Consider the following 54,268-nt stretch of genomic DNA (forward strand, 5'->3'; position numbering starts at 1 on the left):
TCCCGAACTCGGAAGTGAAACGCATATGCGCCGATGGTAGTGTGGCTTAAGCCATGCAAGAGTAGGTCATCGCCAGGGGCTTTACCCTAAACGCCGCAACCATTGGTTGCGGCGTTTTTCTTTGGGCGTAGAACAAAGCCCCGGCCGCTCACACAAACACCGCGACGATTCCGTCGCGGTGTTTTCGTTTTGGATGATGGGAAGATGTGGCGGCCACCGTGGATACCTCCTTACTCAGGACGATTCGCCTGCTCTCACTCAGAGCCGTCGATTGGCGATTCGAGATCGGAACTTCATAAAGTCGGATTATTTGAATCCAGTAAGTTCGCCGAAATCTCCAGCAGTCCCGTTTTGCCGGGCCCGGTTATTACGCGACCCAGGCCAGGCAAGATTCGAGCCTCCCATGACTACCTGGGCCACAGGCGGGACCTATTTTTCAGGCGCCAAAGCGGCAGCACCGGCCGCCGGATTCACACCGCGCCGTTACCCGCGAAGTCGCCCATCAGAGGTCGCCGGAATCGCTCGAAACCCGATCCGATCGGAAGGGCGTTGACCGCCTACTTTGCAGCTTCAGCCAAAGGCGCCAGTCCGAACTCGACCCGGGTAAGTCCGTCCAAGGTCTGGATGTCCAGATCGATGCGATAGCGCTCGCACAGCCGTCGGACGATGGCCAGTCCGAGCCCGAGCCCGGCGCTGCCTTCGCGGCGCCGATATGGTCGATGCACGCTGGCGAGCAGCTCGGGTGCGATGTCGTAGCCGCTGTTGGCGATGCAAAGACGAGTCCCGCGGCCGTGTTCACCGTGGTCGACCCCGATGCGCACGCGCCCGGCTTCGGTATGCGCGAAGGCGTTGCCGATCAAGTTCGACAGCACAATGTGCAGCACCGGTTCGGGCAGTTCGCTATGGACGTCGGATGGAACGTCGATATCGAGTTCGATCGATTTGCCTTCAAGCAACACCGCCTGATCCAGGATCACGCGTTCCAACAGCGGCAGTACGGCGACAGGGCCCGTCATGGGCGGAGCATCCTGGGTTTCGCGGGCCAGACTCAGCAGCATGGCGACGGTTCGTTCGAGCTGCAGCGCCGATTGGCGTAGATGGATCAGATGTTGGCGGCCGGCCGGCGACAGACCCGGTTCTTCCAGCAAGCGTTCGCTGGTGCTGCCGATCACCGCCAATGGCGTACGCAGTTCATGGCTGGCGTCGCGGGTGAACTCACGTTCGCGTCCGATGAAGGTGCGGATGCGTTCGACCAGATCGCTGACCCCCTGCGCGACGAGGCCGATTTCGTCGTCGGAGCGCTCGGGTACTGCCAGGACGGGAAGATGCTGCGGCGTGATCGAGCCCACCTGCGTGGCCAGCCGCGCCAGCGGTGCGGCGGTGCGCCGCGCCAACCAGTAAGCGATCGCCAGAGCCAAGGCCAGTACGGCCGCCGCGGACCAGGCCAGCAGCTGCAGGACCCGGTCGCGAATCGGCCGGACGACCAATTGCCGGCTGACTTCGGCGACCAGCCACGCGCCGTCGGCAGGATTCGAAGCCGAAAGCGTTTTGATGTGGTAGTGGCGACCGTCGCGCCCGGCGAACTCCTCGCGCCAGAATTCGCGCTGGTAACGCTCGCGCAGATCGTCCGGAAACTGCGCTAGAGCGGTGTAGACCTTCATGTACGGACTGCGCGGGGTTTCCCAACGGCCATGAGCGCGCCGCGCGCGTTCCAACGCCACGGCCTCTTCTTGCAGAGCCGCTTCGAAGAATGCGTCCTCGGTCGCGTACATGAAACTCATCGCATACAGACCGAACAAGCCGGCGACCAGCACGGCGAAGCCGCCGAACGCGAGCATGAGCCGATTGCGCAGACGCCGCCGCGGGCGCTTCACGGGCGTTCCTGCAACTTGAAGCCGACCCCATGAACGGTGTGCAGCATCGGCCAGACGAATGGTTTGTCGAGTGCTTGCCGCAGCAGGTACAGATGCGAGCGCAATGGGTCGGAAGGCGGACTCTGTTCGCCCCACAGCCGCTGCATGAGCTCGGTGCGGGTCAGCGTGCGCGGCCACGCCTCGGCGAGGATCAGCAGGATCCGATAAGCGGTCTGATGCAGATCGAGCGCGATGCCGTCGCGCTGCGCACGACCGAGCTGGCGATCGATGGCGAGCGGACCGATGCGCAGCAGATGGCTTTCGCCGCCGCGATGGCGTTGCGACAGCGCCAGGCAGCGGGCGAGCAATTCTTCGCCAGCGAATGGCTTGACCAGATAATCGTCGGCGCCGGCCTGAAAGCCCTTGAGCTTGTCGGCGAGCGTGTCGCGGGCGGTGAGCATCAGCACTGGGATGCGCCGGTCGGCGCGTTCGCGCAGTTCGGCGCATACCCGCAAGCCGTCCAGGCCGGGCAGGTTGAGATCCAGCACCAACACGTCGGGCGGATCGTCCAGGGCCAACCGAAGACCGGTGCGGCCATCGGCTGCGAAGTCCGCCCGATGGCCGTGCGACTCGAACATCGCCGCCATCGCCGCCCGCAACGGCAGATGATCTTCGACCACGAGTATGCGCAGACGCTCCACCATCGCCGCTCAGCTTCCGATGCGTTGCAACAGTTGCTTAGCTTCGGCCATGTCGGGGTGGCTTTCCAGTACCTCGCCGACCAGCGATCGCGCGCGTTCGCGATCGCCCAATCGCAAATGCGCCTCGGCCATGCCCAGCCGCAGTTGCGGCTCGGGCATGTACGGCGCGGCCAACTGCATGATCGCCAGCGCGTCGCGGTTGGCGGCCGGATCCTGGGTGGACTGGAGTTGGTAATAGCCGAGCAGGCCGATCAGCTGCACGTGATAACCGTCGCGGTCGTCGGCCAGCGCCTTGCGCGCGGCGTCGGAATCGCCGGACAGCAGGCGTTGCACCAGTCCCAGGGTGCGTTCGTCGCGCCACGGCGTACGCGCCTTGGGCCGACGGCCCAGCGTGGTCACGATGGCTTCGGCGACCGCGGGCGTCGAGTATGGGTTCTGACCGGTGATCAAGCGACCGTCGACCACCAGCTTGGGCATCATCAACGCCGCTTCCTGCCATTGCGCACCTCGCGCCTTGAGCGCGTCCTCGAGTTGGAACCGGTATTGCTTTGCCCAACGCTTGCCGAACACCGCTTCTTCTTCGTTGCTGAAACCGGTCATGCGCTTGCCGTCGACCAGCCACGCGCCGTTGCCCAGGCGCACCTCGACCAGCGAGGCAGGGCCGTGACAGACCGCGGCGACCACGCCGCCGCGTTCGTAGATGTCGGCCAGCACCTTCTGCAGGGCCGTGTCGACGGGCAGGTCGAACATCGCGCCCTTGCCGCCGACCACATAGACGGCGGCGTACTCGGCGGCACGCACTTCACTGGTCCTGCGGGTCGCGGCCAACTGCTTGGAGGCGTCGGGATCGGTCAGCAGGCGTGCGTTGAAAGGTTCTTTGGCGTCGTATTTGTCGGCCTCGACGCGACCGCCTGCGGGGCTGGCGACATCGACCACATAGCCGTTGTCGCGAAAGATCAGATACGCCTGGGCGAATTCGTCCATCTCGAACCCTGGCCGGGTCTTGCCCTGGTCGCGGCCTTCGCTGCTGACCACGATCAGAATCTTGTCGGCGGCCAGCGCAGGCAGCGCGGCCAGCAGCAGCGAGAAAGCCAGTACGGCACGGTGCAGGAGGTGCGAGGTCATGGAGGCGCTCCGGATATCAGGAGGCCTCAGTGTCGACGCCGGTTGTGAATCAAACTTCAAACGCGGCCGGCGCGCGGCCGGCGCCGCGATCAGGCCGTCTTGCGGAACGTCACCACCAACACGTCGCGATGCGCTTCGCGCTGCGGATCCTGCGGCGTTACCGTGGTGACGCCGTGGAACACGCGCGAGTCGTCGACCAAGGCGGCGTCGAGCGGTGCGGTCAGGGTAAAACTGCCCAGTTCCGCGCCGTCGGCCGCGTGGATGGTGGTGGTCCCGCTGAGGATGTTGTGACGGTCGATGAGCAGCACGAGCACATAGTCGACCCCGTCGCGGTGCACGCCTTCGGGTGTCGGCTGGCCTTCCTGATCCGCGCGCGCTTCGATCCGGAACTGGTGCAGTTCGACATGCCAGGTCGAGGTCTGCGGCGCGAGCGCGGAAAAGAAATCGCGGCAGAACGCCAGGACGGTGCGCATGCTGTCGCCTTGCGCGATCTCATCGCCGACCGGCTCGAACCAGCGTTCGATATCGCCCTGCAACGCGTTGTAGTTCAGGCTCTGATAGTGCGGCTGATGCGCCTGTCGCTCGATCGCGCCCTCGCGCCCGGCGCGGAACACCGCGTGCCGGCGCCGGCGATGGCGACCGACCTGGGCCAGGTAGGCATCGGGCGCGAGTTGGCTCCAACTCGCGGCGAACGCATCCCAGTCCGCCAGCGAACCATGCTGCAACAAGTGCGTGCGCATGTCGGCGCCGGCGACGAAGCGGAAGCCGCTGTCGTGCAGTGAACGGGCGAACTCGTGGTGATCGGACAACGGAAGCGAGGGCATGGTCGGACTCGGCGAAAAGCGGCGCAACGAAACGGGCAGGGGCGGCGATGCGCGGCTGGCGAGGGCTAGCGCGCAAGGCGGGGATCGCAGGCGCCCCGCCGCCATCGCAACGCCATTCGGACCCGTCGATGCATGCCGTGCGCCTTGGCGTTCAGATCGCCGCCAACGCCGCCAACACCAGCAGCGCGATCACGCAGGCGAATCCGCCCACCCACGCCAGGCTGCGCAGCGGCGCCTTGCCGACGAGGTAGAACACGCCGTGGAGAATGCGCAAGACGATGAAGGCGACCGAGAGGATCACGATCCACTGGGTGTCCACGCCGGCCAACTGCGCGCCCAGCACGCCCGCGGCGAACGCCGGGAAGGCCTCGAACGCATTGAGATGGGCGGCGTAGGCGGCTTTCGAGCGCGGATTGTCCTGGCGCGCCTGCCAGCCGCGCGGATCGCGGTTGTCGTAGCGCTGGCCGTTGGCCTTGGCGATGGCGGTCCACAGGTACGGCAGCAGGGCCGCGGCCAGCAGACACCAATAAGCGATCGTCATCGACATAAACCTTCCTTGCAGCCGGACCGCGACGTCGCGGCCCGCTCAGCGTAGCGGAAAAACGACGGCGCCCAGGGGGCGCCGTCGTCGCTTCGACGTGCCGCTGCGTCCAGGCCGATCCTTGCAGCGATCGGCGCGGACGCTGGCACGGTTTACTTCGCCGGCGTCATCAGCTTGTCGTGCGCGGCGCGGAAGGCGTTGCCTTCGTACCAGTTCGGCCACTGTTCGTTGCCGGCCAGGACCTTGCCCACGCCGTACAGCGCGTCCAGGTCCTGGACCACGCCGTCGAGCTTCCAGGCCGCGTCGAACTGGTCGGCCGGCTTGTGATAGCGGTTGTCGCGGTAGTCGACCTGGGCCTTCTGGCCTGCCTCCACGCCGCCTTCGAGCAGATCGTCGCCGCCCTTGGCGTACAGCGCGGGGACGCCGGCCTTGGCGAAGTTGAAATGATCGGAGCGGAAATAGAAACCGTCCTGCGGCGTGCCTTCGGCATGCAGTACGCGCTGCTGACTGTCGGCCACGGTCTTGAGGATGTCTTCGAGCTCGGAGCTGCCGTAGCCGACCACGGTCATATCGCGCGCCTTGCCGATGATCGGCATCGCATCGAGATTGATCACCGCCACCGTCTTGTTCAGCGGCACGGTCGGATGGGCGACGTAGTACTTGGAACCTAGCAGGCCCGATTCTTCCAGGGTCACCGCCAGGAACAGCAGCGAGCGATCCGGCGGCGGCGTCTGCTTGGTGAAGGCCTCGGCGATCTCCAGGATGCCGGCCACGCCCGACGCGTTATCGACCGCGCCGTTGTAGATCGTGTCCGGACCGGTGGTCTTGGCGTCGGCGCCATGACCTTCGTGGCCGCCTTCGCCGGTGTGATTGCCCAGGTGATCCCAATGCGCCATGTAGACGATGGCTTCGTCCGGACGCTTGGCGCCGTCCAGGCGTGCGATCACGTTGCGCGAGGACTTCTCGCTGATCTTGCTCTTCATATCCACCGAGGCCTTGGCCTGCAGCGCGATCGCCTTGAAGCCGCGCTTGCCGGCGGCCTGATACAGCTGATCGAGGTTCTGGCCCAGATCGCCGAGCAGCTTGCGCGCGGCATCGCTGGTGATCCAGCCCTGCACCGGCAGGCGCGGTTCGGGATCGTCCTTGGCCGGCAGATCGAACTGCGCGCCCGACCATGAGTTCCTGACGACCTCCCAGCCATACGAAGCACCGGCGGTGTCGTGAATGATCAACGCCGCCTTCGCGCCCTGGCGCGCGGCTTCTTCGAACTTGTAGGTCCAGCGGCCGTAATAGGTCATCCGCTTGCCTTCGAACAAGGTCGCGTCCTGGCCATGGAACCCCGGGTCGTTGACGAACATCACCACCGTCTTGCCCTTGACGTCGACGCCGGCGTAGTCGTTCCACTGCTGCTCGGGCGCGTTGACGCCGTAACCGACGAAGACCAGGTCGCTGGCGTCGATCGTCACTTCCGGCTGGCCGGTACGCGTGCCCACCACCATGTCGCTGCCGAACTTCAGCTCGCGCGCCTGTCCCTTGACGTCGAGCTTGAGCGTGGTGGTTTCATCGGCGGTGGTTTCCACCATCGGCACGGTCTGGAAATAGCTGTCGCCGTTGCCGGGCTTCAGTCCCAGGCGCTTGAACTGCGCTTCCAGGTACTGAACGGTTTTTTCCTCGCCGGCGCTGCCGGGCGCGCGGCCTTCGAACTCGTCGGAGGCCAGCGTCTTGACGTGCTGGGCGAAGTCGGCGGCATTGATCGCGCCGTCGAAGGCGTGATCGGCGGCAGTCTGGGTCGGCGCCGCGGACGGCTGGGCCGGGGCCGGCGCGTTGCCGGCGGGCTGGTTGCATGCCGACAGCGCCAGAGCGGCGGCCACCAGCGAGGTGGCTTTCAAAAACGGGGTCGTTCGGGACAAGAGCGGAACCTCCAGGAGCGGCGGGTGGGCCGGGGGTGGGGGAGGTCCATTCTAGGGTTTGGGCCGGGTGTTCGGGGGTGAGATATTCGGGGAGGCCAGGAGAGATATTTAGCCTGGAAGACGCCGGATGATGGAGGAAGACGACGGGCGGCTGGCAAAGGATTGCAGGACGTGCAATCAGCCCTGAGAGCCGAACATGTCCAACTGAGCAAGCTGTCGATCCCGAACCCTGGCGCGCTCGATCAGCTTGCGCATACCACGGTCGGTCATATTGTACTTGCGTGCCAGCTCGGCAAAGGAGCACCCGCCTCGACGGTACTCCTCAAGGATCAGGCGATCGCGTTGCGCGAGCCTGAATGCATAGTCCACCGGGATGCTGATGACCTGCCCCGCCCAGTCCTGGGCGAGCGCGTCAGCCACCGCCGCGCCGATCTGCTCGGCGACGTCGGCGGCGACACCCAGCAGGCGGGCCGTCTCCGCGGCGCGGGCGGCGGCCTGGGAGAACAGTTCGCTGCGGCGGACGTCCATCGCGTTCATGGGGCGGCGCTCGGCCCCTGGTCCGCATCGGCCGCGGTGGCGGCCCGTCGGTTTGCATCGATCTGCAGGGCGGCGACCAGGCGCCGCAGTTGGTCGGCGTTGCACCATTCCAGGCGGTTGACCCGGAACATCCGCTTGGCCAAGCCGTGGGCGTAGGCCCATTCGCGGGAGGCGTCCGCCAGCAGTGCCTCGATCTTGGTCAGAAGCGGCACCGCGGCCACATCACGCGGGCGGCCCAGGTAAGCCCGTCCCTTCTTCGCCGCTGCTCGGACCGCCCGGCCCCGGGGCGCCAAGCGCGCGAACTCGCCCAGGACAGCCAAATGCTCCCCTGGGGTCATGGCGCTGGCCGAACGCTTGCCGGTTACACGCTCCAGCAGGTCGCGATAGGCATCATCGTCCAGGCCAGCCTGCTGCTGGGCCATATGGATACGGGCCAGTTGGCGGTTGCGATCGGACTTCGGACGCCCGCCGTCGCGACGTTTAGGCATCGGCGCGCTCCTGGGTTGCATCAGCTCGCACCAAATGGGCCGTGGGCGGGCTGGAGTAGATGGGCGCCCACGGTGTCGCGTAACCGCTGGAACGGTCGGCGGGCCGCTCCGCTCCGATGCTGAGCTGCACGCGACCATCCTGCTCACGCAGGTAACCATAAGGTTCGACAGCGCCGGCCACCGCTTGCTGCACGGCGCCAATCGCAATCTCGACGCGCTGGCCAAGAAGCGGGCGGAGCGCGGCCGCTTCTCCTTTTGAGAGACCCGAAAGCACCATCGTTTCGCCGTCGACCTCTACGGTTGCGCGGAAATCGACAACGCGACCATCGTCCGACAGGTCGATCAGGATTCCGACCGACCTAGAGCCCGCGCCTGTCGCATTCGGCACGGGCGTGGGTGCAGGCTCCGATGCAACGCTCGCCAGCAACTGGGTTTTGAACACAGCGGCCGGGAGCGGCGTGGGCAGCATCGTCACCATCGCGGTGCCGACCACCAGGCACTCCAACGGATCAAGGCCCTGTGCCATGCATGCGGGGCTTTTCCAGAGCGTATCGCCACGAATGTAGAACTCCGCTTTCTGGTCGGCGTCCTGTCGGAAGTGAATGACCGTCATGAGCTGCACGGGCATCTGATCATCGACGTGGGTGTTCATGATTGGATCTCCGCGAAGCCGACGAGATTGGGCGACTGCGGACTGAGCTGGATCAGGTCGCGCAGAATGAGGTACTGCAGGGCCGCCTCGACATAAGGCCGATCGTCGACGTCGGTCACCAGCGTGGTATCGAACCAGGGGCGCCCCGATGCGTCGTATTGGTACGGGCACATGGTCTCGATGTCCGCGCGTGCCGACTCGTCCGCGATGGAGAACGCCAGCGATTCGACGGTTACGAACTGCTGCAGCTCCGCCGCCGGGCGCCCGGTGCGATCCGCTGCGGCCTTGGGCAACGGCGGCAGCGCACGGCTGGCCGTAGGCGTGATGGCGTAGCTCATCGGGGCACCTCCACCACGACCAGGTCCACGTCGTCGAATTCGGGAAGGTAACTGGCATCGAAGTCGATGATCCGAATACCCTGGCCGGGCCAGCCCTCCAGCGCGTCGAACTTATCCTGAAGGGCGTAATGGACGTGCGTTCCATTGAGCACGAAGTCGAGAAAGCTGGCACCGGCGAGGCGAGCCACCACCACGGTCAGATCGCCGTTAGCGGCAGCCAACCGTTCCGCCGATCCGGTCCAGAAGTTATTGATCTCGGCGGCGTATGGATCGATCACGTCGTGATCGATTTCGATAGTCACCGACATATCGGTGTCTGCGTCGGAGACGCAATAGCGCTTCTTCACGACTGGACCTCCTCGATCTTCGATTCGTGCGGGACCACGGCAAACTCCTCCTTCTGCTTGAAGGTCACGCCCTTGATCGGCTTGTCGAGCGACTCGCGATCGGCGAGCAGCTTGGTCTTGTCGATCTCTTCCTTGGTGCGCAGGTACTTGCCCTGGTAATCGTCCTTGAGGCGCTTGACCAGCTCCGCCGCCTTGCTGATCGACACGCTCCACGGCGCGAAACGCCAACGAACCTGGCCGGTCGCGAAGTCGTGGAATTTGACCCTGCCGTCGCGCGTCAGGGTCGCGCGATTCGCCTCGCACCACAGATGCACGCCGCGCATCTTCTCGGCAATCTGCTCGCCGAGCGGCTTGGCCTGATCTTCGAACGTGGCCTTGACCTTGGCGAGCGTGTCGTTCATGCCGGCTTCCAAACGCTGCCGCTTGCGGTGCAGCGCGCCGATCTCGCCGATCGCGGCGTTGACTTCGTCGCGGCTGCCCGGCACCCAATGCTCCACGGCATCGGCCTTTACACGGGTGGATTTTTTGCTCATTGCAATGCTCCAAAATTGATGCTGCTGGGGGCGTCCGTTTGCCACCGGTCGCGTTGGATTCGGTTAGCGCGCGGCCTCGTACCGCGCAGCGCAAAGCGCGCCGAATGCGAGATTCAGATGCAACGGAGCGCGCCCGAGCGACTCGGCGGGCAGTCCATCGATCACCTTGCTCAGCTGAGCCGTGAGCATGTCCAGCTCGGCAACGAGCGAACGCTCCTCGGGTTGGGCGTGGGCCTTAGAAGCCGCTGCCTGGGTGGCGTTCGCCAGAGCGTCCGCGAGGGTCGGTGCGCCGGTGTTGTCGGCAAGACGGTAGACGCGGGCCTTCTCATCGGCGTCGTATCGCGAAACCAGCCAGCCATCCATGACGCCGTCGGCGAGTACCGAGCGCACCAGGTGCGATGGAAATCGGTCGCCCAGCTCGTTCTCGATGTCCTGCTGGGTGTACGCGATATCGTCGTCGAGACTGCGCTTGACCGCGTCGCGCGCGTCCGCAGGGCTGGGCGGCGGCCCTGGCGGCGTACAGACCAGTCCGATCGAGGCCGCAGTGTTGGGGGCGCTGAGCGCGGGGCCGACGCTCGCCGGCTCCAACTCGGCACCGCTCCCGCCCAGATACGCGCGAAGTTCCGGCGACGGTTCGTAGAGATAGGCCCCCCACGCGCCGTTGCGGATCAGCCAGCCGCCCGCGAAACTCTGTGATAACGCTTGCCGAACCGAACTGGGCGAATACTCGGAGCAAGCCTCGACGACTTCGCGCTGCAGCAAACCAGAACCTGCGGCCAATAACGCGGCGCCGATGGCTTTGGTGATGGGGCTGGGATTACCCAACATGGTCGACCTCCGGGGTGTCGATGGGTGTGACGACAACGCGCGGCAGCGTCGAGGGCGCGACAGCGCACACCAACTGCACGACGACATAGGTCAGACGCTCGCGATCGACCTGCGCGGCCACGGAAGCCACGGCTTCGTCGGCATTGTCGAACTGCCGGAACGCGCCAACATTGCGGGTGGGAAGAGCCACGAACTTACCCATGACCCACCGCCCGCGTAATCGGCAGATACTCGACGTACTCCAGTTGCACGCCGTAGAACGGCGCTGCCCAAACGTGCTCGACGCACGTTGCGCTAGGGCGGCTGGATTTCAGGCCGAAGCGCGAGAACTTCGGGCGGCGATCCACCGTCAGGACCGCCTTGCGGCCTTTGCCGGCCGGCACGGCGACGTAGCTCACGCCCTTGACCGTGATGCCCTGCCGGGTCAGGCGCTTGATCGCGGTGGATGCAGCGGTCAGCGCGGATTGAATGCCTCGATTGCTCATGATGAAACCTCGTCAGAATCCGAAGGGAGGGGCAGCCCTAGCTGCCCATACAGATCCGGCACGGCGCGGCGCTTCATCGCGCACACCTGCCGCAAAGTGGTCATGGCGCGGCTCACCAGGAACGCGCCGGTCTTGTCGATGTCCTCGCCGTTGGCCGCGAGGAAGTAGCCGCTGCTCGGCGTCGCGCAGATCGGATGACCGTCAATGCGCAACTTCTCGATCACTTGGCGCAGCCGACGTTCATCGGCCGGTGCGTGCACGCCCATGATCGAAGTCACCAACACCTGCGCACTCAGCCCCTTGGCCTCGCCCACTGCGCTTTCCAGCGCGTGCAGCACGGCTTCGGGAGTGATCTCGCGCAGGAGCAGCGACATCTGCATCAGCTGTTCGCCTCCATTGCGCTCTTCAGGCGCAGAAGCCGCTCGATCTCCGCCAGTCCCAGAGCGACGCCAGTGATCAGGGTTTCGACGCGAAGGTCGACCTGCACATTCGTCTCTGAGTAGTCCCCGTCATGGCGCTCGAACGGCCCGAATGTGTGTTGTTCGATGAAGTCGATCACCGGCAGGACGCTGAGACCGTTGTTCTCGACAAACGCGACGTCGGGATTCAGCCACAGGGGCAGCAGATATGCCGCCGCCGCGATGGCGAGCTGGCCGCGGTCGTGTTCGTCGTCGTGGTGAAAGTCGTAGCCTTTGACGGTGACCTGGCGCGCGCGCTCCAAAGTGACCAACTGCAGGGCGGTTTGAGCCGCGCGATCCGCGCACTCGTTGTTGAACATGGACATGGTGACTCCTGTCAGCTGATGGCTTTCCAAGCGCCCTGAGCATTGCGGGCGCGGATCGCGAGGTTGTAGGTGTCGAGGCCGGCGATCGTGACGCTGTAGCCGGTGGATCGGCTCGGCGGGGACGTGTGTTCCCACAGCAGGCCGACGCTGCGCAGCGCTTCGGCGTCGGCTCGCTGGTGGGGCTCGATGATGTGTGCGACGCCGAACTCGGCGTTGGCGTCGTGGATCTGCGCGATCAGTCGCAGCTGTGCGTGACTGAGTTCCATCAGGCGGCCTCCACCAGCTGCTTGCTGACGACCGGCGCCCCGAGATCCGCCGCGCGGTTCATGGCAGCGGCCAACGCATTGTGGATCGCCTGCGGATACAGCAGCGAACCGACGCCGCGAGCGGGCGTGAGCTTCTTGCGTAAAGCCTCGATCGCGGCCGTCTCGATGATCTTGTTGAGCGGCATGCCCAACCGCTTGAAGCGGAAAGAGAGGTAGTTCTCCAGTTCCGAATCCAACGGTTGCATCGTGATCACTTCGATGCGCTGCACGACCTCCCGTACTTCCGGGTTATGTTCGGACAGCTTCGCGCCCAACTCGGGCTGACCGATCAGGATCACCGACAGCAACGGGCGCAACCCATCCTTCAACTCGCGGAAGCGCTTCAGGTGCTTGAGCGTGGCCAACGGCAGGGCGTGGGCTTCTTCGATCAGCAGCGCGTGGCTGTGGCCGGCGCGGGCGCTGTCGCGCAGCGCTTCGTGCAATTGCTTGAACCGCTGCTCCGGGCTGTTCTTCAACTTGGTGAGCGGGGACACCCCTGCCATGATCGACTCGGCGATATGCTGGCTCTTGAGGGTCTTGCCGACCTGGTCGTTGCTTTCCATCGCCAGCACGTACGGCTCGATCAGGATGATCGGCACCTCCTCGCGGTGGATGCGATCGGTCAGTTCTTCGCGCAGGGTCGATTTGCCCGAGCCGCTTTCGCCGACTACCGCGATGAACCCGCCGTGGCGCGCGGTCTGATAGACCGACTCGCGCACATAGCGGATGTCGCTGCTGAGAAAGACCTCTTCGGCCGTGACCGGATCGGCGAACGGGTCGCCGGCCAGCTGGAAGTGGCGCCGGGCCTGCGGTGTTAAACTGTGTTTGCGTAGTAGCATCTGCTCTTCCTCGTCGGTGGTAGTGAGCTGCGGGGAGTCCGGGGCCGCCGTGTTCGCGCACGGCGGCTCCTCTTCGTTCCAGCGGCCGTAGTCGGCGCCGTGGTTTTTCAGGTACTGGGTGATCAGCCGATCCACGCTGTCGCGAGCGAGTCCGCGCGGGAGCTGGTTGTGGTTGATGAGGGCATTCAGCGCGGGACGGCTGAGGCCGACGGCTTTGGCGAGCGCGCCCTGCTTGATGGCGGCGTCGGCGAGGATCGATTTCAATCGGAGCGTCACGCGGCACCTCCCACCACACGCAAGCCGTTGCGCGGCTGCGTCGTCAGTTCGGTGGCCCATGCCTCGACCTGGTCGATCGGCAGGCCATCTGCCCAGCGCTCGGCCGTCCGCGCGTACATCTCCGCCGTCCAGGTGTGTCCGCTGCGCTCCACCAGCGGCTTGAGCCGCGTTGCGGCCTCGTAGGTGTTCAGCGGCGCCAGTTCCGCACGAATGGCTGGAACCTCGACACGCGGCGCTGCCACCCTGACGTCAGGTGTTTGGACGTCGATTGCCGTACCGGCGCGGGGAAGGTGCGCGACGCTGGGCGCTTGTGCGATCGAGAGGCTGGCATCGACCGCGCCGCCGAATGGCAGAGCCCGGGCTTTGCGTTTCGCCACGGCCTCGCCGTCGGTCTCCGCGCCCATCACCAAGCGCTCGACCGCCTTACGATTGGTATCGGCCGGGGTCTCGCGGTGCGCATGGAATGTTCCGACCGGGACCGCATTGATGAAGCCATAGCTGTCGGCGAGCAGCGGTTCCACCTCGTACCAGGTATCGCGGTCGTCTTCGCCCGTGATCAGCACCTGGGCGCCATTGGTGGTACTGAATGCGTTGCTGGCGACCCGCAGCTTCTCGCCGACGATGACGCCTGGCACTCCCGACACATCGAACTTGCGACCGCGGAACGAAATCTGCAGCAGCGCGTTCACCACGCGATCCTCGGGCGCACGCGTCGCCAGGCGCATGCACGCCGAAGCGTTCGGCGGAATGCGCAACTGCGCAGGCGTGATCGTCATCCATGCTTGGTAGCGCGAGGACTTGTGCCGACTGTGCTGAGCTGTCGCGTTGAAGTTTCGCATCCAGGCCCAGGCCGCGATGTTCAGCGCATCGAGATCCGGAACCGGCTGGAAGCGCAGACGATGTTCGAACTTGCGTTCGACCAGATCGTTGGTCTTCTCGACCTGCCCCTTGGCCCACGGTTGCCCCGGTTGGTTCACCCACACCTGGACGCCGAGCGCGGCACACAGATTTTTGAACATCGCGCTGGTGTTCGCGCTACCCGGGTCCACCATGATCATGCGGGGGGCGCCGCACATCGGATCATCGGCGCCGCGGCGCTGCATGGCATTGATGAAGGTGCTGCACAAGTTCGCGCCGGATTCCGCGCCCAGCACGTATTCGACGTAGAAGGCCCCCGACGCGTGATCGGTGAAGACGTAGCGCCACACCCGATCGTTGGCGATGCGGTCCAAGTTCTTCGGCTTGTTCTTGTTGAACTCGGCGACCGGCATCGCGCACAGGCCGGCGGTGCGCTTGAGGTAGTACAGGACGCACAGGCTCGGGTCCGCCTGCCATACCTGATTGGGGTGTTCCGTACTGAGGGATATCTTCGGAGTCGGTGCGCGCAGCTGCCCAGGGTGCAGGCGGTTGGCACGCAGGGCTTTGGCGCAGGAACTGGGGCTGAGCAGTCGAACTTCGCCGGTAGCGACGTCGATCGACTCGCCGCGAATGAGCCGGTTCGCACGCAGCGTGTCGAGCGCGCCGGCTACGTCGCCGAGCTGCTTGCCCGTTTGACGGTTGGTCTCCAGCAAAAAGCCGGAGACCGTTTTCAGTTCCTCGTTCGTCCAGTCGGAGGTATTGCGATCGGAACGACGCTTCCGGATTCGTACGCCCGAGAGCGCGCCGCTGATGTACCTGTGCGCGGTCTGCACGCTGCAACCGAGCTGCTCCGCCAATCGCTGGGTCACAGCCCCCTTCTGACCGCGCTGTGCGGTCAGGATTGCGGTCGCCGCTGCCTCGATCAGTGCTGCGTTGGCTGTCCCCGCTGCCCGCATGGCATCAGCCCTCCGCCGACCAAACCGCGACTTTCTGGTCGCGGATGACGGTGGCGCACACCGACTCGTCGTCCCGCAGCATGCGCAGATCGCCGACCAAGTCGGCGAGCACGCCGCCGAGGAAATCGGCCACGTTCAGACCGTTCTTGTCCGCATGCTCGGCCAGCGCCACCACTGCGCCGCGCAAGCCGACCTCGTCGCTCTCCGGGGCGATGGCCGTGCGGACCGCGCTGGCCGCGTCGTGCACCGCCTTCCGCAAGATTTCCGATTGTTCGGCGGGCAGCGCTTCGCGCCAGCGACGCTGGGCCTTCGCCTTGTCGGTTTCGGCTTTGTCCAGTCGCTGCTGGGTTTTCGCCAGCACGTCGTCTTTTGCCTTGAGCGTTTCCCCCTGGTCGTGAACCAGGGCGCGCAGCTCGTCGCGCGTCATGCCCTTGATCTTGTCCAGCTTCAAATCGCCGGATTCACCCTCTTCGGCCAGCTCAATGAACTGGTCTTCTGGGAGGGACAGCATCTCGATCAGCTTGGATTGCGATCCCGCCGCCTCGATCAAATCGGTCGCGCGCGACCGATTTGGAATCAGCGAGATCCTGCGTGCGGCTTCGATCATGCGGTGTGCCTGGCGCGGCGCGATGCCCAGGCGCTCCAGCATTCCGCCCCATTCACCGTGGTTCGCGCAGCCGCGCGCTACGGTCAAGTAGCGGCCGGCGCGCAAAAAGGCTTCGCAACCCCGGTGCATTTCGTTGCGGATAGCGGCCTCGTAATGGTCGAGCTGCCAGGGCAGGCCGTCGCCGAACACGGCAACCAACTGCTCGGTCTCCTGGCGCAGGTTGGCTTCGTCGATGGCGGTTTCGGGCAGGGTCTTGCCGATGAACTCCGGGCCCACCTTTTCGGCGGGGACCAGGGCGTTGCGGCCTGCGGACTTCTTTGCGGGCATGTCGGAACCTCGTATCAGTTGGGATTGCGCGAGTAGCGCTGGGAGAACTCGTCGATTCGTTGCTGCAGGCGGCGTACCTCTTCCTGGTGCGCAACCGCGATCTGGACCAGGCGCGGTGAAAGGCGCCAGTACTCATCGCGACCCGGAATGCGTTCTGCGATCCCCTCTTCCGCCAGCACTAAGAGATCGCGCAGCGCGGTGGATGGAGTCGTGCCGAGTGCTTCGGCGAGCTGCTTCAACCGCAGTCCGTCGAATGAGTGCCCTTGCAGAAGAAGGAGCAGGCGCAGCGCGCGGCGGATCGGCTGCTGGCTCATGGCCGCACGACCTTGGCGCCGGCGGCCTTGATGATCTGGTGACGCAGTGCCTGACCTTTGGGGCCGTCCCAGGAACCCAGAAGAGCTTGGCGTGCGTTCGTAACTCGGATGCCGTTCTGCTCGCACCAGCCCGTAAATGTCCGGCCGCTAGCGACAAAAGCAGCGCGGACTTTGAGAACGAGGGCCTTGCTGGGCTCGCATTCCAGCGCGACAGCAGCCTCAATTCGACGTTGCAGGCGCTGCAATCGGTCGCACTCACGCTCGCACGCGGAGAGAATCCCCGACCATTCGAGCGCCAGCGCGCAGCTGTCTTCCCCTTCTTCTTTGCGTGCGTCGAGCACGGCCAAGTGCGCCGCGGATCTCGCGGCGACAGCGACGCGTAGCTTGGCCTCGACATCGCGTAACTTGGCCTCGACATCGACCAGAGCGACAAGATCGGCGGTGGCCCGGGCAGCGGATTTCATTTCGCCTCCGGGAGGCGAGCAGCCGTAACAATCTGGCGACGTAGAGCTCGCCCTTTCGGACCGTTCCAAGTGCCGATCAGCGCGTTCCGCGCGTTTGATACGTGAGTTCCGTTTTCTCGGCACCAACGAGTGAGCGTGGTTTCTTGGAGAACAAAACCAGCCTTCACCTTCGTAAGAAGGGGTAAGCCCGGTTGGTAGAGATTCATTTGGGGGTATCCTCTTGTTCCGGTTGTGTCGCTCGGTGGTTACTGCCGGCTGAACACAAGCATGGTATGCGTTTGCATACTTGTCAAGAGGGATTGGTATTCGAATGAACACCCCTGGAGAGCGCCTGAAAGCGGAACGAAAACGCCTTGGCTACAGCCAAGAAGCGTTTGGGGCGCTTGGCGGCGTGAAGAAACTGGCGCAGATCAAGTACGAGCAGGGCGGAAGGAAGCCAGATGCCGCATATTTCGAGGGCATCGCGGCGGCAGGGGCCGATATCGCCTACATACTTACTGGGCAGACACCGGCTCTCCGGCAAGCTCTCGGCGACGTACAGGCATCAACGCAACTGGCTGTGTCGATCGGTGGCACCGAGTCCGAAGTAAGCGCCAACCAGGTCGCGATCTTCGAGCAGCTGCGCACAACGCGAGAAGCGAACGAAGCCGAGCATCAGCTTCTTAAGGATTACCGTTGTTGTTCGCCAGAGGACCAAGCAGTGCTGCGACAGATGGCCAGTCGCTTCGCAGCGGCCAAAAGCAATCAAATAGCTCCTGCTCAACCGGCGCGCGTTAAAGGCGTAGCTGCTGCGCGGCAGGTAAAGAAGTAAGCGCAAACCGACTCTATCTATAAGTCGAGGGACTGATGATCCGCAGTACTTTATTGCTGATGGTGCCTGCACTCATGGCAACACATCTGGCAGCCTGCTCCGCGCAGGCCGACAAAAGCGAAGTGGCAAGGACCGCGGCAAATGCGGAACGCTGGTCTGTCATCGATCGACGAGACGAGGTTACCGACGCTCGTACGGTCACGCTTCAAACCACATCGACTGAAGGTGACTCTAAGCTCCTGGTGAATTGCTCTTCTGGTGCGCTCGCAGTCGTCGTCGCTAACGACAATCTGACGCCGGGGAGTGAAATTCCATTCCTGGTCAACTATCGCTTTGATGCAGACACCGGCCGCACCGCACAGCCCTGGAGGGGTTATGAGGGATTTGCTGAGGCGACGCCGGCGCATGAGTTTTTGGCCGAGCTTCTGAAGCGAAGGAGCCTTGTGTTGAATGTGAGATCACCGGCAATGAGCACGGTTACCGCACACTTCGAAGTTGCCGGACTGATTGAGCTAATGCCGAAGATCAAAGCAGTTTGCCCAACCCAATCGATCGGCTAAGCGTAGAGCGGCCACGGCGATAGATCGCTGGGTAAGACCGCAGCCTTCGCTTCATAGGCTTTGCTGCGGTCACGCCAAAGATCAAGCGCTGGGATCGAAGCTAGAACGTCGTCGGCTTCGCGATCGCCCGTACGGCAGCCATCATCCCTTGCTGAAGATGGGTTTCGGAAATCGAAATCCATCGTTTATCGATCGCGTCTTCCTTTCGCAGTCGATCGAGCAACGCGCGTAGGCGCTCGCCTTCTTGCTTCACCTCGTTCATCAGAGCAATTTCACTCTGGCTGAGTTCGCGGTATCCCGTGATCTGCCGATGTTGATTTTCCATCCCCTCTCTTCCACTTGTGATCGCGCTCATCGTCGCGGGAAGTCGCAGGTTGCCACGCGCGCGCGTGGGAGTCTTTGGAACTAGGGCAAAAGACTCTTGCCCCGCCGCTAAGCAGACTAGATCCGTCCCGTTCATGCGCTGCCCGCGCATCGACCGGCGGCGGATCTACACCCTCGTCAGCCGCCGCCGGTCTCCCATCTTCGGAGCCGGTATGTCCACGCCTCGCGGTATTCGCAACAATAATCCCGGAAACATCGATCGCAGCCCGTCCAATCAATGGCAAGGGCGGATGCCGCGCGCCCGGATGTCTCCCGAGCAGGCCGCCGAAACGCGGTTCGAAGTGTTCCAGGCCCCGGCTTGGGGCATTCGAGCGCTCGCCATTCTGCTCATCAACTACCAGGACAAGCATGGCCTGCGCACGATCACGGCGCTGATCAATCGGTGGGCTCCGCCGGTCGAGAACGACACCAACGCCTACGCCGTAGCGGTGGCGCGCGCGGTCGGCGTGGATCGATTCACCACGATCGATACGCACGAATTCCGCTACCTGCGACCTCTGGTCGAGGCGATCATCAAGCATGAGAATGCAGGGCAGACCTATCCGTCCGACGTGATCGACGAAGGCCTTCGCCTAGCGGGTGTCGTCAAGTCCGTGGCCACGCCTGCGATCGGGTCGCCGGCTGCAGTCGCAACCGCAACCGCGTTGACTGCCGGCGGAACGGCGGCAGTCGTGGAAGGCATCCAGCAAATATTGCCGGCGGTGCAGGCCGTCAGCACCGTGACTCAGTCCACTTCGGCGATGCCGGCATGGATGCGGGTGGCGGTGGGCGCGCTGGTACTGATCAGCGTCCTGGCGTCGGGCTATGCGTTCTGGAACATGCGGCGGCGCGCAAAGGCCGTGCAGCCGTGACGAACTTCACCGTGTCGCCGCTGATTGCAGCCGCCATTGTCGTGTTCGCCGGCGGTGTGTTCGCGGGCCGCGCCTCCCTGGCGGACGAAATTCGCGAGCTGCGGCTTCAGTCCACGGCCGGCTCCTTGGTCGCACAGCTGCAAACCGACAGCTTGCACGCGGTCACGGGGGTCTTAACCCGCGAGCGCGCCGTCCGCGACCAGGTGCGCCTGGCCGGCGAGAAGGAACTGGCCAGCCGCGGTGTTCGCCACACCACCATCGACGCCGCTGCGAAGAAGCGCACGGCCGTCCTCCGGAAACAGGTTACCGACCATGACGATTGCCGCCCGCTTCGCGAGCTGCCTGTTTGCGACTCTGTCGCTGATCGGCTGTTCGGCGTCGACGCCGCTGGTGCGAACTGAAGTAATCGAGGTGCCGGTATCGGTTTACGCCGAACTGCCCGCCGCGCTTACCGACCCGTTGCCCATGCCCGCGCCGCCGCCCCGCAACTGCCGAAACTCGATTGGCCATCTTGCCGTGTGTGCGGAGGATGGGCTGCTGTGGATCGATGACTGGAGAGCCTTGCGCGACAAGGCAAACGACGATCGGGCCACCGCTGGCCGGCTCGGAAGCGCAGCCGTCAATCTCAACAATCGCAGCGACGGCGACGGAGAGCCCAGACCATGAAGGTGACCTTCGAGCTGTGGCACCTGCTGACGCTGGCGATCACGGTGATCACCGCCTTTATGGCCTTGGGTCGAATGCTGCTCGCTGAATTCGACCGCCGTTTTACGGAGCGCCTGATGGTGCTGTCCGAAGACGCGGCCGGCTGGCGCGATCAGGAAAGGGAGCTGCTGCGATTCAAAGCCGAGATTGCGGAGAAGTTCGTCCGTCGTGAGGACTACATCCGGGGCCAAACGGTCATCGAATCGAAATTGGACGCCATCAGCAGCGAAGTGAAGCTCGTACAGATTCAGGGAGCACAGCGGTGACCAAGATCGATCAAGAACGCATTCGCCGCGAGTACATGCGCTGGCTGATTTTGCTGGCGTTGAACCACGCCCGGCCCTACGGAACGGTCGAGAGTGTTCTGGTGGCGACCCTGCAGGCGGTATACCAGGACGCGACTGGCCTGGAGGTGCGGCAGCACCTGGACTATCTCAGCGATCGCGATCTGGTGGATCTGGACAAGCGACCCAGTGGAACCTGGGCGGCGGATCTGACCTCCAAGGGCACCGATATTGCGGAGTACACCATCGACTGCGAGCCGGGCATCGCCCGCCCGCAGAAGTACTGGTGAGGTGCCGCCATGCCCCCTCGCAGCAAGGTGGACCAACTGCCCGAGGCGTTGCGCGATGAGCTGAAACAGCGCCTCATCGCCAATGGCTTCAGCAACTACAACGAACTGGCTGAATGGCTGACCGACCGCGGCTATGAGATCGGTAAATCCGCCGTGGGCGTTTATGGCCAGAAGCTGGAACGCCGCTTGCGGGCCATCAAAGCCAGCACCGACGCAGCGCGGATGATTAGCGAAGCGGCCCCCGACGACGCGGACGATCGCAGCAACGCCATCATCAGCCTGGTGCAGACCCAGATCTTCGAAGGGTTGCTCGCCATGCAGGATGCCGAGGACGAATCCAACCCTGCTAAGCGGGTCGAGATTCTCGGCAAGGCGGCGAAGAACATTGCGACCCTGACGCGGGCGAGTGTGGCTCGGCACAAGTGGGCCAACGAGATCCGCAAGCAGTTGGAAGCGGCCCTGGCCGCGATGAAGAAGGAAGGATTCGACGAAGGCACCCTGGCGGAAGTGCAGGGGCGCATTCGCATCTATCTGCCCGACAACAAACGATGAGCAGCGCGCCGGTTCTGCGTCCACAGCCTGGCCCCCAGGAAGCATTCCTCGCCAGTTCGGCGGACATCGCCATCTACGGCGGCGCGGCGTACGGCGGCAAGACGTTCGCCTTGCTGCTCGAAGGCGCGCGGCATTCGGACAACCCGAAGTTCGGCGCCGTCATCTTCCGTCGAACGACCAAGCAGATCACCAACGAGGGCGCTCTGTGGGATACCGCCAGCGGCGTGTACCCGCAGATGGACGCCAAGCCGAACCTGTCCACGCTGACGTGGACGTGGCCATCGGGCGCCGCGTTGTCGTTTGCGCACCTGGAGCATGAGAAGAACAAGCTCGACTGGCAGGGTTCGCAGATCGCGCTGTTGGGCTTCGACGAACTCACGCACTTCACCGCAGGTCAGTTTTGGTACTTGATCAGCCGAAACCGATCGACTTCGGGCGTGCGTCCGTACGTGCGGGCGACCTGCAACCCGGACCCCGACAGCTTCGTCGCCGAACTGATCGCGTGGTGGATCGATCCCGAGACGGGCTACGCGATCCCAGAACGGTCCGGTGTGCTGCGGTGGTTCGTCCGCGTCGGCAATCTGCTGCATTGGGCGGACACCGCCGAGGAACTGGCCGAGCGTTTCCCGGACATTCCGGCCAAGAGCCTGACCTTCATCGCTTCTTCGTTCACCGACAACAAGATTGGCCTGCAGGCCGATCCGGGGTATGTGGCGAATCTGATGTCGCTGCCCACGGTCGAGCGAGAGCGGCTGTTGCGCGGCAACTGGAAGGTAAAGGCGGCTGCGGGCGACTATTTCAAGCGCAGCTACTTCACCACCGTCGACCATGCGCCCGCCGAGGCCCGGCGAATTCGCTACTGGGACCGCGCGGCGACGCTGCCGAGCGAGTCCAACCCCGATCCCGACTGGACGGCCGGCGTGCGGTTGTCCGATCCCGGCGACGGCTACTTTTACATCGAGCATGTCGAGCGATTCCGCGGCACGCCTGGCCAGGTCGCCAAGCGCATCCGCGCCACGGCGGAGTCGGATGGCCGTGGGGTCGCCGTCGGCATCGAACAAGATCCCGCCGCGGCCGGCAAGTTCGAAGCGGCCACGTATCTGACCCTGCTCCAAGAATTTTCGGTCTTCGCCGTGCCGCCGCAAGGGGACAAGGAAACCCGGGCGAGCCCCGCGTCTGCCCAGGCGGAACACGGTCGTTTCCGCATCGTAAAAGGCGCGTGGAACGCCGCGTTCCTGGACGAGTTGGAGAGCTTCCCGAAGGGCGGCCACGACGACCAGGTCGACGCGTTCTCCGGTGCTTACAACCAGATGGTGGGGAATCCACGCATCCCGCTTGAGTTTGCCTCCGCCGGTAGCCGCGGCGGCCTCGGTCATCAGGCGCTGGCGGCGGAACTCACCGATACCGGCTTCGGCACCGTCGCGGGCGGAAATGACTTTGAGGGCTATGTATGAGCGATACCAAACAGATCGAGACCAACCGCGAGATCGCGACCACCGCTGACGGCATCGACATCACCCGCGGCTACACGGGCCCGCTGATGGTCTCCAGCGACAGCCTGCTCAACGCGCGCGGTGGTGGTGATCTCAGCTTGTACGAGCAGATCTACTCCGATCCCGACGTGAAGGGCGCGCTCAACCAGCGCGAACTGGCAGTCACACAATGCGAATGGATCGTCGAGCCCGGCGGCAAACGTAAGATTGATATCGCTGCAGCCGACGATCTGCGCAAGCAGCTCAAGCGCCTGAACTGGGACAACATCACCACCAAGATGTTGGCCGGCGTCTTCTACGGCTACGCCGTGGCCGAGATCATCTACAAGCCCGAAGGCGACCGCGTCGTGATCGACCGGATCAAGGTCCGCAACCGTCGCCGATTCCGCTTCGGGAAGATGGGCGATCTGCGTCTGATGACGTTGAACTCCATGCTCGAAGGTATCCCCGCCGCTGCACCGTACTTCTGGCATTTCGCCACGGGCGCCGACCACGATGATGAACCGTACGGCCTGGGCCTGGCCCACTGGCTCTATTGGCCCGTGCTGTTCAAGCGGAACGGGATCAAGTTCTGGCTGATCTTCCTGGAGAAGTTCGGCATGCCCACCGGCGTGGGAAAGTACGATCCGACCGCGAGCGATACCGAGCGTGCGCGTCTGCTGCAGGCGACCCGCGCCATCACCGTGGACAGCGGCGTAATCATCCCGAAGGGCATGGAGTTGGATCTGCTGGAGGCGGCGCGTAGCGGCACGGCCGACTACAAGACGCTGCACGACACCATGAATGCGACCATCGCCAAGGTCATCCTGGGCCAAACGGCCAGTTCGCAGGGCACGCCCGGCAAGCTCGGCAACGAAGACCTGCAGGCGGACGTGCGCGCGGATATCGTGAAGGCCGATGCGGATCTGATCTGCGAGAGCTTCAACACCGGTCCGGCGCGTTGGCTGACCGAGCGCAACTTCCCCGGTGCCGCGGTGCCGCGCGTGTACCGCGTGACGGAAGCGCCCGAGGATCTGAAGAGCCGTGCCGATCGGGACACTGCGATCTTCGGCATGGGGTTCAAGCCGACACTGGCCTATGTACAGGACACGTATGGCGGCGAGTGGGAAGAAAAGCCCGCGCCGCAACCCGCGGTAGTCGATGCGCTGTCGCCGGAGGCGACACCGCCGGCCAGCTTCGCGGAGGATTCGGCCACGGCCGATCCCGCCGCACGAATGGCCGCGCAGCTGGAACCCGCGCTGCAGCCGATGATCGAAGGCTGGATCGAGCAGATTCGGGTCGCACTGCAGCGCGCGACGTCGATCGAAGAAGCGCGCGCCGCGCTCGATCGCATGGCCGAGCAACTCGATCTGGAGGAGTACGCCGCGGTGATGCGGGAGGCTTCGGTCGCCGCGGAACTGGCCGGGCGCTACCAAGTCCAGCAGTCCACCTCTGGATCGGAGTGATCGATGGCCACCGTCGCCTACGGCTCACTGCCATTCGCCGAACAGATCGCGTTCTTCCGTGCGAAGAAGCTGGTGCCCACCACCAGCTATCTCGATGTGTGGGAGTCCGCGCACGATGGCGCCTTCATGGTGGCGGGAGCCAACCGCGTCGATCTGGTCGCGGACTTCCAGCAGGCGCTGCAGAAGGTTGTCGATGGCGGCGCCACCTTGGAAGAGTTCCGCAAGGATTTCGACACGATCGTCGATCGCTACGGATGGACGTACAACGGCGGCCGGAACTGGCGCACCCGGGTCATCTACGAGACCAACCTGCGGCAGAGTTACCACGCCGGCCGCCGGCAACAACTGCTGGAGCTATCGGGCGTTCGGCCGTTCTGGCGGTACCGTCACAGCGATGCGGTTGAACATCCGCGCCCGATCCATCAGGGCTGGGATGGACTGGTGCTGCGCTTCGATCATCCGTTCTGGCAGACCCATTCCCCGATGAATGGCTGGGGTTGCCAGTGCTATATCGAAGCGCTGAACGAACGCGACCTGAAACGGCTGGGCAAAAACGGACCCGACCAGGCGCCGCCGATCGAAATGCAAACGGTCATCGTGGGGCAGCGCAGTCCCGGCGGCCCACGTGCGGTGCAAACGCCTCTCGGTATCGACCCGGGATTCGGATACGCACCAGGTCGTGGCGGTGCCGCGCCAGCCGTTCAGACAGCGCTCGCCAAGACCGAACGCCTCAGCGCGGCGCCGGCCGCGGCGAACGCGCAGGTGGTACTGGATCGGCCGCGCCTGACCAAAGCCCTGGATGACGGTTACGCGGACTGGCAGCGCCAGGTGCGTAAGGCCCGAAAGGCGAATGGCGAGCGCTACATCGCAGGGGCAGTCCATCCCGGCGTCGCTCAACGAATCGCTGGTTCCTACTCCAAATCCATCACAGCGGCGATCGAGGTACGCGATAGCGACTTGGTGGGCTGGCGTGCTACGCCCGCGTTTGGCGCAGCGGATCTCGCGCGGTTGCCGGCGATGTTGCGCAGCCCGCTCGCCATCTTCTTCGATCAGGTCGCGGGCCGGCTGCTGTATCTCGTCGCGACGAACGCCGCCCGAGGGCGCGGCCGCGCAGTTGTGTCGATCGCTGTGTCGGAAGCCGGCGCCAATCGCTTCGTCACTGCCGGCGCGGTGGACTTGCCAGCGTTGCAGGCGGACGTAATCGCCGGTCGCCTGTCGATCGTCGATGGGGAACTCGACTGATGGCCGGCGCACGAATCGAGTTCGATCGCAGAGACGTCGATCGCGCGATGCAGGCGCTCACCGGAACACTGGGCGACAAGGGGCGCACCCTGTTGTTCAAAGACATCGGTGAGTATCTGCTGCGCTCCACGCGGGAACGTGCCGCTACACAGCGCGATCCGAACGGCAAGCTGTGGGAAACGCTCTCGCCGCCCTACAAGGCCAGGAAGCAACACAAGCGGCCTGGTGTTCCGATCCTCAAGTTCGATTTCCACATGCTGGGTGATCAGTTCTCATACCAGGTGATCGGATCGACCTTGTACGTCGGCACGAATGCGATCTATGGCGCGACGCATCAGTTCGGTCGCGATCCGATCCCGGCCCGTCCGTGGCTGGGATTGTCCAAGGCGGACCACGAAGAGATCCCGCTGATCGTGAAAGATCACGTCATGGCTGCGTTCGGCCGATAAATTTTTCCCGCGCTGCAAGCGCAAGAGCCCCCCTCAGTGCGGTCACCGTACGACGATGGCCATGCACGAGTGTCAGACACGCGATTGCGAGCGAGCGTGCCGCGTTCTGATGCGGTGTCGCCATACCCTATCGCGTAACACCGACGATCTCGCGCGCGCGAGGCCCGAAAAGTTTTGAACTGGGGCAAATGACCTGCGCCTTCGCGATGCGGAGGATGCACGTCATGACGACGCCTTCCAACACCGACAACGCCACCGGCCTGGAGATCTTCAAGGCCGGCACACACACTGCTGTCGACGGCACGACGCATACCTTCAGCGAAGCCGCGATCGCGGAGATCGCAGAAAGCTACGATCCCGCTTTGTCGGAAGCGCCGCTGGTCGCGGGTCATCCGAAGTTGGACGCGCCCGCCTACGGTTGGGCGAAAGCGCTGAAAGCGCAGAACGGCATGCTGTACGCCGAACCGCACCAAGTCGACGCGGAGTTCGCGCAGCTGGTCAACGCCGGCCGCATGAAGAAGATCAGCGCTTCGATCTATCTGCCGAGTTCGCCCGGCAACCCGAAGCCCGGAAAGCATTATCTGCGTCATATCGGTTTCCTGGGCGCTCAGCCTCCTGCAGTGAAGGGGCTTAAGTCCGCGCAGTTCGCCGAGGGCGACGGCGCGCTGGAGTTTTCCGCGCCGTGGGGCCGCCTGGGCTACACCCTGACCGATCTCTTCCAGCGTTTGCGCGACCACCTGATCGACACGCTCGGAATCGAGAAGACCGATCTGATCATTCCGCAATGGCAGATCCGCGAGATGGGCGAAATCACGCGCCGCGAAGCCGGTGACATCGCCGATCCCTACTACGCCGCTCCCGAGGGCGGCCTCACGCTGGAGTCCACCACTATGTCCCAACCCGACAAGACTGCCGAGATCGCTGCGCGCGAGCAGCAGATCGAAACCCAGTCCACCGCCCTGCAGGAACGCGAGCGCGCGATCAACGAGCGGGAGCAGACGGCGCGTCGCAACGATGCCGTCGCCTTCGCCGAGAGCCTGGTCACCAGCGGGCGCATTCTGCCGCGGCAGCGCGCGCCGATCGTCGAGCTGCTGCTGGCGCTGCCCGTCGGCACCTCGCTCAGCTTCGCCGAGGGGGACCAGCAGGTCACCAAGCCGGCGGCCGATGCGCTGCGCACCTTCCTCGGCGAACTCCCCGAGCAGATGGACTACGCCGAGAAATCGGCCGAGCCCCGTCAGCAGGGCGCGGTGTCCTTCGCCGCTCCGGACGGTCTGATGGTGGACCCCGGCGAGCTGCAGCTGCACGCGCGGGCGAAGGCCTACCAAGCCCAGCACCCTGGCACCGGCTGGCTCGCGGCGGTGCAGGCCGTCGGCGGCTAATCCCTTTCCTTCCTAGCGGCCCTTGGCCGGAGACGCACCGTGCAAAAGACCTCCCTCCTGACCATTTCCATCATCGCCACCGCGGCGCTCTTGGCCGAGCGCTTCATCTCCGCGACCGGCGCCGTCGCGACGGCCGCGGGTAATGCGATCGGCGTGAACCCCACCATCGCGGCGGCCGGCGAACTCACCGCCGCCGATGTCATCGGCACCACGGTCGTGGTGGCAGGCGGCGCCATCGCCAACGGCGCGGCGATCGAGGTCGGTGCCGCCGGCAAGGCGGTCACCAAGACCGCCGGCATCACGGTCGCACGCGCCCTGCAGGCGGCCCTTGCCGATGGCGACCGCATCGAGGTGCTGCTGATCGCGAACTGATCAGTCGGCTCTTAACCACCCACCGCATCACACCACCTCAAGGTTGAACCCATGTCTCAGCAGACGACTGCACAGGTCCGCGTGGTCGATCCGATTCTGTCGGAGCACGCCCGCGGTTACGAGCGCCCCGGTAACGTCGGCGCCTACCTTTTCCCGCTCGCGCCGGTCGCCGCTTACGGCGGCCAAGTGCTGGAATTCGATAAGGCGGCGTTCCGCCTGTACAACTCGCGCCGTGCGCCGGGTTCGGCCACCAAGCGCATCACGCTCGGCTACGAAGGCAAGAAGTACGCGATCGTTCCCAGCGCATTGGAAGCGCAGGTGCCGATCGAACATCAGAACGACGCGGCCCAGGTGCCAGGCTTGGATCTGGCCAGCGACTCGGTCGATGTCGTGTTCGATTCGCTGCACCTGGAGCACGAGGTCAACTGCGCGACCCTCGCACGCGACACCAACAACTACGACGCCGAGCACAAGGTCACGCTGCCCGGCGCCAGTCGCTGGACTTCGCCGACCAGCGATCCGACGAAGGACATCAGCGTGGCGAAAAACGCCATCCGCGAATCCATCGGCGTTCGTCCGAACACGGTGCTGCTGTCGGCCACGGCGTTCGCCGCGTGCGAAACCAACCCCAGCATCATCGAGCGGTTGAAGTACACCGGCCGCGACAGCGTGACCGTCGAACTGCTGGCCAAGCTGTGGAACGTCAAGACCGTGGTGGTCGGCGAGGCCGTCGTCGCCACGGGCCAGAACGACGACTTCGGTGATGTGTGGGGCGACGACGTGATCGTCGCCTACGTGGCGCCGGCCGCGAGCAACGGTCGTCGCAACACCGCGAAACCGAGCTACGGCTACACCTACGTGATCAAGGGCCACCCGCTGGTGCGCAAGCCCTACTGGGACAACTCGACCCAGTCGTGGGTTTACGGCTGCAACTACGACAACACGCCGGTCAACAGCGGTATGACCGCTGGCTACCTGATCAAAGACGCCGGCAAGGCGGCCGCGTAACAGCCTCTTCACCGCACACGCGGTGACCCATGCCGCCGATCCAGCGTTGGCTGGATCGGCGGCGCAGTTCCGGCTCGCGGCGAACCGCGTTCCCATCTGTGGAGTACTTCAATGTCCCAGTCCAGCGAGGAGCGCGGCTACGCGGTCCTGAGCCCGTTCAAGTTTCGCGGTGTGATCGTCAAGCCGGGCGGCGATCCGATCCATCCCGACGCCGAGGAATGCAGGGAACTGCAGCAACTCGGCCTCATCGCCAGCGATCTGGCCATGATGCCGGATGCCGCCTCGGCGGCCCACTCGGCACTAAGCACGTTCGGCGTCAATGAACCGGTGCCGACCGCCGTGGAAATGGCGTTCGCGCTCGCGCAGACGATGTCCCCGGAGCAGTTGCTGTTCCATCGTAACCAAGTCGACGAACTGCTGGGTCAGTTCGAACCGGCCCCGGTGCGGTACGACATCGTCTACGGCGAGACCGACCCGGAAACCACGCAGGCGACGGATCAGCTTCTCAAGGCGCTGGCTGCGCCGATCGACGCGGGCGCCGAACAGACCGAGCCGGCGGTTGCCCCGCCTGCCGTGGTGCCGTCGGAGCAGAAGAAATCGGGCCGGTCGGGGAAAGGCAAGTAGCGCCGTGACCTACGCAACCCCCGTCCAATTGGCTGATGCGCGGCTCGCTCGCGAGCTGGCGCAGGTCACCACGCCCGAGCGCGTACGCGTGATCGCGGACGAACTCATGGAAGCCACGCTGCGCGGCACCGATCGCTCAGCCTGGTCGGCGGCCGAGATCGCGATCGCTGACGAGTGCCTGCGCACCATCACGCGCCGGTTGCGCGACGCCGACAGCACCATCGACGGCTATCTGCGCACTCGCAAGCCGCGGCCGTACACGGTCCCGCTCGACCCGGTGCCGGAGCTGGTGACGTTGTGGGCTCGCTGGATCGCGCGCTACCTGCTGCACCAAGACCGCCGCACGGAGGAAAAGGACGATCCGATCGTGCGCGACTACAAGCAGGCGCTGCAGTTCCTGCAACTGACCGCCGAGGGCAAGTTCAGCCTGGGCGGCGAAGATCCGCTTCCGCCGGCCAGCGCCGGCAGTCCTGAGATATGCGCACCGGAACGCGAGTTCACGATGCACACGCTGCGGGACTACGGAACGTGAGCGCGGCGCCGTTCGATGTCGGCGGCATCGCGGAACGCCTGCGCGACTTGGTGCCGGCGTTGCGCAGCGTCGGTTTGGCGGGTGATTTGGGCGCCGTTCGCTCGATCGCGGACTTCCCGGCGCCGTGCGCCTACGTCTTGCTGGCCAGCGAGCGTGGCGATCCGCAGCCGATCGGCGCCGCGGTGCGCGGCCAGGTCATCAAAGTTCGCCAGCTCGCGGTCGTGACTTTCGGCGTTGTGATCGCCGCGCGCAACTACCGCGAGCAACAGGGCGGCCAGTTGAGCAGCGAGTTCGTGCAGCTGCTCGGCGCCACGCGCGCAGCCGTCATGGGCTACGTACCGGAGCTGTCCGGGGCGCGGCCCATTCAGTGGCAGGAGGGCCGGCTGCTGGATTACGACGCCGCCAACGGCCTGTGGCTGGACACCTTCATCACCCAACACTTCATCGGGAGCAATCCGTGAGCAACGAGAAAAGCCAGAACCTGGTCGAGGTCATCCTCGCCAAGGTCCACACCCACGCGGATGTCGAGCACGCCATCGGCACCCCGATCAAGGTCACCGAGCCGGAACGTGACTGGTTGATCGCGCAAAAGATCGTCGCACCGCAGGCGGCGAAGGAGAGCACCAAGTGAGCACACCCACCTTGTTTTCGCTGCAGGGTTATCTGATGTCGGCCGAGCGCCTGCCTAACGGCAAGCCGGGCAAAACCACCTGGCTCGGCAACGTGCCCGAAGCCACCCTGTCATTGGCCACGGAAAGCACGCCCAAGACCGAGAGCTTCTCCGGTCAGCGCCAGCAGTACGGCAAGATGTACACCGCCAAGACCGGCACGCTCAACATCACGATGGACGAATGGTCCACGGAGAACTGGGCGCTGGGTGTCTGGTCGACGACAGTCTCGATCGCTTCGGGTTCGGTCACTTCCGAAGTGCTGCCGACCGGCCTGATCGCCGGCGACAAGGTCGTGCTCGATCGGCCGTTCGCGTCCGCTCTGGTGCTGACGGATAGCACACCGACCACGCCGGCCGTCGTGCCCCCCGCGAACTACCGCCTCGTCGGCCATTCCGACCGGGTCATCGAACTGCTCAATCCGGGCACGCTGATTCAGCCGTTCAAAGCCGCGTACACCTATGCCGCGGCGACGAGCCTAGCGTTCTTCAAGACCCGCCCGCCGGAACGCTACCTGATCTTCGACGGCATCAATACCGAGACCAACGAGCCGGTGATGTTCGACTTCTACCGGGCGCAGTTCGAGCCGTTCCAGGAGATCGGGCTGATCCATGCCGAGTACGGCAGCCTGCAGTCGAGCGCGGCGCTGCTGTTCGATCCGCAGGCCAACATCGACCCGATTCTGGGTGGCCTGGGCCGCATGCAAGAGAAGGCGGCGACCTGATGGCGAGGAAAATGCCCAAGACGTCGGCGGCGCCCAAGAAGGGCGCCGCCGAGACGGAGCTGGAGATCCTCCACCCCGACCGCGAAGTCGTGATCGCCGACCAAACGTTCGTCCTGCGCGAATATGGGTTCGCCGAGGGCCTGCTGGTGCGTGCGATGGCCAAGCCGTTCCTCATGGACTTGTACGCGATGTACGCCGAGCCTGGCCGGGCGCCGACGTTCGCCGAGATCGCGGATCTGATCGACGCCCACGGCGAGCTGGTAATTCAGCTCATCGCGCGATCGGCGAACGTTTCGGTCGAGACGCTCAACGCGCTCACCGACGCCGACGGAGAGCTGGTCGCGGTGAACTGGTGGTTGGCGAACTCCGGTTTTTTTACCCGATGGGTGATGCGCCGCCTGGTCGCCAATCGACCGGCAGGCCCGTCCGGTGGACCCGCATCTACGACACCCTCATCGGCGCCGGCTACGGACGCAGCCCTGCGGAACTCGGATGCCTCACCTTCCGCCAGCTGATGCTGTTCTTCCGCGAAGCCGAGCGCAGATCCCGCCGCCTGCGCGCCGCCCGAATCGTGGACGTGAACGCCGGCTTCGCCGGAGAAAAGCACGCCAAATCGCTGCTCGCTGACTTGAACGCGGGCCAGGAGTAAACCCCGTGTCGTCTGGTTCCGCCGCTCCCAACATGAATCTTGCCCTGCGAGTCTCCGTCGATATGAAGACGGCCGCCGACCAGGTGCGAGCGTTCGACGGCGACATCGACCGACTGGGCAAGACCGCGGGCAAGACCGGGGATGCGCTGAAGAAGGTCGGCACCGCTGACCTGTCGAAAACCGCGGCCTCCGCACGCCAGGCCAGCACCGGCCTGGCGCAAACCGCTGAGAGCGCCGACGAGGCCGCGAGCCGTATCCGCGAGATGGTGCGGGCATCGCTCGATCACCAGCGCGCCGTCAACCAGCAGATCGCCACGCAGCAGCAGGCGGCGCGCGCAACGCGCGCCGGAGCGGCGGCAAGCGCAGAGCAGGCCAACCAACTTCGTGCCGCGACCCAGGCCGCGTATGCGCAGCAAGCGCAGGTCACTGCACAGATTCGCTCGATCGCCGATCTTTCCGCCCGCGCGGAAGGCGGTGCCCGATCGCTCGATGACTTGGCCGATACCGAACGCCGTCTCGATCGCGCGATGGCCGCGGGGCTGGTGACGGCCGAGGAACAGGCCGACATCCTCGTCCAGTTGGACAAGCAGCATAAGCAGCTGATCGCCACCCAGCAGAAGGAAGACGCGCAGTTGGGGGCACTGATGCGGCGTTACGACCCGGTGAGCGACGGACTTGCGCGCCTGGCGCGCGACGAAACCCGCCTCAAAGCTGCGGTCGATTCGGGCCGTATCAGCCGCGAGCAGTACAACCGCGCGATCGGCAACGTGGCCGGCGAGCGCGCGCGAATCAAGGCGCTGCAGGATCTCGACAAGAACATGCGATCGGTGAACCTGCAATCTGCAGAGACCCAGCGCAATCTGGCCCAACTGGTCGGTGCGGGTGTGACCGGGCAGTGGCAGCTCGCCGGAAGCCAGCTCCTGCAAATCGGGAACAGCGCCGGCATCGCCGGCACGCTGTTTACCGGCCTGGGCGCGGCTATCGCGGCGACGCTCGCCGTCGTTGTGGGATTCGGTGCGGCCGCGACGTCGAGTTACATGGAGATTCGGTCGTTCGACGCGGCGCTGATCTCCACCGGGAACGCGGTCGGTAAGACGTCCGGCGAACTCGCGAACATGGCCGACGAGATCGGTGCGGCCGGCGCGCAGTACAGCAACGCCGAGAAGGCGTTGCAGCTGCTGGTGAGCGGAGGCCGCGCGACCGGCGATTCACTGGACAGCGCCGCCACGGCGGCGGTCAACCTGGCGCAGTTGACGGGCCGCAGCATCGACGAAACGGTCGGCAAGGTCCAGGAACTGGCCAAGTCGCCCACGGCTGCGCTGCTCGAACTCAACGAGCAGTATCACTTTTTGACGGCCGAGGTGTTCGAGAACGTCCGATCGCTGGAGGAACAAGGCCGAGTGCAGGACGCCGCGAAGTTGGCTACCGATTCCTTGGCCAAGGCGACGTCGGAGCGTGTCGAGGAAATGCGCGCGAAGGCTGGCGCCCTGGAGCGCGCCTGGGTCAAGGTCAAAGAGTCGATCCTCGGCACCTGGGAAGCGATCAAGCTTGTAGGCCGAGACGATATCGAAGGTCGCATCAAGCTGGCCCAGGCCGACCTGGATCTTCAAAAGTTCGCGAACGGTGGCGTCCTTCCAGACAATGCGCGCACGCGCATGCTCCGCGAACAGTTGGCTGTGATGCAGGGGCAGAAGAAGGTTGCAGACGATCAGGCCACAACGGTTGCGTACACCAATCGAATCATCGAGGGCGGCATCAAGGCCCAGGCCGCAATCCGTGGAGATCTGACGACATACGACAAGGAAATCGCAAAGCAGAAGGAACTGAACGAACTGCGCAAGAAGTTCGTCGACCTGCGTAATGGGGCCGCTCGCGAGTTCCGAACCGAACCGCTGCTCAAAGACGTTGAGTTCTCCGCCGACGGCCGTGTCTCCGGCGGCGCCTACGACAAGGTCGCCAAAGGCATCGAGGACAAGTACAAGGAACGGACGCCCCGGAAGGCTGCGACACCGAAAGATCCCGATCGCCAAGCCAAGCAGGAGCTGGAGGATCTGAAGCGGCAGGTGGCTTTGCTTGGCGAGTTGGAAGACGGCGAGAAACGGGTCGCCGAAGCCGAGCGCATCCGCTACGAGATCTCCGACGGCAAGTTCAAGAATTCGCCGGGATCGCTCAAGCAGGACCTGGCCGAACAGGCGCAGTTGCTCGATGTCGCGCGCAAGCGCACGGAAGCGGAGAAAGAACTCAAGGACGTTAACGTACGGCTGCTGCAGATGCAGGGGCAGACTGGCGCGGCGGAAGTGGCCAAGGCCACCCAGGAGCTGACGCTGCTGCAGACCAAGCTGCGGGAGCTGAATGACCCCCGCGCGGCCAACGTCGGCAAGCTGATCGATCTGACCCGCACCAAGGCCGATCTGGACGAACTGGAACGGTCGTGGCAGCGCGTGCTGGGTGAGATCACCCGCGAACAGCAGCGCGTCCAGGCCGAGCAGCAGGCGGGTCTGATCACCGAGTACGACGCGCAGCAGCGCATTGTGGATCTGTATCGGGAGAAGGGCGTGGTCATGGGGCAATTGCTGCCCCAAGCCGAGACGCTCGCGCAGAAGTTGGGCGATCCTGCCGCGCTGGAAAACGTGCGCCAGATGCGCGCCGAGTTCCAGAACATGCAGCTGCAGACGGACCTGCTCGCGCAAACGATCGGTACGACTTTCCAGGGTGCTGCGTCTTCGGCACTCGACAAGCTGGTAGCGGGCACCGCGAGTTTGAGCGAGGCGGTCAGCGGCTTCCTCACGGATATGGCCCGAGGTCTTGCGCAATTCGCCACCGCCCAATTGGCGCAGATGGCACAGGGCAAACTGCTCTCGTTGCTCAACCGTGGCAAGAGCAACGTGCCGGGTCTGCAGAGTCCCGATCCCGCCCAGGCCGCGGCCGCGGGCGTGGCTTATGCCGCGCCGATCAGTTCCGCCGCACTGGCTCTGGGCAGCAGCGCGATCCCATTGCAGGCGGCTGCGGCCGCACTCGCCGCCGCTGCCTCGCAGCTCGCGATTTCCGGCGCGGCGGGCGGTGGTGGCGCGGCAGACGGCGGTGGCGGTGGCGGTGGCTGGATGTCGTTAGTCAAGCTCGGGCTGAGTTACTTCGGCGGCAGTTTCGCAGGCGGTGGCCGAGTCCGTGGCCCTGGAACCAGTACCAGCGACAGCATCACCGCCAACTTGTCGAACGACGAATATGTCGTGCGTGCCGCGTCGGTTCGTCGGTACGGCGTGGGAACCCTGGATGCCATCAACGCCGGCACATGGCCCGCGCTGAAAACCATGACTCCGATTCAGCGCCCAACGCCGAAGTACGCCTTCGCTGATGGCGGCCTGGTCACTGCCGGCGGTCCGCCAATGGCTTCTTCGGGAGATCGTTACAAGTTCATTCCCGTGTTCGATCGCGACCAGCTCGCCCAGGAGATCGCCAAGTCCGAGAAGTTCGAGAAGGTGGTCGTCGCGTTCGTGGGTAGCAACGGCACGAAGATCCGCGGGGAGTGGGAAGGATGAGTTTTATCGCCGGAACCACGCCGATCTGGCCGATCACGCCGGACTGGACTGCGCCGGTTCGCGAGTCGATCGCGTTCGGCACGCTCGTCGACCAGGCGCCCCAGACCGGGGCCACCTACCACCGCGCGATCGCGGACACCCCGCGGCGCCGACTTTCGTTCGAAGTGCTGGCGGCGGGCCGCGAGCGCCGCGCTGCGGACATGCTCCTGGCGGGGCACAGCGGCGCCTGGCAGTTGCCAATCTGGCCGGACGTACAGGCGGTGCGCGCCCCGCTGGTGGGTGGAACCGATGTGGTGGGATGCGACACCGCTGGCTTCGACTTTCGCGTCGGCGGCCGCGCGCTGATCTGGCGCGCGGTGAACGAGTTCGAGGTGGTGACGATCGCCGAGATCGGTGCTGACTATCTCGCGCTGGATCAGGGCGTCACCGGGTCGTGGCGCCGCGGCGACCACCTGTACCCGTTACGCCGTTCCTACGTCGACCAGGGCGCCGAGGAGATCTCGCTGTCCGACGATGTCGGTCGCCGTAGCCTAGGCTTCACGATCGCCGAGCCCTGCGCCTGGCCCGCGCTGGAAGGCTTGCCTGTGTACCGCGGCCATGCCGTGCTCGATCGCCGGCCGGACGAGAGCGAAGATCCGCGCAGCGCCCATGATCGGCTCATCGACACCGCCGACAACGGTACCGGCCTCTTCCTGGAGTTCGATCTGGCGGGGTTGAGCTTCAACACGCGCCGAACGTACTGGGCGCTGTTCGGCCGGCCCGAGCACACCTGGTTCCGATCGCTGTTGTACTTGCTGCGTGGACGTTCCACTCCGGTCTGGCTTCCGAGCTGGGCGCCGGATCTGCGCCTGGTGGCGCCGTTGGCCAGCGACAGCGTCAGCCTGGTCGTGGATTGGTCTGCCTACACCTTTTCGGGACGGCAAAAGCCGAACCGCCGCGACCTGTGCATCGAACTGAACGATGGGACGCGCTATTTCCGCCGTGTGCTCGATGCGGCCGAAGCGGGCGAGCAGGAAGTGCTGACGCTCGACAGCGCGCTCGGCGAATCGATCGCGCCCGAACACGTCCGGGTCGTTTCGATCATGGCACTGAGCACGCTGGCCAGCGACGAGATCGACATCGAGCACAAGACCGACGCCGATGGCGTCGCGACCAGCACGCTCGGCTGGAAGGCGGTGCTGCCCGATGTTTAATCCATTCGAACTGCTGCGGTTCAACCCGGTCGCGAAGGCTCACCTGTTCACGCTCGCTCGGGGAACCGTGCTGCAGCGCTTCTGCACCGGCAGCCGCGACCTGGTCATCGCCGGCAACACCTACATTGCCGCGCCAAGCATCGAGCGCACCGGGATCAACCAGACCAGCGAGCGTAAGCAAAACCAGATCCGCCTGCGGTTTCCGTACCTGCGCAATCCGTTCCTGCTGGACAGCGAATACCCGCCCACACAAGCACTCGGCGACTGGTGGCATCCGTATCCGCCGGGCGGCCCGGTTTTGGTGGTTTGCGCGTCCGTATACCCCAACGATCCGGACCTTGAGCTGTCCGAGCGGTGGTCGGGTCGCGTCGTGCAGCCGCGCTTCCTCAGCGACACCCAGATGGAGCTGGTGCTGGGCCAGGACAGCCCACGCGGCCGCGTCAATGGCCAGGGGCCGCGCATGCAGCGCAACTGCTGGAAAACGCTGTACTCGACCGGCCTGGACGGCTGCAACCTCAATCCCGACACCTATGCCGTGACGGGGCTGCTCACCAGCGCCGTCGGCGTGGTGCTGCGCTCCAGCGTGTTCGCCGATGCGACGCTGCCGCTGCAGGGCGGCTTCCTGCGCTGGGTCCGGGCCGATGGCACCACCGAGACGCGCAGCATCATGTCGCACACCGGCGACACGATCACCGTTCAATACGGCGCGCTCGATCTCGTCAGCGGTCTGGAGGTCTATGCCGCAGTCGGTTGCCCGCGCAACTGGTCGGGCTGTGAGGCGCGCGGCAATACGATCAACTACGGCGGCAAGGTCTACAAGCCGCAGCAGAATCCAATGAACGGGATGCCGCTATGGTGACCCCGCCGCGCACCGGCTGGCGCCGGCTGTACTACGTGTGGTCGTGGCGATCGCGCTACTGGTGGATGGACACCCGCGGCGGCCGGATTGCGAACTTGGTCGTGGCGGCGGCGTTCGCGCTGTTGTTCGTCCTGCTGTGCCTCGACAAGATGGTCCACCCAGCGCCGCCGGACGAGCCGCAGAAGGCCATCGTCTGGTGGGTGCAGCTCATCATCATGGTCGTGGCCGCGCTGGTTTCTTACGCGATGGCGCCCAAGCCCAAGCCGCCGGAAGCCCAGCAATTCAAGGCGCCGGTCACCCAGGACGGCACGTTTCTTCGGCGGCACTACGGCACCTGTTGGATGGACGACAGCTTCATCGCGGCGTGCAAGCAAATGGGCACGGACAAGATCCGCAAGAAGGGCGGCAAGAAATGACCGAGCGCTTGATCGTCCGGTTGCATCACCTGCGCGGCGTGCGCGGCTTCAACGAGAAGCCGGGTTTCTGCGTGTCTAAGTCGCGGGAATGGTTCCAGCGCTACGACTTGACCTGGCGCGAATTCGCCAAAGACGGGATCGACGCCGAGCGGTTGCTGGCGACCGGCGACGCGATGGCCGCGGCCCTGGTCGCACACGCCCGCCAGGTCGAGGAGGCCGGCGATGGGCAGTAGCAAGAAGGCCGTCGTCGGCCACCACTACAAGCTGCTGCTGCAGTTCACGTTGACTCAGGCGATGGACGCATTCCTGGCGTTCCGCGGCGGCGATCGCAACGCCTGGGAAGGCGAGCTGACGTCCAGCGGAACCATCTACATCGACGCCCCGAATCTCTGGGGCGGCGAAGAGCGCGAGGGCGGCATCCAGGGCTACGCCGACATCCTGTTCGGCGAAGCCGACCAACAACCCAACGCCTACCTCCTCGCGAACATCGGGCCGAAACAGTCCGCGACTCGCGGCGAGGTCAATGTGGTGTTCAAGGGCGGCCGCTACGGTGCCTTCAACCCGTACCCGAAGCCCGCGGCGTTCAAGTTTCGACGGATCCTTTCGGGTTGGCTCGACAACACGCCCTGGTATCCCGAGCGCGCCACGATCGGCATGGGAAGCATTGGGGCGAGCAAGCCGGACTGGAAGTATCGCGTCGTCGACGTCGTCGATCCGACGGACTATTCCAGCCCGTCGCTGGATGACAGCGGCTGGGCCGTCGGGCCGGCACCGTTCGGCGACGAACTGCTGTTCAATCCAGGCACGCCTGGCGCCAACCCCGGCGACTACGGGTTCGACCCGCAGCCGGCCACCATCGTGCCCGAGCGCAAGAAGGTGTGGCTGCGCACGACGATGGTGCTGCAGAGCGTGCCGCCGTTCTTCCTGTTCGATGCCTACGTGGACAACGGCATCACGGTCTGGGTCAACGGCGTGCAGGTGCTGCACGACTACGACGACACCAATCACGCATTCCAGGCCACGATCCCCGGCAGCGCGTTCGTGGTCGGGCCGAATTCGATCGTCGTCGCCGGCGAGGACATGGCCAATCCGCCGCCGGGCGTCAACTTCTTCTACTTCGACCTGCGGTTTACCAACCCCACTGGCCTGCGCGGCATCAACCCCGCGCACATCCTGTACGACAGCCACGTCCACCCCAACATGGACGGGCAGCCGGTCGCCACGATCAACGACGCCAGCCTGCGCGCCGCGGCGGACATCCTGTACGCCGAGGGGTTCGGCTTGTGCGCCGAGTACGACCCCAACACGACCAGCGTTGAGGAATTCCAGCAGCGCATCTGCAACACCATCGGCGGCAACTTCGGTCCCGACGACGCGACGGGCGAGTACCACCTGGATCTGCTGCGGGCCGACTACGACATCGATGCGCTCCCGGTGCTGACCGACGACGACGTGCTGGAATTCGCCGAGGAGCCGTCGATCCTGGACGAAGCGGCCAACAGCGTGGTGGTGAAGTACTTCGATCCGGAGCTGCGCGAGGATTGCGTCACGGCGCCGGTGCAGTCGCTGGGCGCTATCCAAGCCGTCGGCACCGAGATCACCAAGACCAATGCCTATCCCGACGTCCCGATCAACGATCTTGCGGTTCGGCTTGGGCAGCGCGACGTCGATATCTACACGACCCCGACCCGCAAGTTCGACCTGAAAGTGACGCGAGTCGCCTACGCCTGGCGTAAAGGAACCCGCGTCCATGCCAAGCTGCCCAAGCGCGGCATCGCCAGCATGGTGTGCGTGATCAACGAGAAGCAAAACGGCACGCTACGCAGCGGCGCGATCTCGTTGAACCTGGTGCAGGACACCTTCGGCATGCCGTCGACGAGCTACGTCGTGCAGGAGCCGGGCGAGACCACCACGCCGCCGCAGGTTCCCAAGCCGGTGTTGCTGCAGGCCGCGTTCGAGGTGCCCTACGTCGAACTGGCGGGGCGACTGAGCGCCGCCGATCTGAACGCCCTGCAGGCCGACGCCGGGTTCGTGGCCACCGTCGCCGCGGACCCTTCCCAGAGCCGCGATTACGCGTTGTGGACGCGACCGGCGGGCGGTGAGTATGCCGACCAGGGCACGGGTGAGTGGTGCCCCAACGCGGTCGTCGTGGAGGGCGCTGACTTGTTGGAACGGTCGTTCACCCTGACGGCGGCGCGTGGTCTGACGGAGGTAGCGATCGGCTCGGCCGCGCTGTGGGGCGACGAGCTGGTGCGCGTCGATGCCCTCGACGTCGGCGCAGGCACCATCACGTTCGGCCGTGCGTGCGGCGACACCGTGCCGCATGAGCACGATGCCGGCGATCGGGTCTGGTTCTATGACGCCGATGCGTTCGCCGACAACACCGAGTACGTCGACGGCGAGACCGTCAACGCAAAGCTGCTGACGAACACGGCATCGCAGCGCCTGCCGATCGCGCTGGCCAGCGAACTCGTGGTGGAGATGCGCGGCCGCCAGGCGCGGCCGTACCCGCCGGCGCGGGTGCGAATCAACGGCGATGCCGCCCCCGCGGCGCTATCGGGCGAGGTGCTGGTTGAATGGGCGCACCGCGATCGTCTGCTGCAGGCGGACCAACTGTTCGACAACGAGTTCGGATCGGTCGGCCCCGAGGCCGGCACCACGTACACGCTGCGCTGGTACTTGGACGATGTGCTGGTCCAGACCCATCTCGCGGTCGGTGGCACCTCGCAGGCCTACACACCGACGGGGTCGGGATTCGTGCGCGTTGAGATCGAGTCCTCGCGTGACGGGCTCGCCAGCTGGCAGGCGCAGACGCGAACGTTCTACTACACCCCGGCGCCGGCTCAGTTCCTGGAGACCGAAGACGGCGTTCTGATCACCCTTGAAGGCGGCGAGCCGATTTCCCTGGAGTAAGCGATGACAGCCATTTCCCAACTACCGGCGCCGGCGAGCACCCTGACGGGCATGGAGCGGCTCCCCGCACTCAAAGGCGCCGGCAATGCCGGGCTTCCGCTGTTCGCTGTGGGCAGCGTGCCACGGGGCGCCGTCCTGCTGCTGTCGCGGCCGTTTGTTGCGGACACCGGCTCGATCGCCGACGCCGATCCCGGCGCCGGCACCGTGCGCTGGAACCATGCGACGCAAACGTCCGCGACGGTCCTGTTCGTCGACGACGCGGATACCGCGGCGGCTGACATCGCTGCTGCGCTGGCCACCCTGACGCCCGGCGGGTACGTGTACCTGCAGGGCAAGGGCACTGCAGGCGCGGGCGTTTCGCAGATGTGGCAAGTGACGTCGGTGACCGATGCCGCTGGATATACGAAAGTCGGCGTGACGCTGCAGTCCAGCGAAGGCAGTTTTGCCGACGATGCTGAGCTGTGGCTTTCGGTACAGCAGCCCAATCCGACGCCCGGCGTGGATCTCAACAACGTCAGCGCGCTCGCCGGTAGCGGTGCGGTGGCGATCAACTGCGAACTCGGCTACTACTTCACCCTCGCACTGACGGGCAATGTCACCGCCATTTCGTTCGCGAACCTGCCGCCGGCGGGCAAGGGCCTGACGCTGATGGTGCGGATCACCCAGGACGCAACGGCGCGCACGGTCGCGTGGCCCGCATCGTTCAAGTGGGCCGGCGGCAGCGCCCCCACCGTATCGACGGCCGCCGGCGCCGTCGACGTGCTCGCATTGACGACCTTCGACCAGGGCGCGAGTTGGCAGGCCACCTTGGCCAAGGCGTTCGCGTGAGCGGCTTGATCGGCCATCGCGGATTGCTGTTGCGGGCGGCCGCGGCGACCGGTACCGCGTACCGCTATTGGCGGGTGAACGTGACGTTGAACAACGGCGGTAGCTTCGTAACCCTGCACGATGCGCAGTTCCGGGCTGAGTTGGGGGGAAGCGATCTCACCTCGCCCTCGACGCCGATCGTGGCCAGCTCTCAGCACGCCACTGCGCCACTCAGCAACCTCATCGACAACAGCCTCGTTACGTCCTGGTCGACCAACACCGCCTCCACCGGCTGGTTCTACGTCGACCTGGGCACCGCGCAGTCGCTGGCGCAGCTGGTGCTGACGGGGCCGGACAGCGGTTTCACCAACCGCGGGCCGAGGAACTTCACCGTCGACGGCTCGGACAATGCGAGCAGCTGGACCACCGTTCAGTCGTTCACGGCCGTGACGTGGGTGGCATCCGAAACCAAGGCGTTCGCCTTGTAGGCGGTCGCCGTCAAAGAACAGGGCGCCGGGCTGACGTGGCAACGTCGACCCGGCGCCTTCATCCATGCGTATCAGCGCATGCCTTCGGCTGAAGCCCTGTCCCCTCCGCGGAGGATGGCCAGTTTCGCCGGGCACCATTTCAAGAGCTGAGATCATGGGCGGTCCGATCATTCCCTGGCCTGGTGGCAAACGCCGCCTGCTGCGACACCTGTACCCGCATTTCCCCCTCCACGAGTGCTACGTGGAGCCGTTCGCCGGCGGCGCGGCCGCGCTGATGCTGCGGCCCAATCCGGCCTGCCTGGAGGTGTTGAACGACATCAACGGGGAGCTGGTTCGGCTCTACCGCTGCGTCCGGCATCACCTCGACGAGCTGATCCGGATGTTCCGCTGGTCGTTGGTGTCCCGCGAGATGTTCGAGTGGGCGCAGATGGAGCGCCCCGAGACCCTGACCGACATCCAACGCGCGGCCCGGTTCTTCTACCTGCAGAAGCTCTCGTTCGGCGCCAAGGTCGACGGGCGCACCTTCGGTGTGGTGGCCAGCGGCATGACGCCGCGCCTCAACCTGGCCAGGATCGAGGAGGAGCTGAGCATGGCCCACCTGCGCCTGGCCAACGTGGTCATCGAGCATTTGCCCTGGCACGACTGCGTCGCGCGCTACGACCGGCCGGGCACGTTCTTCTACCTCGATCCGCCGTATTGGCAGACCGAGGGCTACGGCATCGATTTCCCCTTCAGCGAGTACGAGCGCATGGCCGCGCTGCTGCGGTCGATCGCCGGCAAGGCCCTGGTGTCGATCAACGACCATCCCGCCATCCGGGAGGTGTTCGCCGGGTTCAACATCATCCCGCTGCAGGTCCGATACACGATCGGCCAGCACGGCCGGGATGCACCGGCCGGCGAGCTGATCGTCAAGAGCTGGACCGACGACCAGGCGCAGCTGTTCTAGTGCTGCATTCGTGGCCCGGTCTGCGCCTGGGCCTGCTGCGCGGCTTCTTGCAGCAATTGCTGGTCGCGCTGTTGGTCGAACGCCTGTATCTCGCGCATGTTCATAGCCTGCTCGTAGCGCTCCGAGGCGGGCACAGAAAGCGCCTGCGCCACCGGCATATGCGCGTGATTGGCGGCGGGATCGGGAGAGGCATTGCGGCCCTCCCGGTACACGAACAGCAGTTCGCCCGCCGCGTTCTGCTCGGTCGGCCGGTTAAGCGTGACTTTCACGTCATCGCCAGGGCCGAATTTGCTTGCGACCGCCATCGACAACGCGCTCGCGCTCAGGCGTTCGCTCTGGTCGTCCCACGGTTTTCCGATGCCTTGCTCAAGACCCCGCACGCTGTCCCTGATCTTTTCCAACAGCTTGTGATCGGGGTGACTGGGGTCATCGGCGCGGGGGGTATTTGATCGCTCAACCGGAGGCGTGGACTGACCCGGCTGGGCTGGGCTGGTGTCTTTGAAATCGGGCGGCAGTGTGATCTCCGCGCCGAGTTCCTGGACATTGATCCTGATCTCGGGGAACGGCCTACCTGGGTGGGCGGCCTGCGCGATGGCTTCCTGGCGATAGATTTCCCCGAACGCCCAGTCGATATTTCGGGCCGGGTAGTTGGGGTTGTTGTCGTAGAAGTCCTTCGCCATCGCCTCCAAGCTCTTGTCCGCGTCCAGTTGCAGGTCGGGCTTGATGTGCAGGCCCGGCATGAGGGCGTAGGTGTACGGCTTCCCGGTTCCCTCCTGGTCGATATAGTTGGAAAGGCCACCATCAGCTTGATACAAGCTGCCCAACGTCGCATTGGGGTCTTGCCGCCTAACGTGCGCGGCTACGGCATTGAATCCTGCGATTTCGGCACTGGCCTCGCGCTCACGACGCCCATTGTTGTAGTCCTTGACCACTACGGTGAAGTCATGCGGCGAAGGCCCGTTGGCGATCGCAGCGACCTTCTCCTTGAACTGCTCCCCCTGTCGTCGAACGACGTCGGCAGAAACGGCGTGATCGATTTCATGGCCAGTAACGAAACGCGCTTCGTTGATGTTCTGGTCGAGATCGTCGCCCGCCCGCCTCGGATCGGCTTCATTGAGCAACCTGGCAGACATGCGTAGGGTGCGGTTCTCGTGGTCGTAGCTTCCATTGAACCGCGGGTCGATTTCCGCTTCGAACTTGAGCAGATCGCCTCGTTCGATGGTGCGCAGAAGGCCTGCCTTCAGATCAGGGGAGTTCGCGATGATGTCGCTGAAAATCTTGCCAGGATGCTCGTTGTCGGTGGTTGTGCGGCGTTCGAAATCGGCCAGCAGGTCATCGAGCTTCTGCTGGGCCACCAGCTCTTCCTGAACCGTAGACATTCTTCTTTACTCCTCCTGAGCCGCGCCAACGATGACCTTGAATACGCACAGCTGTTCGTCGTAGCGCTTGGTCTTGCCGCGCAAGTAGATCCCGACCCGAGCCTTGTCTTTTTTGAAGTACCAGTACTCCACGCCCGCGCGGGGCGGGTGCTGAGACGCCGAATAGCCGGCCGCGGTTAACGCCTGCCGGTACTGATCCAAGCCGACGCAAACCTCAGTTCGGTCCGCATCCTTGTTACCCGGAACCCACATCTCAAAGCTGACTGGATAGGGAGGTGACCGCGGAAGGGTTTCCAATGATCCCAGCGCGTAAACCCAAGGCCCAACCAGCTTGCCGGAGGCACTGAAGTCATTCGGATTGCCCGGGTTGAACCAGAACTTGAGGCCGGTGTGCTTTGCGATGTTCTGCGCGGTCAAGTCCTGATCGCTCCGTACGCTCAATACCCACGCCAGCACGCGCTCGTTGAGCTGATGCACGTCGAGAGTGTCGTTAGCCGCGGCGGGCGTCGATGCCGTCATAGCGGGTTTCTCCTGAACCGGTGAGGGGCCTGCGGCCGTGGTGGTGCAAGCGCACGCTACGAGCAGGCAGGCCAGTACAGGCAGCCTGGTCGTCAAGGTTTCGAGGTTGAGCGGGGGAATGGGCCTTCTCCTTGGGATGTCCGCGGGCGTCCGATCTGCCGCTGCGCGGCCCGCCTACGATCGGCATGCCGGTGCAAGTGGGCGCCAGGGCCGCACTTCGGCCGGCTCGAACACTCGCGTACCCATCCTGGAAGAGGCTGGGGGCGACGGTCAAGAATCGCCGGCACGGGAAGGTCAGAGGGTGACGGGAGTCTCCCTAGAGGTGCTCTAGGTGACCCGTTGGCGCCGCGATGCTGAACGAGTCGTGGCGGCCCTGCGCGGCCTTCGTCGCTGGGCTGGCGCGGCGGCCGAGGGGCGCCCGGTGCTTCCTGCCTGGGCGCGGGACTTCCATCTGGCGCAATTTCCTTGCAGCCTACGCAATCTCGCCGTCAGGGAAATATCGCGCCGGAGGGCGGCGATTTATCGCGCGGCGCTACAGCCGGGCGCGTGTTGACCGTGGCGGCCTTTTCGCCGGGCGGCCGGGGGCATATGGCCGAAGTCCCTGTAGGAGCGGCGCGAGCCGCGACCTCACGCGTACGACGAAATCGTGGTTTCGCGGTCGCGGCTCGCGCCGCTCCTACACGGGGGCCTTGGCGCCGGCCTTATTTGGCCGGCGGCGTCGGCGTGCTGAAGGCGATCGCGGTGGCGCCGGTGATCGCGCCGGTCTTGGCGCTGGTATGGACGTACAGCACGACTTCGCGCTCGAACACCAACGTACCGTCGACGCGCGCGTTCGGGCCGATGATCACGCGCGGATCGCGTCTATGGGTGATGTTGAGACCCTGCGGCTTGGGGTAGCGGATGCCGCCGCTGACGTGCGAATCGACGCCGACGGTGAGGTCGCCGTTGACCGTTTCGATACCGCCGCTGACGTCGGTGTCGATCAGGCCGATCGAACCGTTGACGGTCTCGATCTTGCCGCGCACGGTGCCGCCGCGATCGACGAAGATACCGCCGTTGACCGTTTCCAGGCCGTCGTTGGCGGTGAGGTTGGTGCCGGTGCGGATGCCGCCGTTGACCGTTTCCAGACCGCCGGTCTGGGTGCTGGAACCCACGGTGATGCTGCCGTTGACGGTCTGCGCGTTCTCGACGCGGGCGTTGTCGCCGATCTTGATGCTGCCGTTGACGGTCTCCAGATCGCCGCGGCGTTCGCTGGAGCCGACGCTGATGCTGCCGTTGACCTTGCTGATGTCGTCCTCGGCGGCGAGCGCGGCCGGCGCGGCGACGGCCGCGGACAGGGCGATCAGGGCCGACAGGCTGAGAGAGAGGCGGTTACGCGTCATGGCGGTGTTCCGTTGTCTTTGGTGGGCAAGGCTAGAGATGCGGTGGGCGGGCGAACGGTTTAAGCCGGATGCATGTTTTGCCTCGATTCCTGCCGTAGATTTGCAGGATCAAGCACTTGCGTCGCCGATCGCCGCCCCGGTGCCGCAGCGGCCGAGGCTTGATCGCCCGCTTCGCTACAATCGCTCAATCCGCGCGCCGCGGCCCCTGCCCCAAGTCACTAGGAAATCCGACGTGTCAGCCACTTCCCGACCCAAGCCCGTAGTGCTGTTGATCCTGGACGGTTGGGGCCATCGCGACGATCCGCAGGACAACGCCCTGGCCCAGGCCGACCTGCCCAACTGGCGCGGGCTGCTGGCCAGCGAGTCCCACACCTTGATCCACACCGAAGGCCGCCACGTCGGCCTGCCGGACGGGCAGATGGGCAATTCCGAGGTCGGCCACATGAATCTGGGCGCCGGCCGCATCGTCTATCAGGATCTGACCCGCATCGACGCGGCGATCGAGGACGGCAGCTTCTACGCCAACGAGGAACTGCGCGCGGCCTGCGCGGCGGCCAAGTCGGCCGACGCGACCTTGCATCTGCTGGGCCTGCTGTCGCCCGGCGGCGTGCACAGCCATGAGCGGCATATCTTCGCGATGATCGATCTGGCCCGCCGCGAAGGCGTGGCCCGCGTCGCCGTGCACGCCTTCCTCGACGGCCGCGACATGCCGCCCAAATCGGCCGCGCCGAGCCTGCAGCGCCTGCAGCAGGCTTGCGATGCCGCCGGCAACGCGCACATCGCCTCGGTCGGCGGCCGCTATTACGCGATGGACCGCGACAAGCGCTGGGACCGTCAGTTGCGGGCCTGGAACGCGATCGTCGAAGCCGACAGCGAGCAACACGCCGCGACCGCGCAGGAAGGTTTGGACGCGGCGTATGCGCGCGGCGAAACCGACGAGTTCGTCGCCCCGACCGTGATCGGCGACGCCAAGCCGATGGCCGACGGCGACGCGGTGGTGTACATGAACTTCCGCGCCGACCGCGCGCGTCAGCTCACCGCCGCGTTCGTCGATCCGAACTTCGACGGCTACGACTCGCGCCGGCCGAAGCTGTCGCGTTTCGTCTGCCTGACCGAGTACGACGCCAGGCTGCCGGCGCCGGTGGCGTTCGGCCCCGACGATCTGCACAACACTCTCGGCGAATTGCTGGCGGCCAATCAGCTGACCCAACTGCGCATCGCCGAAACCGAGAAATACGCTCACGTCACCTTCTTCTTCAGTGGCGGTCGCGAAGATCCCTACGAAGGCGAAAGCCGCATCCTGGTGCCGAGCCCGAAGGTCGCCACCTACGATCTGCAGCCCGAAATGAGCTGCCCGGAGGTGACCGCCAAGCTCGCGCAGGCGATCCGCGCACAAGCGGTCGACGTGGCGATCTGCAACATCGCCAACCCCGACATGGTCGGCCACACCGGCGATCTGCAGGCGGCGATCCTGGCCGCGCAGGCGGTCGACAAGGCGCTCGCCGTGATCGTCGCCGCGGTGCGCGAAGTCGATGGTGCGCTGCTGATCACCGCCGATCACGGCAATCTGGAGATGATGCGCGACCCGTCTACCGGCCAGCCGCACACCGCGCATACCGTCGGCCCGGTGCCGCTGGTGTACCTGGGGCCGCGCAAGGCCACGTTGCGCAGCGGCGGCGCGCTGCGCGACGTCGCGCCGACCATTCTGGATCTGCTGGGTCTGCCGCAACCGGCCGAAATGACCGGTCAGAGCCTGTTGGAGCGCTGATGCGGATCGTCTGCGCGTTGCTGATCGCATCGCTGGCGCTGCTCGCGCCGGCGCTGAGCGTCGACGCGCACGCCGCGGCGCAGAGCAACAGCCGCGAGGCCGAGCGCAAGCTCGAGAAGATCAAGACCGAGCTCAAGTCGGTCGCCGACGAACGCCGCAAGCTGGAAGGCCAGCGCGGCGACGCGACCCAGCAACTGCGCGCGGCCGACGAACAAGTCGGCCATTCCAATCGCGCATTGCGCGATACCGAAACCCGGCTCGCCCGCGAACAGGCCGCGTTGAAGGAGTTGCAGAGCAAGCGCGACGCGCTCAATACCAAGCTCGGCTCGCAGCGCCAGGAACTCGCGCGTTTGTTGCGAGCCGCCTACGCGCAGGGCAACGACGCGCCGCTGAAGTTGTTGCTGTCGCAGGACAAGGTCGCCGACAGCGGCCGCATCCTGACGTACCACGGCTATGTGCAGCGCGACCGCGCGCGGCGCATCCAGGAATTGAGCGTGCAGTTGCGCGAGCTTGATGCTTTGGAGCAACAGATCGCGGAGCGCCGGGCCAGTCTGGACAGCACTCACAAGCAGCAGCGCAGCCAGCTCGGTCAGTTGCAGAAGGATCGCAAGGCGCGTGCTGCGTTGGTCGCGCAGATCAACGAAAAGTACCAGGACCGCAGCAGCCGCGAGCGCGAACTCGGCCGCGACGCCAAGGGCCTGGAGCAGTTGCTGGCCAAGTTGCGCGCGGCCGCCGCGCGCGCCGAGGCGCAGCGCCGCGCGGCCGCCAAGGCCAAGGCCGAACGCGAAGCGCGCGAGGCCCGCGCCGCCGCGGCCGCCGCCGCGCGCGGCAAGTCCGCGCCGGTGCGCAAACCGCCGGTGGCGGTGGCCAGCACGCCCGCGCCGCAGGTCGGCGGCCTGGGCTGGCCGGTGTCCGGCGCGCTGCTGGCCGGTTTCGGCGGCACCATGCCCGACGGCCGCAGCAGCGAAGGCCTGTTGATCGGCGCGCCGGCCGGCGCCACGGTCAAGGCGGTCGGCGACGGCACCGTGGTGTATTCGGAATGGATGACCGGTTACGGCCTGCTGCTGATCGTCGATCACGGCAACGGCTACATGAGCCTGTACGCCAACAACGACGCCCTGCTCAAGGACGCCGGCGCGACGGTCAAGAAGGGCGAGGCAGTGGCCACCGTCGGCAGCTCCGGCGGCCATGGGCGGCCCGCGCTGTACTTCGAACTGCGCCGCGGCGGCCAGCCGGTCAATCCCAATACCTGGCTGCGGCGCTGAGCCGCGGCCGGCACGCAAGCGCACCGGCGGATGAACCGCGCCGGGGCGCCGCGAGGGGTTTAACAAAAGCTTGCAACCGGCCCGCTTAACGTGCGCAGATAAACCATCGAACCTGGGCCGCGCTGCGCGGTCCTACCGCTACCTGTTTCGGAGCGTCGTGCATGTCCCTGCGTCATCCCCCGCGTAGCTGGCTACCGCTCGTCCTGGCGCTGAGCGCCGTTCCGGCCCTGGCCCAGCAGGCGCCCGCGCCAAGACCGGCCGCGCCGCCCACCGAACAACCGGCTCCGGCCGCGCCCAAGGACGCTCCGGCGAAAGACGCGCCGGCGGCCCCGCCGGCGCAGAATCCGCCAGCCGCGCCGGCCGACGACGACAGCGAAGACGCCGCGCCGGTTCCGCCCGCGCAGGCGCCGGCCAACGCCAAGCCCGCGTCCAAATCCGCCAAGAGCGAAGAGGGCTCCGATTCCAAGGTGCCGATCGACGAGATCCGCCGTTATGTGGCGGTCTACAACGCAGTCAAGCAGGCCTACGTCGAACCGGTCGACGACGCCAAGCTGATGCATTCGGCGATCCGCGGCCTGTTGTTCGATCTCGATCCGCACAGCGTCTATTTCGACAAGGTCGCCGCGGAGGATTTCGACGAACAGTCGCGCGGCAATTACGACGGCATCGGCGTGGAATTGCAGCGCCAGCCCGACGGCACCTTGCGGGTGATCTCGCCGATCGACGACACCCCCGCCGCGCGCGCCGGGATCAAGGCCGGCGATCTGATCACCGCGATCGACGGCAAGCCGTTCAAGGTCGACGACGGCGACAGCTCCGGCCCGTTGCGCGGTCCGGCCGGCAGCAAGGTGGTGCTGACCATCGTCCGCGCAGGCCGCGACAAGGCGTTCGACGTGACCGTCGCGCGCGAGACCATCCGCGTGGCCAGCGTCAAGAGCCGCATGCTCGAACCCGGCTATGGCTATCTGCGGGTCAGCGCGTTCCAGGCCGATACCGCCGCCGATTTCGAAACCCAACTGGAGAAGTTGAAAGCCCAGTCCGGCGGAAAGTTGCGCGGGCTGGTGATGGATCTGCGCAGCAATCCCGGCGGCCTGCTGACCTCGGCGGTGCAGATCGCCGACGATCTGCTGGAGAGCGGCAAGATCGTCAGCACGCGCGGCCGCATCGCGATCAGCGACGCCGAATTCGGTGCGACTCCGGGCGATCGCCTCGACGGCGCGCCGCTGGTGGTGTTGGTCGATGCCGGTTCGGCCAGCGCCTCGGAAGTGCTGGCCGGCGCGTTGCGCGACAACGGCCGCGCGCGCGTGATCGGCAGCCGCACCTTCGGCAAGGGCTCGGTGCAGACCGTGTTGCCGTTGGACAACGGCGATTCGGTCAAGCTCACCACGGCGCGTTACTACACGCCCAGCGGCAAGTCGATCCAGGCGCTGGGCATCGTGCCCGACGTGGTGCTGCGCGCGCCCAAGGCGCCGGACACCGCCGCGCGCCTGAGCTACACCGAAGCCAATCTGCCGGGTCATCTGCACGGCGACGAGGAAGATGCGCCGGGCACCAACGCCGGCGAAGTGCTCGAAGGCGATGCGCCGATCGCTTCGGCGCTGGCGGAACTGAAGAAGCCGGCGGTGAAGAAGGCGCCGGCCGCGGTCAGCAAGAGCGCGACACCGGGTGCGAGCCGGCTTTGAGCCGGAGTCGAGCCGCGTGTCGTGCGGTGTGATGCGTGAGGCGATCGAAAACACCCGGCGCAGGCCGGGTGTTTTCGTTTGCGACGTCGGAACGGCGGGGCTTGCGAAAGAGACTCTCGTGGGCGGGGCTCTTGTGGGAGGGGCTTCAGCCCCGACGCTTTTCGATCCGGTCGCGCTGGATCCGTTTCGTCGTGGCGAAAAGCGTCGGGGCTGAAGCCCCTCCCACAAAAGACCTCGGTGCTTCGGCAGGACCTCTCATAAAAGGCCTCCCACAAAAACCTCGATGTTTCGGCGGGGCCTCTTGCAAAAGACCTTGATGCTTCGACCTTGAATGCTTCGCCGCATTCGCCATGGCGAACACGCGGCAGGTTCAGTCGATCGGCACGAAGAACGTCCGGATCAGCCGGTAGTTCTCATCGGTGGGATCGTCGCGGAACCGTTGATAGTCGCGATAGCGCAGGTGCCGGTCGGACAATCCGCGCCGCGCCATCACCGCGCGCGCGGCCGCTTCGAAGTCTTCATTCTCGTCGCGATGCCAGAAGCGCACTTCCTGATGCGCGAATTCGATATCCAGTTCGATCCGGAACGGCATGTCGAGGCCGTAGTCGTCGTCCCAATTCGCCTCAGCCAGGCCGTGCCAGCGCAAAGCAAACCGGTTACCGCGGCGCGCGCCGAAATCGATCTGCGAGCGCGGCAGCGACAGGTGCGAACACAGGTACAAGATCGGCGCGCTGTCGCCCTCGTCGTCGTCGGTCGCAAGGTCGAACACGTAACCGCTGCCTTCGAGCTGGCGCCAGTCGTTAAGCCGCAGCGGCATGACTTCGTCGTAGAAGCGTGGACGCAGATCCTGGCTGTAGGGGGCCTCGCCGAACCGCTTCGCGGCGCCGGCCACTTCGATCATCCAGCAGATTTCGCCGCTGGCGTCGTCGTACAGCCAGCCATGCACCTGCGCGCGTTCGACCGCGAAGCGCAGATCCTTGAGTTCGATCGTATCAAGGGTGGTGCCGGTCATCGCGCGTCGCTCCGCATGTCGCCGGCTTTCAGTCTAGCCGCTCAGCGCGGCTTGGCCGGAAACGGGAACGGGGTGACCACTTTCTCGCCGGTGGCCGCGTCGCGGATCGCCGACTGGCCTTTGCGCTCGACTTCCTCGATCCGCACGATGCTCTGCATCGGCAAATGCAGCACGCGGGTGTTGCCGAACTCGTCGCGCAGACGCTCCTCGGTGGGATCGACCACCAGGCCCTCGTGCACATCGAACACCAGCTCGCTGACCTCGGTGAAGCCCCACAGCGTGCCCGAGCCGATCTTGCGCGCATACAGCTCGTAGATCTTGCCGGCGTTGAGGAAGGTGACTTTATAGAGAGTGGCCATGGGGCGGGATTCGGGATGGGGGATGCGGGATTCGCGCAGCGGATCGGCGGTGGCACCAGACTAGCGTGGGGCCATGCGCCGTTAACGCAATAGGGCTTTGCCTGCAGACTCTCGCAATCCCGAATCCCGGCCTTCAATAGCCCCGCTTGCGCCGCAACCGCCGCGCGATGCCCGCGCGCGCGATCAGCGCGAACGCGCCGCCGAAGGCGAAGCCGGCCAGATGCGCCGACCAGGCCACCGCGCCGAACGCCGGGCCGATGAAGGTGAACACCACTTGCAGCAGCGCCCACACCCCGATCAGCAGCGGCGCGGGCACCTTCACGAATTGCAGAAACAACCCCAGCGGCACCACCACGCCGAGCTTGGCGCCGGGAAACAGTGCCAGGTAGGCGCCGATCAACGCCGAGACCGCGCCGCTGGCGCCGATGATGAGCCGGTCCGGCGTGCCGATGGCGATCACCGCGGCCAGATTGGCCACCGCGCCGCCGAGCAGGAACAACGCCAGCAACCGCCACGGTCCCATCGCACGCTCGGCCGGTAGGCCGAAGATCAACAAGAACACCAAGTTGCCGAGCAGATGGGCCCAGTCCGCATGCAGGAACAGCGCGCTGAACAGGCGCAAGGCACTGCCGTCGCGGATCGCATCCCACCAGGCGGTCGGAGTGGACAGGCCACCCGACAACGCACCCCATTCCAGCATCAGCCGGCGCTGTTCCGGATCGGGCAGCACCACCGCCGAGACGATGAAGCAGATCCACAACAACGCGAACAGCAGCGGCGTGGCCCAACGCAGGCGGGTGCGCTCTCGCGAAGGTATGGCGACGAACACTCGTTCAGCTCCCCGGGACAGGCACGCGAACGGTGCGCCCGTTAAGGTAGAAATACGGCATAAGTGTTTGTAACACCAGGGTTTGCGACATCGGTACGGGACGGCTTTGCAGTCTTGGGCGTATTGTTAGCGTTCGGTTAATGGCCGCGCTATAGTGCATACGGCGTCGTACGTCGGGAGGGGTTTCCGGCGGCTTCGCGGTTCGCTCCGGCGTCCGCGGGCACACGGCCGAGTCAGACGAAAAATACTCCAACGGAGACTACACGCATGCAACCCTCACACCGCTACACCCGCCTGACCGCGATCGCGCTCGGCATCGCTGGCGTCATCAGCTTCGGTTCGGCCGGCGCTACCGGTTTCCAGATTCGCGAGAACAGCGTCAAGAACCAGGGCCGTGCCTTCGCCGGCAGCGCCGTGGCCAAGGACGACGCCTCGGTCGTGTCCAACAATCCGGCCGCGATGGTCAACCTCGATACCACCACGATCCGCACCGACGTGACCGTGATCGACCTCACCGCCAAGTTCAACGGCGGCGGCCGCAGCGCGGCGGGCACTGCGCTGACCGGCGGCAACGGCGGCGACCCGGGCGACGCCACCGCGGTTCCGGCGATGTCGATCGTGGTGCCGCTGCATGGCGCCTTCGAGAAGCTCACCCTCGGCGCTCAGCTGAGCGCACCGTTCGGCCTGAAGACCGAATACGACGCCGATTGGGTCGGCCGCTACAACGCGATCGAGTCGGAAGTGAAGACCATCGATCTGACCCTGTCGGCGGCGGTGAAGCTGACCGACCGCTTCTCGATCGGCGCGGGCTTCATCTATGAGCGCGCGGAAGCGACGCTGACCAACGCGGTGGATTTCGGTTCCGGCATCTGCGCCAGCCCGACCACCGCCGCGCTGTGCCGCACCCCGACGCCGGCGACCGCCGCGTTCGGCCCGCAGAAGAACGACGGCCTGGCCAAGGTCAAGGGCGACGACACCGGTATCGGCTGGATCTTGGGCTT

At 65.4% G+C, this 54,268-nt stretch carries 64 protein-coding genes and 1 rRNA gene (1 of these 65 cut by a window edge); 35 read left to right on the forward strand and 30 right to left on the reverse strand.

Translation table 11 applies throughout. The annotated features are described in order from the left end of the window. Positions 1-78: ribosomal RNA gene (gene rrf, locus ACTOWJ_RS21225) — 5S ribosomal RNA — on the forward strand; the annotation flags it as partial. 479 nt (positions 79-557) lie between these two features. Here rrf and ACTOWJ_RS21230 read toward each other — a convergent pair. From ACTOWJ_RS21230 to ACTOWJ_RS21340, 23 genes are all read right to left on the reverse strand, one after another. Next, on the reverse strand, positions 558-1,874 hold the full coding sequence (locus tag ACTOWJ_RS21230) for a sensor histidine kinase (RefSeq protein ID WP_441336604.1): 1,317 nt from the start codon (positions 1,872-1,874) through the stop codon (positions 558-560). Then, a complete protein-coding gene (locus ACTOWJ_RS21235; RefSeq protein ID WP_441336605.1) occupies positions 1,871-2,557 on the reverse strand; it encodes a response regulator transcription factor in 687 nt (228 codons plus the stop codon). Before ACTOWJ_RS21235 ends, ACTOWJ_RS21230 begins: the two co-directional genes overlap by 4 nt. Positions 2,558-2,563: 6 nt before the next feature. Continuing rightward, a complete protein-coding gene (locus ACTOWJ_RS21240; RefSeq protein WP_441336606.1) occupies positions 2,564-3,679 on the reverse strand; it encodes a DJ-1/PfpI family protein in 1,116 nt (371 codons plus the stop codon). Positions 3,680-3,768: 89 nt separating this feature from the next. Beyond that, positions 3,769-4,503: a 2OG-Fe dioxygenase family protein gene (locus ACTOWJ_RS21245; RefSeq protein WP_441336607.1), complete on the reverse strand. Its 735-nt coding sequence runs from the start codon at positions 4,501-4,503 to the stop codon at positions 3,769-3,771. A gap of 151 nt (positions 4,504-4,654) precedes the next feature. Beyond that, positions 4,655-5,050 (reverse strand): MAPEG family protein, encoded by a 396-nt coding sequence (locus ACTOWJ_RS21250; RefSeq protein WP_441336608.1) that lies wholly within the window; start codon positions 5,048-5,050, stop codon positions 4,655-4,657. A gap of 146 nt (positions 5,051-5,196) precedes the next feature. After that, the gene (locus ACTOWJ_RS21255) at positions 5,197-6,954 is read right to left on the reverse strand and encodes a M28 family metallopeptidase (protein ID WP_441336609.1); all 1,758 of its coding nucleotides are present in this window, start codon (positions 6,952-6,954) and stop codon (positions 5,197-5,199) included. A gap of 177 nt (positions 6,955-7,131) precedes the next feature. After that, the gene (locus ACTOWJ_RS21260) at positions 7,132-7,491 is read right to left on the reverse strand and encodes a Mor transcription activator family protein (protein ID WP_441336610.1); all 360 of its coding nucleotides are present in this window, start codon (positions 7,489-7,491) and stop codon (positions 7,132-7,134) included. After that, positions 7,488-7,979: a phage protein GemA/Gp16 family protein gene (locus ACTOWJ_RS21265; RefSeq protein ID WP_441336611.1), complete on the reverse strand. Its 492-nt coding sequence runs from the start codon at positions 7,977-7,979 to the stop codon at positions 7,488-7,490. Before ACTOWJ_RS21265 ends, ACTOWJ_RS21260 begins: the two co-directional genes overlap by 4 nt. Further along, positions 7,972-8,631: a hypothetical protein gene (locus ACTOWJ_RS21270; RefSeq protein ID WP_441336612.1), complete on the reverse strand. Its 660-nt coding sequence runs from the start codon at positions 8,629-8,631 to the stop codon at positions 7,972-7,974. Before ACTOWJ_RS21270 ends, ACTOWJ_RS21265 begins: the two co-directional genes overlap by 8 nt. Then, complete coding sequence (locus ACTOWJ_RS21275) at positions 8,628-8,969, reverse strand: hypothetical protein (RefSeq protein WP_441336613.1); 342 nt, start codon at positions 8,967-8,969, stop codon at positions 8,628-8,630. Before ACTOWJ_RS21275 ends, ACTOWJ_RS21270 begins: the two co-directional genes overlap by 4 nt. Continuing rightward, the gene (locus tag ACTOWJ_RS21280) at positions 8,966-9,316 is read right to left on the reverse strand and encodes a DUF2528 family protein (RefSeq protein ID WP_441336614.1); all 351 of its coding nucleotides are present in this window, start codon (positions 9,314-9,316) and stop codon (positions 8,966-8,968) included. The genes ACTOWJ_RS21275 and ACTOWJ_RS21280 overlap by 4 nt, the downstream gene beginning before the upstream one ends. Further along, positions 9,313-9,849, reverse strand: a complete 537-nt coding sequence (locus ACTOWJ_RS21285; protein WP_441336615.1) for a host-nuclease inhibitor Gam family protein — start codon at positions 9,847-9,849, stop codon at positions 9,313-9,315. Before ACTOWJ_RS21285 ends, ACTOWJ_RS21280 begins: the two co-directional genes overlap by 4 nt. 63 nt (positions 9,850-9,912) lie before the next feature. Further along, positions 9,913-10,677 (reverse strand): hypothetical protein, encoded by a 765-nt coding sequence (locus ACTOWJ_RS21290; protein WP_441336616.1) that lies wholly within the window; start codon positions 10,675-10,677, stop codon positions 9,913-9,915. Next, entirely contained in the window at positions 10,667-10,879 is a 213-nt protein-coding gene (locus ACTOWJ_RS21295; protein ID WP_441336617.1) for a hypothetical protein, read from the reverse strand. The genes ACTOWJ_RS21290 and ACTOWJ_RS21295 overlap by 11 nt, the downstream gene beginning before the upstream one ends. Then, a complete protein-coding gene (locus tag ACTOWJ_RS21300) occupies positions 10,872-11,162 on the reverse strand; it encodes a hypothetical protein (RefSeq protein WP_441336618.1) in 291 nt (96 codons plus the stop codon). Before ACTOWJ_RS21300 ends, ACTOWJ_RS21295 begins: the two co-directional genes overlap by 8 nt. Further along, positions 11,159-11,542 carry a hypothetical protein gene (locus ACTOWJ_RS21305; RefSeq protein ID WP_441336619.1) on the reverse strand — a complete coding sequence of 128 codons (384 nt, stop codon included), beginning with the start codon at positions 11,540-11,542 and terminating at the stop codon, positions 11,159-11,161. The genes ACTOWJ_RS21300 and ACTOWJ_RS21305 overlap by 4 nt, the downstream gene beginning before the upstream one ends. Next, the gene (locus ACTOWJ_RS21310; protein ID WP_441336620.1) at positions 11,542-11,946 is read right to left on the reverse strand and encodes a hypothetical protein; all 405 of its coding nucleotides are present in this window, start codon (positions 11,944-11,946) and stop codon (positions 11,542-11,544) included. The genes ACTOWJ_RS21305 and ACTOWJ_RS21310 overlap by 1 nt, the downstream gene beginning before the upstream one ends. Positions 11,947-11,957: 11 nt before the next feature. Continuing rightward, entirely contained in the window at positions 11,958-12,212 is a 255-nt protein-coding gene (locus tag ACTOWJ_RS21315; RefSeq protein WP_441336621.1) for a hypothetical protein, read from the reverse strand. After that, complete coding sequence (locus tag ACTOWJ_RS21320) at positions 12,212-13,366, reverse strand: ExeA family protein (protein ID WP_441336622.1); 1,155 nt, start codon at positions 13,364-13,366, stop codon at positions 12,212-12,214. The genes ACTOWJ_RS21315 and ACTOWJ_RS21320 overlap by 1 nt, the downstream gene beginning before the upstream one ends. Continuing rightward, positions 13,363-15,093: a hypothetical protein gene (locus tag ACTOWJ_RS21325; RefSeq protein ID WP_441336623.1), complete on the reverse strand. Its 1,731-nt coding sequence runs from the start codon at positions 15,091-15,093 to the stop codon at positions 13,363-13,365. The genes ACTOWJ_RS21320 and ACTOWJ_RS21325 overlap by 4 nt, the downstream gene beginning before the upstream one ends. A gap of 91 nt (positions 15,094-15,184) precedes the next feature. Continuing rightward, positions 15,185-16,114: a hypothetical protein gene (locus ACTOWJ_RS21330; protein ID WP_441336624.1), complete on the reverse strand. Its 930-nt coding sequence runs from the start codon at positions 16,112-16,114 to the stop codon at positions 15,185-15,187. 14 nt (positions 16,115-16,128) lie between these two features. Further along, entirely contained in the window at positions 16,129-16,428 is a 300-nt protein-coding gene (locus tag ACTOWJ_RS21335; protein ID WP_441336625.1) for a helix-turn-helix domain-containing protein, read from the reverse strand. Continuing rightward, positions 16,425-16,892, reverse strand: a complete 468-nt coding sequence (locus ACTOWJ_RS21340) for a hypothetical protein (RefSeq protein ID WP_441336626.1) — start codon at positions 16,890-16,892, stop codon at positions 16,425-16,427. The genes ACTOWJ_RS21335 and ACTOWJ_RS21340 overlap by 4 nt, the downstream gene beginning before the upstream one ends. A 310-nt stretch (positions 16,893-17,202) precedes the next feature. Here ACTOWJ_RS21340 and ACTOWJ_RS21345 point away from each other — a divergent pair, with 310 nt between their 5' ends. Continuing rightward, entirely contained in the window at positions 17,203-17,703 is a 501-nt protein-coding gene (locus tag ACTOWJ_RS21345) for a helix-turn-helix domain-containing protein (RefSeq protein ID WP_441336627.1), read from the forward strand. Between the two features lie 35 nt (positions 17,704-17,738). Further along, a complete protein-coding gene (locus tag ACTOWJ_RS21350) occupies positions 17,739-18,263 on the forward strand; it encodes a hypothetical protein (RefSeq protein WP_441336628.1) in 525 nt (174 codons plus the stop codon). 100 nt (positions 18,264-18,363) lie between these two features. Here the strand turns inward: ACTOWJ_RS21350 and ACTOWJ_RS21355 are convergent, their stop codons facing one another. Beyond that, complete coding sequence (locus ACTOWJ_RS21355; RefSeq protein ID WP_441336629.1) at positions 18,364-18,588, reverse strand: Acb2/Tad1 domain-containing protein; 225 nt, start codon at positions 18,586-18,588, stop codon at positions 18,364-18,366. 211 nt (positions 18,589-18,799) lie between these two features. Between ACTOWJ_RS21355 and ACTOWJ_RS21360 the strand changes: the two genes are divergently transcribed. The 28 genes from ACTOWJ_RS21360 (at position 18,800) to ACTOWJ_RS21495 (ending at position 43,072) form a co-directional block, all read left to right on the forward strand. Next, complete coding sequence (locus tag ACTOWJ_RS21360) at positions 18,800-19,498, forward strand: hypothetical protein (protein ID WP_441336630.1); 699 nt, start codon at positions 18,800-18,802, stop codon at positions 19,496-19,498. Further along, positions 19,495-19,899, forward strand: a complete 405-nt coding sequence (locus ACTOWJ_RS21365) for a hypothetical protein (protein WP_441336631.1) — start codon at positions 19,495-19,497, stop codon at positions 19,897-19,899. Before ACTOWJ_RS21360 ends, ACTOWJ_RS21365 begins: the two co-directional genes overlap by 4 nt. A gap of 261 nt (positions 19,900-20,160) precedes the next feature. Next, positions 20,161-20,469 (forward strand): hypothetical protein, encoded by a 309-nt coding sequence (locus ACTOWJ_RS21370; protein ID WP_441336632.1) that lies wholly within the window; start codon positions 20,161-20,163, stop codon positions 20,467-20,469. Continuing rightward, positions 20,466-20,777 carry a hypothetical protein gene (locus ACTOWJ_RS21375; protein WP_441336633.1) on the forward strand — a complete coding sequence of 104 codons (312 nt, stop codon included), beginning with the start codon at positions 20,466-20,468 and terminating at the stop codon, positions 20,775-20,777. The genes ACTOWJ_RS21370 and ACTOWJ_RS21375 overlap by 4 nt, the downstream gene beginning before the upstream one ends. Before the next feature lie 9 nt (positions 20,778-20,786). Beyond that, positions 20,787-21,329, forward strand: a complete 543-nt coding sequence (locus ACTOWJ_RS21380; RefSeq protein ID WP_441336634.1) for a DUF3486 family protein — start codon at positions 20,787-20,789, stop codon at positions 21,327-21,329. Next, positions 21,326-22,783 (forward strand): phage terminase large subunit, encoded by a 1,458-nt coding sequence (gene terL / locus ACTOWJ_RS21385; protein ID WP_441336635.1) that lies wholly within the window; start codon positions 21,326-21,328, stop codon positions 22,781-22,783. The genes ACTOWJ_RS21380 and terL overlap by 4 nt, the downstream gene beginning before the upstream one ends. Continuing rightward, a complete protein-coding gene (locus ACTOWJ_RS21390; RefSeq protein WP_441336636.1) occupies positions 22,780-24,267 on the forward strand; it encodes a DUF935 domain-containing protein in 1,488 nt (495 codons plus the stop codon). The genes terL and ACTOWJ_RS21390 overlap by 4 nt, the downstream gene beginning before the upstream one ends. 3 nt (positions 24,268-24,270) lie before the next feature. After that, positions 24,271-25,509: a phage head morphogenesis protein gene (locus ACTOWJ_RS21395; RefSeq protein WP_441336637.1), complete on the forward strand. Its 1,239-nt coding sequence runs from the start codon at positions 24,271-24,273 to the stop codon at positions 25,507-25,509. Then, positions 25,509-25,958 carry a phage virion morphogenesis protein gene (locus tag ACTOWJ_RS21400; protein ID WP_441336638.1) on the forward strand — a complete coding sequence of 150 codons (450 nt, stop codon included), beginning with the start codon at positions 25,509-25,511 and terminating at the stop codon, positions 25,956-25,958. Before ACTOWJ_RS21395 ends, ACTOWJ_RS21400 begins: the two co-directional genes overlap by 1 nt. A gap of 224 nt (positions 25,959-26,182) precedes the next feature. Beyond that, positions 26,183-27,337 (forward strand): hypothetical protein, encoded by a 1,155-nt coding sequence (locus ACTOWJ_RS21405; RefSeq protein WP_441336639.1) that lies wholly within the window; start codon positions 26,183-26,185, stop codon positions 27,335-27,337. 39 nt (positions 27,338-27,376) lie between these two features. Continuing rightward, the gene (locus tag ACTOWJ_RS21410) at positions 27,377-27,709 is read left to right on the forward strand and encodes a capsid cement protein (protein ID WP_441336640.1); all 333 of its coding nucleotides are present in this window, start codon (positions 27,377-27,379) and stop codon (positions 27,707-27,709) included. Positions 27,710-27,760: 51 nt separating this feature from the next. Further along, positions 27,761-28,717, forward strand: coding sequence for a major capsid protein (locus ACTOWJ_RS21415; protein WP_441336641.1), 957 nt, complete (start codon positions 27,761-27,763; stop codon positions 28,715-28,717). 111 nt (positions 28,718-28,828) lie between these two features. Next, entirely contained in the window at positions 28,829-29,341 is a 513-nt protein-coding gene (locus ACTOWJ_RS21420) for a hypothetical protein (protein WP_441336642.1), read from the forward strand. Between the two features lie 4 nt (positions 29,342-29,345). Next, entirely contained in the window at positions 29,346-29,873 is a 528-nt protein-coding gene (locus ACTOWJ_RS21425) for a gp436 family protein (protein WP_441336643.1), read from the forward strand. Next, on the forward strand, positions 29,870-30,334 hold the full coding sequence (locus ACTOWJ_RS21430; RefSeq protein ID WP_441336644.1) for a phage tail terminator protein: 465 nt from the start codon (positions 29,870-29,872) through the stop codon (positions 30,332-30,334). The genes ACTOWJ_RS21425 and ACTOWJ_RS21430 overlap by 4 nt, the downstream gene beginning before the upstream one ends. Continuing rightward, complete coding sequence (locus tag ACTOWJ_RS21435; RefSeq protein WP_441336645.1) at positions 30,331-30,504, forward strand: DUF7210 family protein; 174 nt, start codon at positions 30,331-30,333, stop codon at positions 30,502-30,504. The genes ACTOWJ_RS21430 and ACTOWJ_RS21435 overlap by 4 nt, the downstream gene beginning before the upstream one ends. Then, entirely contained in the window at positions 30,501-31,265 is a 765-nt protein-coding gene (locus tag ACTOWJ_RS21440; RefSeq protein ID WP_441336646.1) for a hypothetical protein, read from the forward strand. The genes ACTOWJ_RS21435 and ACTOWJ_RS21440 overlap by 4 nt, the downstream gene beginning before the upstream one ends. Positions 31,266-31,276: 11 nt before the next feature. Beyond that, on the forward strand, positions 31,277-31,780 hold the full coding sequence (locus ACTOWJ_RS21445; RefSeq protein ID WP_441336647.1) for a DUF6631 family protein: 504 nt from the start codon (positions 31,277-31,279) through the stop codon (positions 31,778-31,780). Then, positions 31,780-31,914, forward strand: coding sequence for a hypothetical protein (locus ACTOWJ_RS21450; RefSeq protein ID WP_441336648.1), 135 nt, complete (start codon positions 31,780-31,782; stop codon positions 31,912-31,914). Before ACTOWJ_RS21445 ends, ACTOWJ_RS21450 begins: the two co-directional genes overlap by 1 nt. Positions 31,915-31,946: 32 nt before the next feature. Further along, a complete protein-coding gene (locus tag ACTOWJ_RS21455; protein WP_441336649.1) occupies positions 31,947-35,450 on the forward strand; it encodes a phage tail length tape measure family protein in 3,504 nt (1,167 codons plus the stop codon). Next, positions 35,447-36,643, forward strand: coding sequence for a hypothetical protein (locus ACTOWJ_RS21460; protein ID WP_441336650.1), 1,197 nt, complete (start codon positions 35,447-35,449; stop codon positions 36,641-36,643). The genes ACTOWJ_RS21455 and ACTOWJ_RS21460 overlap by 4 nt, the downstream gene beginning before the upstream one ends. Next, the gene (locus tag ACTOWJ_RS21465) at positions 36,636-37,502 is read left to right on the forward strand and encodes a phage BR0599 family protein (RefSeq protein WP_441336651.1); all 867 of its coding nucleotides are present in this window, start codon (positions 36,636-36,638) and stop codon (positions 37,500-37,502) included. Before ACTOWJ_RS21460 ends, ACTOWJ_RS21465 begins: the two co-directional genes overlap by 8 nt. Beyond that, a complete protein-coding gene (locus ACTOWJ_RS21470) occupies positions 37,496-37,918 on the forward strand; it encodes a hypothetical protein (protein ID WP_441336652.1) in 423 nt (140 codons plus the stop codon). Before ACTOWJ_RS21465 ends, ACTOWJ_RS21470 begins: the two co-directional genes overlap by 7 nt. Further along, complete coding sequence (locus ACTOWJ_RS21475; protein WP_441336653.1) at positions 37,915-38,151, forward strand: hypothetical protein; 237 nt, start codon at positions 37,915-37,917, stop codon at positions 38,149-38,151. Before ACTOWJ_RS21470 ends, ACTOWJ_RS21475 begins: the two co-directional genes overlap by 4 nt. Then, entirely contained in the window at positions 38,141-40,831 is a 2,691-nt protein-coding gene (locus tag ACTOWJ_RS21480; RefSeq protein WP_441336654.1) for a hypothetical protein, read from the forward strand. Before ACTOWJ_RS21475 ends, ACTOWJ_RS21480 begins: the two co-directional genes overlap by 11 nt. Positions 40,832-40,834: 3 nt before the next feature. Then, positions 40,835-41,659, forward strand: coding sequence for a hypothetical protein (locus tag ACTOWJ_RS21485; RefSeq protein ID WP_441336655.1), 825 nt, complete (start codon positions 40,835-40,837; stop codon positions 41,657-41,659). Then, entirely contained in the window at positions 41,656-42,126 is a 471-nt protein-coding gene (locus ACTOWJ_RS21490) for a discoidin domain-containing protein (protein ID WP_441336656.1), read from the forward strand. Before ACTOWJ_RS21485 ends, ACTOWJ_RS21490 begins: the two co-directional genes overlap by 4 nt. Before the next feature lie 154 nt (positions 42,127-42,280). Continuing rightward, positions 42,281-43,072, forward strand: coding sequence for a DNA adenine methylase (locus tag ACTOWJ_RS21495; RefSeq protein WP_441336657.1), 792 nt, complete (start codon positions 42,281-42,283; stop codon positions 43,070-43,072). Here the strand turns inward: ACTOWJ_RS21495 and ACTOWJ_RS21500 are convergent. The 3 genes from ACTOWJ_RS21500 to ACTOWJ_RS21510 all read right to left on the reverse strand — a co-directional run bounded on the left by ACTOWJ_RS21500 (position 43,069) and on the right by ACTOWJ_RS21510 (position 46,352). Then, positions 43,069-44,451, reverse strand: a complete 1,383-nt coding sequence (locus ACTOWJ_RS21500) for an XVIPCD domain-containing protein (protein ID WP_441336658.1) — start codon at positions 44,449-44,451, stop codon at positions 43,069-43,071. The two genes, ACTOWJ_RS21495 and ACTOWJ_RS21500, sit on opposite strands and share 4 nt — an antisense overlap. Positions 44,452-44,457: 6 nt before the next feature. Next, entirely contained in the window at positions 44,458-44,970 is a 513-nt protein-coding gene (locus tag ACTOWJ_RS21505) for a hypothetical protein (protein ID WP_441336659.1), read from the reverse strand. Between the two features lie 701 nt (positions 44,971-45,671). Next, the gene (locus ACTOWJ_RS21510; RefSeq protein ID WP_441336660.1) at positions 45,672-46,352 is read right to left on the reverse strand and encodes a hypothetical protein; all 681 of its coding nucleotides are present in this window, start codon (positions 46,350-46,352) and stop codon (positions 45,672-45,674) included. A 232-nt stretch (positions 46,353-46,584) separates the two neighbouring features. On the opposite strand from ACTOWJ_RS21510, the gene gpmI reads away from it, so the two are divergent. The 3 genes from gpmI to ACTOWJ_RS21525 all read left to right on the forward strand — a co-directional run bounded on the left by gpmI (position 46,585) and on the right by ACTOWJ_RS21525 (position 51,067). Continuing rightward, positions 46,585-48,120: a 2,3-bisphosphoglycerate-independent phosphoglycerate mutase gene (gene gpmI, locus ACTOWJ_RS21515; RefSeq protein WP_441336661.1), complete on the forward strand. Its 1,536-nt coding sequence runs from the start codon at positions 46,585-46,587 to the stop codon at positions 48,118-48,120. Next, on the forward strand, positions 48,120-49,385 hold the full coding sequence (locus tag ACTOWJ_RS21520; protein ID WP_441336662.1) for a murein hydrolase activator EnvC family protein: 1,266 nt from the start codon (positions 48,120-48,122) through the stop codon (positions 49,383-49,385). Before gpmI ends, ACTOWJ_RS21520 begins: the two co-directional genes overlap by 1 nt. 161 nt (positions 49,386-49,546) lie before the next feature. Next, entirely contained in the window at positions 49,547-51,067 is a 1,521-nt protein-coding gene (locus ACTOWJ_RS21525; protein WP_441336663.1) for a S41 family peptidase, read from the forward strand. A gap of 370 nt (positions 51,068-51,437) precedes the next feature. On the opposite strand, the gene ACTOWJ_RS21530 is transcribed toward ACTOWJ_RS21525, so the two are convergent. The 3 genes from ACTOWJ_RS21530 to ACTOWJ_RS21540 all read right to left on the reverse strand — a co-directional run bounded on the left by ACTOWJ_RS21530 (position 51,438) and on the right by ACTOWJ_RS21540 (position 53,267). After that, positions 51,438-52,079, reverse strand: a complete 642-nt coding sequence (locus tag ACTOWJ_RS21530; RefSeq protein WP_441336664.1) for a hypothetical protein — start codon at positions 52,077-52,079, stop codon at positions 51,438-51,440. A gap of 41 nt (positions 52,080-52,120) precedes the next feature. Then, positions 52,121-52,438, reverse strand: a complete 318-nt coding sequence (locus tag ACTOWJ_RS21535) for a DUF1820 family protein (RefSeq protein ID WP_441336665.1) — start codon at positions 52,436-52,438, stop codon at positions 52,121-52,123. A gap of 133 nt (positions 52,439-52,571) precedes the next feature. Continuing rightward, entirely contained in the window at positions 52,572-53,267 is a 696-nt protein-coding gene (locus ACTOWJ_RS21540; protein ID WP_441336666.1) for a rhomboid family intramembrane serine protease, read from the reverse strand. A gap of 267 nt (positions 53,268-53,534) precedes the next feature. Between ACTOWJ_RS21540 and ACTOWJ_RS21545 the strand changes: the two genes are divergently transcribed. Next, positions 53,535-54,268 carry the 5' portion of an OmpP1/FadL family transporter gene (locus tag ACTOWJ_RS21545; protein ID WP_441336667.1) on the forward strand. The gene runs 640 nt beyond the window's last position, so 734 of the gene's 1,374 nt are visible here — the first part of the coding sequence; its start codon is at positions 53,535-53,537; its stop codon lies beyond the right edge, outside the window.

The organism is Lysobacter sp. CA199, assembly GCF_052078715.1.
Taxonomy (GTDB): domain Bacteria; phylum Pseudomonadota; class Gammaproteobacteria; order Xanthomonadales; family Xanthomonadaceae; genus Lysobacter.

Coding starts and splice junctions, on each gene's coding strand:
- ACTOWJ_RS21235 (WP_441336605.1), bottom strand. CDS start 2,557: ATGGTGGAGCGTCTGCGCATACTCGTGGTCGAAGATCATCTGCCGTTG.
- ACTOWJ_RS21240 (WP_441336606.1), bottom strand. CDS start 3,679: ATGACCTCGCACCTCCTGCACCGTGCCGTACTGGCTTTCTCGCTGCTG.
- ACTOWJ_RS21245 (WP_441336607.1), bottom strand. CDS start 4,503: ATGCCCTCGCTTCCGTTGTCCGATCACCACGAGTTCGCCCGTTCACTG.
- ACTOWJ_RS21250 (WP_441336608.1), bottom strand. CDS start 5,050: ATGTCGATGACGATCGCTTATTGGTGTCTGCTGGCCGCGGCCCTGCTG.
- ACTOWJ_RS21260 (WP_441336610.1), bottom strand. CDS start 7,491: ATGAACGCGATGGACGTCCGCCGCAGCGAACTGTTCTCCCAGGCCGCC.
- ACTOWJ_RS21265 (WP_441336611.1), bottom strand. CDS start 7,979: ATGCCTAAACGTCGCGACGGCGGGCGTCCGAAGTCCGATCGCAACCGC.
- ACTOWJ_RS21270 (WP_441336612.1), bottom strand. CDS start 8,631: ATGAACACCCACGTCGATGATCAGATGCCCGTGCAGCTCATGACGGTC.
- ACTOWJ_RS21275 (WP_441336613.1), bottom strand. CDS start 8,969: ATGAGCTACGCCATCACGCCTACGGCCAGCCGTGCGCTGCCGCCGTTG.
- ACTOWJ_RS21285 (WP_441336615.1), bottom strand. CDS start 9,849: ATGAGCAAAAAATCCACCCGTGTAAAGGCCGATGCCGTGGAGCATTGG.
- ACTOWJ_RS21290 (WP_441336616.1), bottom strand. CDS start 10,677: ATGTTGGGTAATCCCAGCCCCATCACCAAAGCCATCGGCGCCGCGTTA.
- ACTOWJ_RS21295 (WP_441336617.1), bottom strand. CDS start 10,879: ATGGGTAAGTTCGTGGCTCTTCCCACCCGCAATGTTGGCGCGTTCCGG.
- ACTOWJ_RS21300 (WP_441336618.1), bottom strand. CDS start 11,162: ATGAGCAATCGAGGCATTCAATCCGCGCTGACCGCTGCATCCACCGCG.
- ACTOWJ_RS21305 (WP_441336619.1), bottom strand. CDS start 11,542: ATGCAGATGTCGCTGCTCCTGCGCGAGATCACTCCCGAAGCCGTGCTG.
- ACTOWJ_RS21310 (WP_441336620.1), bottom strand. CDS start 11,946: ATGTCCATGTTCAACAACGAGTGCGCGGATCGCGCGGCTCAAACCGCC.
- ACTOWJ_RS21315 (WP_441336621.1), bottom strand. CDS start 12,212: ATGGAACTCAGTCACGCACAGCTGCGACTGATCGCGCAGATCCACGAC.
- ACTOWJ_RS21330 (WP_441336624.1), bottom strand. CDS start 16,114: ATGCCCGCAAAGAAGTCCGCAGGCCGCAACGCCCTGGTCCCCGCCGAA.
- ACTOWJ_RS21335 (WP_441336625.1), bottom strand. CDS start 16,428: ATGAGCCAGCAGCCGATCCGCCGCGCGCTGCGCCTGCTCCTTCTTCTG.
- ACTOWJ_RS21340 (WP_441336626.1), bottom strand. CDS start 16,892: ATGAAATCCGCTGCCCGGGCCACCGCCGATCTTGTCGCTCTGGTCGAT.
- ACTOWJ_RS21345 (WP_441336627.1), top strand. CDS start 17,203: ATGAACACCCCTGGAGAGCGCCTGAAAGCGGAACGAAAACGCCTTGGC.
- ACTOWJ_RS21350 (WP_441336628.1), top strand. CDS start 17,739: ATGATCCGCAGTACTTTATTGCTGATGGTGCCTGCACTCATGGCAACA.
- ACTOWJ_RS21355 (WP_441336629.1), bottom strand. CDS start 18,588: ATGGAAAATCAACATCGGCAGATCACGGGATACCGCGAACTCAGCCAG.
- ACTOWJ_RS21360 (WP_441336630.1), top strand. CDS start 18,800: ATGTCCACGCCTCGCGGTATTCGCAACAATAATCCCGGAAACATCGAT.
- ACTOWJ_RS21370 (WP_441336632.1), top strand. CDS start 20,161: ATGAAGGTGACCTTCGAGCTGTGGCACCTGCTGACGCTGGCGATCACG.
- ACTOWJ_RS21380 (WP_441336634.1), top strand. CDS start 20,787: ATGCCCCCTCGCAGCAAGGTGGACCAACTGCCCGAGGCGTTGCGCGAT.
- terL (WP_441336635.1), top strand. CDS start 21,326: ATGAGCAGCGCGCCGGTTCTGCGTCCACAGCCTGGCCCCCAGGAAGCA.
- ACTOWJ_RS21390 (WP_441336636.1), top strand. CDS start 22,780: ATGAGCGATACCAAACAGATCGAGACCAACCGCGAGATCGCGACCACC.
- ACTOWJ_RS21395 (WP_441336637.1), top strand. CDS start 24,271: ATGGCCACCGTCGCCTACGGCTCACTGCCATTCGCCGAACAGATCGCG.
- ACTOWJ_RS21400 (WP_441336638.1), top strand. CDS start 25,509: ATGGCCGGCGCACGAATCGAGTTCGATCGCAGAGACGTCGATCGCGCG.
- ACTOWJ_RS21405 (WP_441336639.1), top strand. CDS start 26,183: ATGACGACGCCTTCCAACACCGACAACGCCACCGGCCTGGAGATCTTC.
- ACTOWJ_RS21415 (WP_441336641.1), top strand. CDS start 27,761: ATGTCTCAGCAGACGACTGCACAGGTCCGCGTGGTCGATCCGATTCTG.
- ACTOWJ_RS21420 (WP_441336642.1), top strand. CDS start 28,829: ATGTCCCAGTCCAGCGAGGAGCGCGGCTACGCGGTCCTGAGCCCGTTC.
- ACTOWJ_RS21445 (WP_441336647.1), top strand. CDS start 31,277: ATGCCCAAGACGTCGGCGGCGCCCAAGAAGGGCGCCGCCGAGACGGAG.
- ACTOWJ_RS21450 (WP_441336648.1), top strand. CDS start 31,780: ATGCTGTTCTTCCGCGAAGCCGAGCGCAGATCCCGCCGCCTGCGCGCC.
- ACTOWJ_RS21455 (WP_441336649.1), top strand. CDS start 31,947: ATGAATCTTGCCCTGCGAGTCTCCGTCGATATGAAGACGGCCGCCGAC.
- ACTOWJ_RS21460 (WP_441336650.1), top strand. CDS start 35,447: ATGAGTTTTATCGCCGGAACCACGCCGATCTGGCCGATCACGCCGGAC.
- ACTOWJ_RS21465 (WP_441336651.1), top strand. CDS start 36,636: ATGTTTAATCCATTCGAACTGCTGCGGTTCAACCCGGTCGCGAAGGCT.
- ACTOWJ_RS21470 (WP_441336652.1), top strand. CDS start 37,496: ATGGTGACCCCGCCGCGCACCGGCTGGCGCCGGCTGTACTACGTGTGG.
- ACTOWJ_RS21475 (WP_441336653.1), top strand. CDS start 37,915: ATGACCGAGCGCTTGATCGTCCGGTTGCATCACCTGCGCGGCGTGCGC.
- ACTOWJ_RS21480 (WP_441336654.1), top strand. CDS start 38,141: ATGGGCAGTAGCAAGAAGGCCGTCGTCGGCCACCACTACAAGCTGCTG.
- ACTOWJ_RS21485 (WP_441336655.1), top strand. CDS start 40,835: ATGACAGCCATTTCCCAACTACCGGCGCCGGCGAGCACCCTGACGGGC.
- ACTOWJ_RS21495 (WP_441336657.1), top strand. CDS start 42,281: ATGGGCGGTCCGATCATTCCCTGGCCTGGTGGCAAACGCCGCCTGCTG.
- ACTOWJ_RS21500 (WP_441336658.1), bottom strand. CDS start 44,451: ATGTCTACGGTTCAGGAAGAGCTGGTGGCCCAGCAGAAGCTCGATGAC.
- ACTOWJ_RS21505 (WP_441336659.1), bottom strand. CDS start 44,970: ATGACGGCATCGACGCCCGCCGCGGCTAACGACACTCTCGACGTGCAT.
- ACTOWJ_RS21510 (WP_441336660.1), bottom strand. CDS start 46,352: ATGACGCGTAACCGCCTCTCTCTCAGCCTGTCGGCCCTGATCGCCCTG.
- ACTOWJ_RS21520 (WP_441336662.1), top strand. CDS start 48,120: ATGCGGATCGTCTGCGCGTTGCTGATCGCATCGCTGGCGCTGCTCGCG.
- ACTOWJ_RS21525 (WP_441336663.1), top strand. CDS start 49,547: ATGTCCCTGCGTCATCCCCCGCGTAGCTGGCTACCGCTCGTCCTGGCG.
- ACTOWJ_RS21530 (WP_441336664.1), bottom strand. CDS start 52,079: ATGACCGGCACCACCCTTGATACGATCGAACTCAAGGATCTGCGCTTC.
- ACTOWJ_RS21535 (WP_441336665.1), bottom strand. CDS start 52,438: ATGGCCACTCTCTATAAAGTCACCTTCCTCAACGCCGGCAAGATCTAC.